Raw genomic sequence first — 57,671 nt, 5'->3', positions numbered from 1 at the left:
CATCTGTAGTCAAAATATCTGCTGTTTCAGCCATAAAATGCACGCCACAAAACACGATATACTCCGCTTCACGATTTTGCGCAGAAAGTTGAGCTAGCTGAAGTGAATCACCAGTTACATCCGAAAATTGAATGACTTCCTCACGTTGATAGTGATGACCTGGAATATACAAACGGCTCCCAAGTTGCTGTTTAATCTTACGGACTCGCCTCTCCATTTCCTCCTTTGTCATCGCTTTATATGTTTCAGGTAATACATTCCCTGCTGTTTTGGCCATCTCCAGTATGTTCATTTAATTTTCCCCTCGCGTTCCGCAACCTTTGCACTAATATCAAGTGCCCTAACACTGTGCGTTAAACTTCCCAACGATATATAATCAACCCCTGTTTCCCGATATAAAGATAAATTAGTCAAGTTAATGCCACCGGAAGCTTCAGTGATGATATGTTCAGGCACCAATTTGATCAGATGTTTAATTTCTTCAGGACTTCGGTTATCGAACATAATAATATCGGCACCTGCTTCAACTGCTTCTTGGACTTGGTCCGCTGATTCCGTTTCCACTTCGACTTTCGTGGTATGTCCCAGCTTAGCTTTGACCATTTGTACTGCCTTCGTGATAGAACCGGCAAAAGAAATATGGTTGTCCTTAATCATGACGGCATCATACAAGCCATATCGGTGATTGAAGGCCCCACCAGAACGGACCGCATATTTTTCAAGCATCCGCAGACCTGGTGTAGTTTTCCTTGTATCACAGGCTCTTGTCTTCGTTCCAGCTAAAATCATGGTTGCTTTATGCGCCTGTGTTGCAATAGCGGACATGCGTTGCACTAAATTCAAAACCACCCTTTCCCCTTTTAGAAGCGAAGCCATATTGCCGGTTATTCTTGCAAGCTGTTGGCCTGTTTCAAACACTTCCCCATCTTGAACAAACAGTTCAACCTGTATTCGGTAATCCAGTAGCGCAAATCCCGTGTTGATGACAGCACTCCCACTAAAGACGCCATCTTCTTTTGCAATGAACGTCAAAGTACCCTGTTCATCTTGATTAAAAATCGTATCACTCGTTACATCGGATTCACCTATATCTTCTATCAAAAATTGTTGCAGCATCTGCTTAAGCTTCAATGTGTTCATATAGTCTTCTCCCTTTTACTCGGTTTTTCACATCCGTGCAAGCAAGGATAACAGAGTTTTTCAGCCATAAGGAGTCATCTTCGCTTGGATAGTCACTTCGAAAATGACCGCCCCTGCTTTCCGTTCTAGTCAAAGCGGATTCAGCAATCAGCCACGCTACGAGTATGGCATTGATTTTTGTAATTTCGTTTATTGATAATACAGTAACTTCCATGTGCAGCAATTTTTCTATATCAAAAGATTCAAGATAGTCCTTTAAGCGAGTTAAACCCGCTTCATCTCGAACGATTCCTGCTTCGCTCATTAACATTTCCTGCACTGTAGCCAAATCAGGTATTGTGGATAAAATGGTGTAACATTTGGAATGCTCTTTTTCTAACGGTATGGTTCTTGAGGGCATGTGGGCAAGCAAATGACCAAGCGTATTTCCAAAAACAAGCCCTTCTAGAAGTGAATTGCTTGCCAAACGGTTTGCTCCATGAACGCCAGTACAAGCTACTTCACCAACTGCATATAAAGAGTCGACAGAAGTTCGTCCCCATTGATCCACTTCAACTCCACCCATTAAAAAATGGTTTCCAGGTGCAACCGGGATTTTTCCGAATTCAAGGTCGAGACCGCTTTTTTCGCATAATGAAGTCACCGTTGGAAAACGCTTTTTAAAATCCTCAATCATCGAAATATCCAAAAATACCTTTTCACCGCGCTGCAAATAAGAAAAAATCGTCTGTGCCACAATATGTCTTGGTGCAAGGTCCTTCATCCTGTGGACATCTTCCATGATTGGCTTGCCCATTTCATTCACTAATTGCGCACCCTCACCGCGGACCGCTTCTGAAACGAGCCCCTCTGCTTTACCATTAATAAAAAGAAGAGTCGGGTGAAACTGAATAAATTCCATATCACGCACTCGTGCCCCAGCTTTGAAGGCAAGTGCGATTCCATCACCTGAAACAGTCTGTGAATTCGAAGTAAATCTGTATAGAGAACCGCAGCCACCTGTTGCCAAGACAGTTTGTTCTGCATAGTAAGATACAAATCCGCCTTCCTTCTTCAGCGTTTTGACACCAATGCAAGAACCATCTTTTCCTATAATCAATTCCACCGCCGCAGTATCCTCAGAGACCCGTATCGCTGATTTTTTCAAGTCATCTATTAGATGCTCCATGATGTACTTACCTGTAGCATCTCCATGACTATGAATGATTCTTCTTCGGCTGTGCGCACCCTCCATGCCCAGCAAAAGTCCGCCATCTTGATCGCGGTCGAATTGCATACCGGAATGGATGAGTTCAGATATCACCAAAGGGGCCTCTTCTACTAATTTTTCGACTGCATGTAATTCGTTATATTTCTGACCAGCCGCCAACGTATCTTTCTTATGTAAAGATACCTCGTCCTGTTCAGATATTGCTACAGCAATGCCGCCTTGCGCTAAATAGGAATTACTGTGACGTATCTTTGATTTTGTGATGAGTATCACATGCTTATGTTTGCTAACTTCTAATGCAGTTTTCAAGGCAGCTATTCCGCTTCCTATCACTATGACTTCCGTTCTTTCCATTATTTCATTCCTCCTGTTTATGACAGGTGTCTTGACAACTATATTTACATATTATTAAACTATTATCAAGAGTTTTTTAAGTTTAGAGGATGGAAGTGATTTTTTGATTTATTTAGATTATGCGGCCTCGACACCGATGGATAATGAAGCACTTGATGTCTTTGTTGAAGCATCTCGGAGGTTCTTTGGCAATGCGAGCAGTTTGCATGATATCGGATCAGATGCGGCACGTTTATTGGATATGTCACGACAGCAATTAGCGGAAATACTAGACATAAAAAAGGAAGCGGTCGTCTTTACGAGCGGCGGTTCCGAAAGCAACATGATCGCAATAGATACATTCATCGCCTCAAAGCCTGCCTGGCAGAATCACCTAATTGTAAGTCAAACTGAACATGCATCCATAGCCAATTATGTCAGCAAACTTGCAAATAACGGCTTCGATGTTACGTATTTACGTCATTCGAAAGATGGTCGTATTGACATCGAACATCTACAAGATTGTCTTTCAGAGCGTACTTGCTTGGTGATTGTCCAACATGTAAATTCAGAAATCGGAGTCATTCAACCTATCGAACAAATAAGTAAAATCGTTCGCGAACATGATGCCTTTTTACATGTAGATTGTGTACAATCATTTGCTAAATTGCCGCTTGAGGAGATATCTGCCGTATGTGATGGTCTTGCTATTTCGAGCCATAAAGTTTATGGCCCAAAAGGCATTGGGGCCGTCATTTTCACGGGCATCCATCATCTAAAGCCCCCTATATCAAATATCACTCATGAACATGGTTTTCGTGCAGGGACTGTCAATGTTCCCGGTATAGCTTCCTTTGTTACGGCTGCAAAAAAATTAGAGAAAATCATGGAAGATGAACGAAACCGAATTTTTCAGATTCGGCTTCAATTGATTCGGCTTCTCGAGGAAAAAAAGATTGATTTTCAAGTTATCGAAGCGACAAACCAGCAATTGCCTCACATTCTGGCGTTGACATTTTCCGGATTGCAAGGACAGTACATCATGCTCGAATTAAATCAGCAGGGCTTTGCGGTATCCACGGGAAGCGCTTGCCAAATCGGCAAACAAAATCCGTCAAAAACAATGATGGCCATTGGAAAAAGTGAAGAAGAAGCCCGTCAATTCGTCCGGCTTTCTTTTGGAAAAAACACGACAGTGGACGATATTCGCAGCTTAGCAGACTGCCTGGCAGGAATAGGTACGATTCGATAAGATTCTCTATTCTGTGGTAAACTGTTTGTATATAACGAGGTGAATTATTATGGAAAAAAAGAAATTACTTGGGGAAGAAAGACGGACGAAACTCTTACATATATTGCAAACAACCGGGCAGCCAGTAACCGGTGGCGAGCTTTCACAAATAACGAATGTAAGCCGGCAGGTTATCGTCGGTGACATCACGCTCTTGAAAGCGCGAAATGAACCTATCATCGCTACTAGCCAAGGCTATATGTATTTACAAACAGGCAACACTCAAAAGCCAGAGCGGACCATTGCTTGCCAGCACGATCCTTCTCGTGCTCAAGAAGAGTTATTTTTACTCGTCGATATTGGCATTACGGTGAAAGATGTCAAAATTGAGCACCCGGTTTATGGTGACCTGACTGCTTCCATTATGGTCAGCAATCGTAAAGAAGTTCAGCAATTCCTTACTAAAGTAACCGCAACAAATGCTTCTTTTTTATCAGAACTAACAAGCGGTATTCATCTCCATACACTTAGCGCGTCTTCTGAAGAACTACTTGACGAAGCCGAGAACGCCTTGAAAAATGCCGGCATTTTAGTTGATTGAATAAACGAAAACATCCTCAAAAGTTATGCCTTTTGAGGATGTTTTTTTGAAAAAAACTTACTTAAATTTGATGGGCTTCCAGTGTATAAATTTGCACAAAAAAATGCCCCTGAGTAGACTTCTGGGGCACTTTTCTTATTAAGTATTTCCCTCATCAATGCACTGCGAATATTGTACCTTTTTCCTCTTGGGAAAACGAGGTTACAATCTTCTAACCTTGTGAGCCTAAACGGTTCAATTCCGCATCTGGGTCAGACTTTGAGGAAAGGAAACCTTAATCCTTTATATTCATAAGAAATCATCTTTGCGGTACACCATTTAGGACTTTAAAGCATGGATAGCTGCCCATGATTGAAACGGTACATCCAAGAGCCTCAAGCTCAGAAATCGCACCAGGGATGAGAACATCGTCAAGAGCCATTCCGACGTCGATAATGAAAAAGTAATTGCCTAATCCTGTTTTCATTGGACGTGATTCAATCTTAGAAAGGTTAAGTTTCCTCCAAGAGAAAGCAGAAAGGACTTGGTGCAGCTGCCCTGAATGATCGGCAGGAAGCTGAACCATAAGCGTCGTTTTCTTATCGCCTTCAGTTGTCAAATGCCCTTCAAAATTGACTTCGCTATTAGATACGACGATAAATTTTGTATGATTATGTTCATAATCATGAATATTTTGTTTTACAATCGTCAAACCATACTCCGCCGCAGCCATGTCATTTGCAATGGCAGCAATATTGATATCAGAATTATCCATCACCATTTTCGCAGCTGCCGCAGTGGACGTGACATATTCATACGGTATGCCCCTTAGTTCTTTATGTAGAAATTTGCGACATTGTGCGATGGCATGTGAATGCGAATAAACCATATCCGGTTTAAAACCAGGATATGCATGATCCGGATGCACCATATAATGTTGTTGAATCGGAATCGTTACTTCCCCTTTAATCGGTAATGTCACTTCATGGACTAAGTAATCCATCGTAATATTTACCGAACCCTCCAAAGCATTTTCGATTGGGACGAGGGCGTGATTCACTTCCCCGTCACGGACAGCATCAAGGCAATCTGGAATCGTGTTCAATGGTATTTTTATATCATTAGGAAATAGTCGCGATACAGCTAAATCCGTGAACGTTGCTTTCGGTCCAAGAAATGCTATTTTTGATGTCATATTATAATCCCCTTTTCACGGAAAATCTACTATTTATGTTATGTCATTTTCTGATTTTTTACAATAGTTAATCGACAAATGTCCCATGATAAAAAAAACAGCCTGTACATGTGAAATGTACAGGCTGTTTTTCATGCGCCGTTCCCAATTATTTCGACTTTTTCGACGAACTCCATTTTACGCAGTTTTGTAAGCAGATCATCAATATCCATCGTCATCCCACCCGTGTTTAGAGATAGAGTAACATTGGCTCGTCCCTGCAAGGGAATCGTTTGGTGGATGGTCATGATGTTGCAACCTGATGAGGCGACGAGCCGTAAGAGCTCCGATAGAGTACCAGAACGATCTTCGAGATAGAAGAACAGGGTAATCAGCTTTTCTTTAACAACTGTATGAAACGGAAAAACCGTGTCACGGTATTTGTAAAAGGCACTTCTACTTAAGTCCACTCGCTTTACAGCTTCCCAAACTGATTCTGCTTTTCCCCGTTCAATCATTTCTTTTGCATCCAGCGTTTTTTTCATCGCTTCGGGAAGGACATCCTCTCGAACGAGGAAAAATTTCTGATCGGCCTTATTCAAACTTAGCACGCCTCCTTTTGCCTGCCATCATGGGATCTAATCAATCAACGAATTCAAATTCATATTCAAGGATACGGACGATATCACCATTTGCCGCACCTGCTTGGCGAAGGCCTTCGTCGACTCCGAATGAACGAAGTTGTCTAGCGAAACGACGGATGGACTCTTCACGAGTGAAGTCAGTCATTTTGAATAGACGCTCGATCTTGAATCCAGAGACGGCAAAACTTCCATCCGATTCACGTACAATATCAAATTCATCTGACTGTGATGTATGTTTATAAAGAACACGGTGAATTCCAGTATTCTCTTCTTCATGATCAAGAGGGAACTCAGGTGTTTCTTCGATTTTATCAGCAATCGCATATAGTAGCTCACGTAACCCTTCACGTGTTACGGCAGAAATCGGGAAGACCGGGAAGTCTTCTTCAAGCTTTTCTTTGAATGCGGCTAAATTTTCTGCTGAATCCGGCATATCCATTTTACTTGCTACAATGATTTGCGGACGTTCAGTCAAGCGCAGGTTATACTCTTCAAGCTCTTTGTTGATTGTCAAGTAGTCTTCATAAGGATCTCTACCTTCAAGGCCTGACATATCAATTACATGAACAATTACCCTTGTTCTTTCAATATGGCGTAAGAATTGATGTCCAAGACCTACCCCTTCAGAAGCACCTTCAATCAGTCCAGGTAAATCAGCCATTACAAAGCTACGGTGATCTTCCGTTTCTACCATTCCAAGGTTTGGTACAATCGTTGTAAAATGGTATTCGGCAATTTTAGGTCTAGCTGCAGATACGACAGAAAGTAAAGTGGATTTTCCGACACTAGGAAAACCAACCAAACCTACATCAGCCAATAATTTCAATTCCATAATTATATCGCGCTCTTGGCCTGGTTCGCCGTTTTCCGCAATTTCTGGAGCAGGATTAGCTGGTGTCGCAAAACGAGAGTTTCCACGACCGCCGCGTCCACCTTTAGCGATAACGGCACGCTGTCCGTGTTCTACTAAATCAGCAATAACTTCCTTGGTTTTTTCATCAATTACAACTGTGCCTGGTGGAACTTTAATAATCATATCTTTGGCAGCAGCGCCATGCATGTTTTTGGACATGCCATGTTCTCCGCGCGGTGCCTTAAAGTGGCGCTGATAACGGAAATCCATTAACGTACGCAGGCCTTCTTCTACTTCAAAAACGACGTTCGCTCCATTACCACCGTCTCCGCCGGCAGGTCCGCCCTTTGGTATGAATTTCTCACGACGATAAGCAACTATCCCGTTACCACCGTCTCCGCCTTTTATATAGACTTTCGTTTGATCGACAAACATGCTATCACTTCCTTGTTTTCTGCAAGTCATTTCTTGCTGTATACTTCTCTAAAACTTAATATCCATCTTAAAAAATAATTCATCTTCATTACATTCGCAAATATCAATTGATTGCTCTGCAGTTAACGACTTTTCTAAAAATCCCACCACAGCGGCTTGATTGATAAATCTGCCTTGCAAATGAAATGAACAACGCATATCGCTTACCTCTTTTTTACACATAGAAACAGCTAGTATATTTTCAATGAATGGGTCTAGATTCTTTTCCAAAACTTTAAAGTAATCATTCGTCCAACGATACATCAGCTCGTCCAGCTCAGTAGAGCCTTCAAAAACATCAATAATTTCATATTCGCAATAAAATGACCCGTTATTCCAATTCGACGTCAACAACATCTCGCTGAACTTTGGCAAATTCAAACTGGAAAGGCGTGCTTCATTCTGGGTTTCAATAATGATTTCATCAATAATGCCTTTGACACGATCAATTCTGTTTAACTCCAGATTCCCTTTTATAATTTGAATTCTATTCAGCCAATCATGCCTGGTTTGACGTAGAGTTTCAATAGTCGTCCAATTTTTATCCATTATTAACACCTTCAATTATGATAAAGAAACTTTTTTCAGCTCTATCATGTTGAATACTTCCATTTGTACAGTATATCAAAAAAACAACAAACAGGAAATGAAGCTCGATTCACATGCCTTCACATGAAAGCCCCCGTCCAAAAAATACAGCCACACACCCTGAGTTCTTTGGACGATGGTAGAGCCATTTGAACTTATAAAGAGAATGGGCCTTATTTATGCACCAATTGGAGATATTATAGTTGAATTGGACTGTCTATTTGGCCTAACCAAATATGATGGATAAAGTAATCTTAGATTTCCCCCTGAAAGGTAAGAAAGCCCGCCTATTGGCGAGCCTTTTGTAAGTCAGAGGTTGTTTTTCTTATACTAATGACTAAAGTCTCCTGCAAAACGCTGGTTATTTATCGTTCCCATAGTATAAATAAAGGGCCGGACCCCTTCTTCACTATATAGCATACCATTATTAAAAATGACGCGATATATAGTGTCTTGTAGAAGGAATCAGACCCTTTTGAGTCAGCCTCTGTTCAAAGATGCCAATTATGCTTCTTGTGCAACTGGATATACGCTTACTTTTTTACGGTCACGTCCGAAACGTTCGAATTTAACAACACCGTCTACTTTAGCGTATAGAGTATCGTCTCCACCACGGCCTACGTTCTCACCTGGATAGATTTTTGTTCCGCGTTGACGGTAAAGGATAGAACCACCAGAAACGAATTGACCATCTGCACGTTTAGCGCCAAGACGCTTAGAGATTGAGTCACGTCCGTTCTTTGTAGAACCTACTCCTTTTTTCGAAGCGAAGAACTGAAGATTTAATCTTAACATTTGTTCCACCTCCTATTGGTTGAGGATAATTTTCATGTATTTACCATAATCACGTTCGATAGTTTGCAGCGATATGAGCATACTGTTCAAGAGCAGCTGCACCTTTTCTTCGGATTCCGGTGAAAGATTCCCCGGAATGACGCAGCGAAGATAGCCGCCTTCTCTCCCTTGCTCAATCTCAGGTTCTACATCCGTTAAGGACATAATCGCATTGACTGACCCGAAGGAAACAGCCGATACACCTGCACAAACGATATCTGAACCTTTTTTAGCAAAATTAGCATGTCCGCTTAAGGTGAACGAAGTAATCCGTTCCTGCGGAGCATCAAAGACAACTTTAATCATCTAGAATCAGCCCTTACGCGTTGATTGCTTCGATAACAACTTTTGTGTATGGTTGACGATGACCTTGTTTTTTACGATTGTTTTTCTTCGCTTTGTATTTGAAAACAGTGATTTTCTTTTGCTTACCTTGTTTCTCGACAGTACCTGTTACAGTAGCGCCTTCCACTAGTGGAGCACCGACTTTCACGTCTTCGCCACCTACGAATAAAACTTTGTCAAATGTAACAGTTTCGCCTGCTTCTGCGTTTAATTTTTCAATGTAAACCGCTTCGCCAGCTGCTACTTTAATTTGTTTACCGCCAGTTTCGATAATTGCGTACATACTTGCACCTCCTTAAATGTCTCAGACTCGCCAATCACAGGCGTCCTGTCAAAAAGACAAAAGCTTAAGACCTGTTGTTGAGCGGTTGTAGCACGGGTGCTACAAACATAACATTAAAATCCTAACATAAAACCGGAAGAACTGTCAATATATTTGTAAGAATTCTCGTCCATCACTCGAAGGCTTGCTCGATTTCCTGAATGCTACCGAAGCGCTTAATAGAATACGTATTTATAGAACCGGAGACAAATGAAAGAAATAACTTTTTAGAAATCAATTCTTCCAATGTCGGCCTGTATGATTCCTTTTCACCTAACAACACGTCTGCCACTGCTTTACTTACTTCCACCCAGACAGCTTCATCATCCGCTTTGCGATGCTCCAGCAATTCTCGCTCCAACCGGAAGGCCACTGTTTCAGCACTCTCAACTTTCCCGCTTCCGCTGCATACAGAACAAGGTATCGTCAATATTTCACTAAGTGACGGTGAGGTTCTCTTTCTCGTCACTTGTAAGATGCCTAGTTCTGTAAAGCCAATAACCTGAACGCGCATCTCATCCCTCGCTACTTCCTTTTTGACAATGTCGATAATTTCAAGCTTATGCTGTGGTTTCTCCATATTGATGAAATCTATTAGGATAATCCCGCTAATATTTCTCAATCTTAGTTGACGGGCAACTTCTTTCGCTGCCGCCTGATTTACTGCAAACAGCGTTGCTTCCTTTTCCACTTTACCAGTGAACTTACCCGAATTGACGTCGATTACGGTGAATGCTTCCGTTTCTTCAAATATTAAATAGCCTCCGTTATCGAGCCAGACTATTTTCTTCATCACTTTCTCAACTTGCCCATCCACATTCCGTTCAGAAAAAATGTTTTTCGGACCCGTTTCATAGGATATTATCCATTCCTTACCGTTTTCCTGTATCCATTTTTTCAACTCTTGATATGCCTCGAAATCATCGATAGCAAGTTCCCCCGAACCCGTTCTCGACATTTCAGAGATAATCATCTCTAAGAAATTATCTCTCTCATAGAGGAGAGATGGAGCCTTTAGAGAGGCTGCCTTCAATTCAAGATCTTTATAGAGCTGACGCAATGAAGATAACCTGTTCAAAAAAATTGTTTCGCTTTCATTCTCCATCGAGGTGCGGACAATCAATCCCTCATTAGGCTGTTTAAACTGCACAGCCGTATCCCGCCATTGTTTTTGTAAGTGCTCGTTTTTGAATTTCTTAGATACGCCAACATAATCTATACCATGTATGTAAACGAGGGAATCTGTTGAAAACTCAATCAACCCTGTCAATTTTGCTCCTTTTGTACCTGTTTCATCCCTGGTCACCTGAACTAGCAGCTTTTCTCCTTGGCGGACGTATTGACCAATTGCCGCTTTTCCGTCTCGTTTTGTCAGTTGGAAAGACGGAATTTCGTCACGATGCAAAAAGCCATTCTTGTCTGCTCCATAATCAATAAAGACTGCATCCATACCCGGCAATACCTTTGTTACTTTCCCAAGATAAATATTACCGACCGTACTGCATTGGTGAGGCGGCATGATTTCAATTTTACGTAGCACATCATTCTCCAGCACAGCCACTCTTTTTTCACGCGAAGATAGGTTAGCGATCATCTTTTTCATTAAAAAAATCCTCTCCTCAATTTGAAGAAAGGATATCATATTTAATAAGAATATAATAGGTCACCTATTTTCCCGTTTGTCATTTTCTCTGAAAAATAGGCATGAAGGATTTCCGTTTCATCCAACGAACCACTCTCTTTGCCGTTTTTCATGATGATAACGGGGTGCTTACAGCCGCGTTGAAACATTTCCAGCACTTTATAAATCGGTTCTTGTGAATCCACCATAATCGGCTTTAGTTTCGCCAAATCGTTTGTATGGCCGTAATGGCGCTGTAAAAGAAAGCGGATAAAAGCGTAATACCGCTGCCGCCATTCCATGACGAGTGACAGACTAATAAAGGAGATAATCAGCCAGATATTCAAGTTAAGTGGTTCAAGAATGAGCCAAGTTAAAAAAGCTAGGAGTGCGAAAGCGGCAGAAAAATAGAGCGTATATTTCTGTGCTTCAAGAAAGGTGCAGTAAAGAGATACACCAATGAATAAAAGCCTACCTCCATCCAAAGGCCAAATTGGTAGCAAATTAAAAAACAACAACATAAGATTCATATACAAAAAAGGCTGATACAGCTCATAGGAAATAAAGGAAAAGGAATAGAGCAAAAAAGCCGCTCCGATGAGCCAAACATGTTGAAGCGGACCAGCAAGCACGACGGCCAAATCCTCCTTCAAGCTTTTATTTCCATACTCCTCAGTCTCAACCGCCCCTCCAAAAGGAAGCAGATGGATTGACTTAATCCGCCATTTAAAGTGCTGAGCACAGGTTGCATGCCCCATCTCATGAATAAAAACGATGAGTAACAACATCATCACTTCAACGAAATGGGCCGTAAGGATGGCGATTCCAATGACGAACCACAGTGTCGGATGTACTCTGATTTTAAATAGTAATTTTCCATACTCACTCAAAGGATATCACCTTTTTAGGATCGATGAAGGCGTCATTTTCTTTTATTGCTAAATAAAACCTGCCCTTGGAGCCGTCTTCACTTACTGTAACCTGTCCGACTTCGCTCCCTTTATTAACAAACTCATAAAGTTTCACATCAATCTTTTCTAGTTGCCCATACCAGGATTCACTTTTGTTAGCATGCTGAATAACAACCGTCTTTCCAATCCCCTCCTTCTCACCGGCAAAAATGACCACCCCTTCATTGATCGATTCAACCTTAGACCCTTTGCTTGTTTCCAAAATGATACCCTCGCCGTTTGTCTCAAAGGTTTGGGTAATCTTCGCAGAGGCAGGCATCGCATAGCCTTCGCCCGAATCGACTGTTTCTGTCCCAGATTTAGTCGGTAAAAAAGCGATAGGCTTACCAAAAGCACTTTCATACCAATTGGAAATCGAAGCAAACTGAAACTCCTGGTTCATGTTTTCCGTGACAAAACTCCTGGCAGAATCCAGACGCGCTGAAGGATGCTTAAACATCACCGCAATAATGAGAAACAGACATACGCTGACCAAGATTTTAAAAAAGAAATATTCTTTCTTGAAGAGCGGATGATCTTTCTCGGAATACCCGTTAAATGAATCAAAACCATACGGTTCCTCATTATTGATCTCCGTCCAACTACCATTTCCTGCTGGTTTATCATTAAACTTCCGTCTCTTGGCGATACGATTGCGGATATCTTTCCTGCGATCATCCATTCCAAATCTACCCCCTGCTCATGTCAAAGCGCTATATTACAACGTATGAGCAACTTGTCCAGACTATGACGGAGAAAAGATTTTCTTTCTGAACACCTCTGAATTTTGCATTCTAAAATAAATTTTGGAACAAAAATTTAATTGAAAACTATGAGTTTTGACGTATTTTAGGCTTTGGTTAAGAAAATGAAATCATTGAGAAAAAAATCCAATTGATATTTTCCTTCTTAATTTGTTATAATGAAGTTGTTTTAACATTATTGAGGGGGAACATTTTTTTATGTCAATCGAAATAGGCAGCAAAGTACAAGGTAAAGTAACTGGTATCACTAATTTTGGAGCATTCGTAGAATTACCAGGAGGCTCAACAGGTCTTGTGCATATCAGTGAGGTAGCGGATAGCTATGTAAAAGACGTTAATGACCATCTTAAAGTAGGCGACCAAATTGAAGTAAAAGTGATTAGTGAGAAAGACGGAAAAACTGCCTTGTCCATCAAAAAGGCTATAGATAGACCCGAAGGGCAAACCTCTTCTTATACCAAACGCCCACCACGCCAAGGGGATAGCCGTTCTAAAGACTTTCGTTCAAAAGGTAATTTCCAACCAAAGGAAAATTTCGAAGATAAAATGGTTCGCTTCTTAAAGACTAGTGAAGAAAATTTATCTACTCTTAAACGTAGCACCGAATCTAAACGTGGCGGTAGAGGCGGAAGACGCGGATAACCTGTCGCATTTATTAATACTTAATCAACATATAAAAAAGGCAAGCCAAGATAGATGGCTTGCCTTTTTTATATAACTCAAACTCTCTATCCTTATAGCCGCGATGGGATAAAAGAAAAAGCGAGAGCATTGAATGCACTCGCTTTATAATTATTAATTCAAATTTACCGCACGCTAAAGAATTTTTTCAATTTTGAGATGAAACCTTTTTGTTCGGCGCCAATCGGAGTCAAGGGCACAGATTCACCAAGAATCCTTCGGGCAATGTTCCTATAGGCAAGCGAGACTCTGTTGTCCGGATTATAGGCAATAGGTTCCTTTTTATTAGCTGCCACAATGACCTGGTCATCATCAGGAATGACGCCGATTAAATCAATTTTAAGAAAATCGGTTACTCCATCGATATCCATTTCCTCATCTTCATGAAGTAAATGACCGCGTATCCGGTTGATAATCAATTGAGGCGGTTCAATCTGCTCTTCTTTTTCGAGCAGACCAATAATACGGTCCGCATCCCTAACAGCGGGTCTTTCGGCAGTCGTCACGATAATTGCTTTGTCAGCACCAGCTATGGCATTCCTAAAGCCCTGCTCAATACCTGCAGGACAGTCAATAATGATATAATCATAGTCAGGTTTCATATCACTTATGAGTTTCCTCATTTGCTCTTCGTTTACCGCTGATTTATCACTATTTTGTGGAGCTGGAAGCAAATAAAGCAGATCCTCGAAATGTTTATCTTTAATAAGCGCTTGATGTATTTTGCAGCGCCCTTCGACCACATCGACCAAATCGTAGATGATTCGATTTTCCAATCCCATAATCACATCTAAGTTCCGAAGACCAATATCCGTATCAATCAAACAAACCTTTTTACCTAGAAGAGCTAACGATGTACCTAAGTTGGCGGAGGTGGTTGTTTTTCCGACACCACCTTTACCAGATGTTATAACTATTGCCTCTCCCACGATTAGAGACCCCCTTCTAATCTATTTAAATTAGGTCTATATTTCTTTAAAACTTGCAGCTTTTCTATTATTATATTTTCTTCTTCGTCCATGAAGGCACATTCCAAATCATGCCCCCATTTCGTATATTGGTCAGGAGATAAATTCACTTGTCCAGCAATACGCAACTGAGCGGGTTTCATAACAGAGGCTGCTATAATAGCCTCATTATTCCCCTTATATCCGGCATGGGCTATTCCTTTTAACTGTCCCATAATATATATGTTACCACCCGCACGAACCGTTCCGTCCGGATTAACATCTCCAATTAGCAGTAGATCACCAGGAACTTCAAACACCTGTCCCGATCTTATCACCTTGGTCACAGTTGTCACTTGGTTTTCATCTTTCCAGCGTTTTGCTTCATCCTTTGTCAGGACATTCGAAAGCATTTCGTCAACGAAAAGTTTCTTTTTTTTATGGATAACCTCTTTAATCTTTTCCACTTGTTTATCATCTAGATAGCGGTTCCCTGTATGTACTTTTACGAAAATAGACGGGTCATTTTCTTGAAACTGATAGTTTGCCGAAAGCTTCGCTTCTAACTCTTTCAATAATTCGGAAAATGAGCAAGAATCATCGAGATGAAGCATAAACCCGTCTTTTGTTCCCTTAATCATAACATTTTGCTGAATTCTTTTATTCATGACGTTTGTTTCACCTCAATGAAATATAATTCGACACAGGAAAACAAATTTCCTTTTTCTACTTACATGGAAAAGTGAAAATACATTTTTAACCATAATATTAGAACACAGAAACGTTATTCTAATTCTCCTTGCAAATCAAGCTTTTCGATAATTCTTTTTAAAGGATAGCAACTAATAATAATAAATACGAGGTTCAATAATAATGTCGGAACGAATCTCCGTTCCATAAATTCCGCAAATCCCATATCTGCAAAAGATAAGATGGTATTCATTTGAAAAATAACGACCTCTAAAACTGCCGTAAACAAGAGAGCCACAAGGCAGGAAATAAGTATATTATTTTGCAAGATTTTCATGCATTTTGAAATCAAATACGCAAGAAAAGGGATAAGGAACATGTAAACCCCTAAAATTTCTGTATATACGGCATCATATGTTAACCCAAGAATTGCTCCATAAAGCATCCCTATTTTTCTAGATCCGTACATTGTCAGGAAAAAAACAAAAATCATAATAAACCGAGGAACCAGGATTTTATCAGCACCAAATACATCACTTGCAAATAACTGGGCAAAGATGCTTTCAAAAACAAAAAAAAGCAAGGCTATAAAAGAAAGGATGAAATGTTTCACTTAACTTCATCCTCCCCATCACTCTCATCTTCTACGCCGCCAACTTCACGTTTGACGACCATAACATTATTAATATCATAAAAATCCGTTGAAGGTTCAATATACGCGGTTTGGTTCAATCCATATTGATCCACTTTAACATCGACAACTTTTCCGATTGGCAGACCTTTCGGGAAGATCCCCCCATAACCAGAAGTAATGACCAATGAATTTTTCTTGATCTTTTTATCATAAGGAATCCGTTTCATTAATAAAAGATTCTTTTCATCATCGAACCCTTCAATCAAACCAAATGCTTTATCTTTGCCTTGAATGATTGCAGAGACGCGGTTAGCTTTGTCGATTGAGCTTAAAAGTTGAACAGAAGCAGTGAACTCAGTAGCTACTTTTACCTTACCAACTAAACCAGTGGATGTAATGACAGCCATATTTTTTTCTACTCCATTACGCTTTCCTTTATTAATCGTAAGCATTTCGTGCCAGCGTTCAGGATTGCGGCCTATAACCGTTGCCTGAATTGGCGAATACTTCCTCAGATCGTCTTCTTTTTTGAGATTATCACGAAGTTCTTCATTTTCCTCTTTTAAGTCTTGCACCTGCGTTTTCAATAAAACATATTCATCCAAACGAGCTTTCAACTTTTTGTTTTCATCGTATGTATCTTGAAGGTCTTTTAAGTCACCTACAAATCCCGTTATACCCGATACAGGCTTATTAAAAACATTTCCGACCCAGCCTGTTGTATCCTTTAAGAATTTTTCGGGCCAAGTTAACTCTTCTCTCTCTCTTAATGAAAAACCGATCAATGCCACGAGAACGATAATGCTAACGAGCAAGAGAAGGAGTTTTTTATTAAAAAACTGTGGCATGATGATTGCACCTCTATTTTTAATTTACTCAATTGTAATGATTAAACACATTAATAACAGCTAGCCATCAAAGATTTCCAGACAGCTTAAAGATAAAGCAAGGCCGGCTCAAAATTGCAACCTTTTGTTGAGCCGGCCCTATTTGAGAAGTTACTTTTATCGAGAATCTCTTGATTTAGTCTTGAACAAATGAATGTGGTCCAATGCTTTTCCAGTTCCGATTGCAACACAATCAAGCGGATTTTCAGCAATGATTACTGGCATTTGCGTTTCTTCACTGATGACTTTATCCAAATTGCGCAGCAAAGCACCGCCGCCTGTTAATACAATACCTCTGTCCATAATGTCAGCTGCAAGTTCAGGTGGTGTTTTTTCTAAAGTGTTTTTCACTGAGTCTACAATCGCAGAAACTGTATCACTTAATGCTTTAGAGATTTCCTCAGCTGTAATTTCGATCGTTTTTGGTAATCCAGTCAAAAGGTCACGGCCGCGAATTTCCATATTTTCAACGCCTTCCGTGTCACCTGCAGAACCAATTTCCATCTTAATCGCTTCAGCGGTACGTTCACCGATCATTAGATTGTAGTTCTTACGAATGTAAACGATAATGGCATCATCCATCTCGTCACCAGCAATGCGAATAGATTGGCTTGTTACAATTCCACCAAGAGAAATAATCGCTACTTCCGTTGTTCCCCCGCCAATATCAACGACCATGCTGCCTGTAGGTTCCCAAACAGGAAGATCAGCTCCGATAGCTGCTGCAAACGGTTCTTCAATTGGATATGCATCACGAGCTCCAGCTTGTCTAGCTGCATCGATAACTGCACGCTGTTCAACTGCTGTAATTCCAGAAGGCACACAAATCATGACATACGGTTTGTTACCGAATACGCCTTTTTTTTGAGCTTCTTTCATATAATACTTCATCATTGTAGCCGTTGTTTCATAATCGGCAATAACTCCGTCCTTCATCGGGCGAAGGGCAACCACGTTTCCAGGTGTACGACCGATCATGTTTTTCGCATCATTTCCGACTGCGACAATCTGTTTTGTATCTGTTTGCACTGCAACAACAGATGGTTCACGTACTGCAATTCCTTTTCCTTTTACATAAACAAGCGTATTAGCTGTTCCTAAATCAATCCCTATATCTCTAGCGCCAATTCCAAACATTATGGTATCTCCCTTTCGTAAACAAAAATGCCTTTTTATAAGTTCAAATTATATTTTGTCGTTTTTTGACAATAAGAGTTTTGAAAAAGTTTCCTCTTTTAAAAATCATAAACAATATTATATCGCATCGTCAAAAATTTTGATAGTGTCATAAATAACCTTTTTCCTTCAAACTAACATATTTGTGCTCCCCGATTATGATATGATCCAATACTTCAATCCCAATTATTTTACCACATTCGACTAATCTTTTCGTCACTTCAATATCTTCTCTGCTAGGAGAGGGGTCTCCGGAGGGATGGTTATGAAGACAAATGATAGAGGCAGCAGACCTTCTGAAAGCTTCTTTGAAGACCTCACGCGGATGCACAATCGAAGCATTGAGACTGCCGATGAAGACTGTCGTTTTATGAAGTACTTGATTTTTCGTATTTAAATAGAGACAAACGAAATGTTCCTGTGTCAAAAAACGCATTTCTTCCATGCAATAATTGGCACCATCTTCAGGAGAACGGATCACATAGCGGTCTGGATCATTTAATTTTTGAATTCTCCTGCCAAGTTCGACCGAGGCTAAAATTTGAATCGCTTTCGCTTCACCAATCCCTTTAATTCCGGTCATTTCTTCGACAGAGGCTTCTTTTAACAGACGCAGACCCTCAAAAGATTTGATGAGTCGACTAGAAAGCTGAAGGACAGATTCTTCCTTTGTTCCAGTCCTCAATAGCAGAGCAAGCAATTCTTGATTGGAGAGGCTCTGCGGCCCGTCTTGCAGGAATCTTTCGCGAGGCCTCTCTTCTTTCGGGTAATCCCGCATTTGCATTTTTTCACTCAAAGCATCCACCCTTCCTTATATAAGGGAGAGGGCCAGAGGAGAAATCTATTACGTCAAGTCTGATTGCATCACTTTAAGTTCGCGAGCTAGTCTTGAAACCGGAAGTCCGACAACAGTGAAATAGTCCCCATTAATTTGTTTGACAAGAAGTGAACCGTATCCTTGAATACCATAGCCGCCTGCCTTGTCAAAAGGTTCGCCGCTGTCCAGATAACGTTCGATTTCAGCTTCTGACAGCTCCCAAAAAGTCACTTCCGTTTTTTCTGCAAATACTTTGCTGTGCTTACCGAATATAATAGCGACACCTGTGTACACTTCATGTGTTCTTCCTGATAACATCTCGAGCATTCTTTTTCCATCGGCACGGTTGATTGGCTTGCCCAATATCTCACCATCAAGGACAACAACTGTATCTGAGCCGATTACCCAGCTTTCCTGATGATCAGCAGCAATGGCTGCCGCTTTCCGATTAGCAAGTTCTTGTACCGCCTCTTCCGCACGCATGTTTTCATCAATACTTTCATCGACATTGGAATTCATACTTTCGAAGGATATTTGAAGGAATTGTAGAAGTTCTTTACGACGTGGTGATGATGAAGCTAAAATCAATGGTTGCATAATAAAAAGTCACCTTTCTTTACATAGGGAGATACATTTCTATCCTATCAAATTATGGAGCAATCCACAATTATTGTTTACTATGAATCGACAAATGGCTGTATGTTATTTCCCGGAAAATAAAAAAAGTTGTCATAAAGGGGAGCTTGTCCTGTTAAATGGCTCCCCTTTATGACAACTTTCACCCTGTTATATTTTGATAATTTAATAAAAATTCAAGCAGATTTCCTTGAGCCTGTAAAAGATTTTCTTCCTTCTTTGAAGTCTCATATTCGGTTATCCATTTAGCCGCAGCCGATAGATTATTATTCATTTTGGAAAGTTCTGATGATAAGTTCTCCCCCTTTAGCTTTTCCATATTTTTTTTCAGAGTTTCCTGGTTTACTGTTGTTTCCTTACCCCGAAGCTTGGTTGCGGATGTTTCTGCTAATGAAAAATATACAGACTTCATAATGTCGAGTGTTTCCTCATCTTTTTGGCTTTTACTCGCCGCTTCAAAATTGATTTCCTTCCAAAAAACGTCTACATCATATGACTTTAAAAACAATGCCAGCTCCTTACTTGAAGTTAGGCTCTCCGCTGATCCTAAAAATAAATAATAGCTGTCTTCTATTTTGAAAATTTCAGCAGGAACCTGCTTTTCAATGATTTTTTTTTGAATTTGTTTCGCCGCATCCTCGCTGCTGAATACACCGCCTTGTACAAGAAATGTTTTCAGCTGAGCTCCTTTTACCATAGTTTCCGTTTTTGTATCCTCAGCAGGAGATGGCGTCGTGATAGAGGTCTCAACTGAAGAATCAGCTGCCTTTTCCTTAGTAATGGTTTTAACGGCAATTAACCCAAGAATGGACCCGAAAAACACAGCACAAATGACTGCAATCAAGAATGCTTTTATTGGTCTTTTGTTCGGACTTATTAACGTGCCAGTGCCAAAACCGATAAGCTTCGGCATTTTCTTTTTCGGGGCGGGGACCAATACAACCTTGTTCTCGATTGAATCGTCCGGTAGAATCCATTCAAAACTTTCATCAGTTTGTTCCTGCTCCACACCCGCTGCCTCTTGACCTACATTCTTATTTTTATCGGCAAATACTTTTTCTTCTCCATTTATTTTAATCGTAACACCTTTGCTTTTTTCGGACTTGTCCACTTTTTTTCCTCCTCTCCTGATCATTTTTTCCATCCTATCATAGAGGTCAAAAAAAATAACAAGACTTTTGTCGTCTTGTCATTAATAGGTTTCGTCAAATTTCTCTATTCATATTTCCCTAAATAAAGGACATTCTTCAAAAGGTATAGGTTCCGGTATTCATTATTTTTTACGACGTATAATTTGCGTCTCTCACATTAAATAAATTCCTAGTAAACTATTTCAGCATGTACTTTAAGATTAAAAACGCAAGATGTCCAGAAAGTTTTTGACAAATTTCTTCAAAACAAGAATCGTCCCCTTATGAAATAGATCCCATTAATTATTATCATCTTAAAAAGTGCACATACCACTGTAAAATGGACTCGCCCCAAAAATAAGCAGTAAATGTCCCAAAAACGATATACGGTCCAAAAGGAATCAGTGTTTTCTTTTTAATCACGCCAGTTAGCATACCGATTATGCCAAAAAATGCCCCATAAAAGCTCGCAAACAGAAACGATAACAGCACCAACTTTAATCCGAGTGCAAAACCGATCACTGCAAACAGCTTTATATCACCGCCACCCATACCTCCCTTACTCACTACAGCGATTAATAGTAGCAAGCTAAAGCCAACTGTGGCCCCTACAATTGAATCCCACCATGGAGATAGTGGAAAGAGCACGCGTAGAAATAAAAAAATCACCACAAAGAAAAGCAGTACCTTATCAGGAATAAGCATATAGGCCACGTCAGAAACAAAGATGATCATAAATAAAGAAATCAATGCCCAGGCAATCCAAAGTTCGTTCACCCAACCAAGGATTAAAGGAGCTGAAGCAAACAAAACACCTGTTAGTATTTCTATAACCGGATAAAGGGGTGAAATCCTGGCTTCACAGCCACGGCATTTACCGCCTTGCATCACATAAGAAACCACTGGTAGTAACTCCAAGGACGTCAAGGTTCGTCCACAAGATTGACAAGCAGAGCGCCGATTGGTAAATGAATTCCCTAACGGAACACTCAAGCCGACAACGTTATAGAATGAGCCTAAAATTAGACCTAGAGCGAAGAGAAAGAGATAGAATGACATCATTAATTTACGTGCACTTGGAATCTATTTACTTCGATTGAATCCTTAGCATCAATTGTAAAAGTGCCTATATCAGAATTTCTAATTCCTCTTACAGTACATTCTACTTTGTCATAATCACTAGGGTTCTTCATAATTAAACATTCCTCTCGTTCTTTAATTTGTCATCTCTACTTCTGCCTTCCTAGTAAACTAGTGTATTTCTCTTTTGATTGTAGAACTATTTTTAGTCATTTAGAATCAATACTTAAACATATTTTAACAAAAATACAGGATAATAAGTAATTAATATATAGGTTTTTATTTAAAGTAATGGCTCTGTTAAACATAATGTTGATAGTCACTAAAAGTAAAAAGGACCCTGAACGGTCCTTTTTGTAAAAATAACTCATTTTGTCATGAAACCCGTCATTGATTACTGATCTATCAAAATTCAGAAATAAATCCCCTCACAAGTGAAAGGAAATAAAGGGAACCTGTAATGACAAGAATCTCTTTTTCCCCTGTTTTCTGCTTCCCTTTCCTTATCGCCGCCTGCCAATCCTTATCTATGCTTTTATTTTCATGACTGCATTGATTATAAAGTTTTTCCGCATCAGCCGCTCGTTCATGGTTGAATTCCGTAATGATAATTTCAACCGCTTCCTTCTCCAGCGTATGCAGCATCTGTGAATAATCTTTATCCCGAAATGAACTGAAGATAAATCGGTAAGTATAATCTGGATAATGTGTCTTAAGTGTTTCTATCAGTACTTCGATGCCAGCAGGGTTATGCGCCCCATCAATGATTACCAACGGCTCGTCAGATATTTTTTCAAAACGGCCATTCCATTTTGCTTCCCCTATTCCCTTTCGAATGCTTTTTTCATCTATGCCTTCTATAACTAACATGACAGCAGCAATAGCCAGTGCCGCATTATTTATTTGATGAAGGCCTAACATCTGAATGTCAATCTGCTGGATAGACCTATTATCAAGTGAGAATGAGAAGCTTTGCCCTTGTTTACTTTGCTTCACATCGTTCACATAAAAGTCCCTTCCTAAGTGATAATAGGGTACGCCTGCTGAAGCTGCTTTTTCTTCGATTACTTTTGCTGGCTCCTCGGCCGTGACTCCACTGATAATGGGTGCACCAGTTTTAATGATGCCAGCTTTCTCTGATGCAATTTCCGCAAGCGTGTTTCCTAGAATATTCGTATGTTCCAAAGAAATAGAGGTAATGATGGAAATAAGCGGCTGGATGACATTCGTTGTATCGAGCCTACCTCCAAGTCCCGTTTCCAATAGAACTAGATCGACTTCTTTTTTGCTAAAATAAGAGAATGCCATCGCTGTCAGGATTTCAAATTGAGTGGGTCCATTTCCCTCGCTATCCATCTCTTGTACAATTGGCCAGAGTTCCTGGAAGGTAGCGACAAAGTCATTGTCACTGATTTCATCTGTATTTATCTTTATCTGTTCATTCATACGTATTAAATACGGCGATGTGAAGGAAGCGACCCGAAATCCTTCTGCCAACAGGATTTCTTTTATATAATGCAAAGTAGATCCTTTCCCGTTTGAGCCTGCAATATGAATATACTTTAGCCCTTCTTGGGGATTACCTAATTTAGTTAATAATGTTTCCATCCGTGATAGGCCAAAATTCATACCTAATTGAACCTGTCGTTGTTCGAAAAAATGATTGATTTCTTTCATGGTCTTTCCCATTTATCAATAAGCCTCCTCTTTCTTTACACCGCTCTTATGCGTTAAAATTATTTTATCAATATATTAACGATTTACCTAGATGAAAGGTAGTGATTTACCATGAAACCTTCTGCACTCCACTGCTGGATTGTTGTCAACGGCTATTTACAGCATGATAAGTTTTCTAGTTTAGCTTTATTTATTAAAGAAGCAGCTGAAAGAAAAGAGATTTCAGCAACCCTTGTCCGTAATTCCGAACTTATTCCTGTTATCGAAAAAGGAGTGCCTCTGCTAAAAGGGAATTTCGATAAGTTGCCTGATTTTGTCCTTTTCATGGATAAAGACATTCATCTGGCCCGCCATTTGGAATTGCTCGACATTCCCGTATATAACAGCAGCACAGCGATCGATATTTGCGATAGCAAAGCAAAGACACATCAAGCGTTAGCAGGGCATGGTATTCCTATGCCGAAAACCATATTTCCTCCGTTTACGTATGAAGGAATTGAAAGAATAAATGTGGATGCTTTTAAAGATATCGGCCTTGAACTTAGATATCCGCTAATCGTAAAGGAAGCATACGGCTCTTTTGGTGAACAAGTGCATTTAATTCAATCAGAGGTTGAATTTTTGAAGACGGTCCATAGGGTTGGACACAAGCCATTTATTATTCAAGAATTCATCGAGCATAGTAAGGGCCGTGATATTCGCGTAAATGTCGTCGGTAATCAAGTCATAGCTGCAATGCATCGCAAATCAGATCATGACTTCCGAGCTAACATGACAGTTGGAGGCCATGCATCACCATACAGCCCCACCAAGAAAGAAGCCGATCTGGCCATCCGATGTGCGTCAATTCTCGGCGCAGACTTTGCTGGCGTCGATTTATTATTCGGTGAAGATGGCCCGCTTTTATGCGAAGTGAATTCGAACTCGCATTTACTAAATATTTACGACTGTACTGGTATCAACATTGCTGATAGCATGTTTGATTATGTGTTGGACAAATTAGAAAAAGGAAGTATATCAGATGAACAAACAAACAGGTTGGTTGATCTATAACCGTGATGATGCCGAAAAAAATAGAGGGTACATAGACTGGATGCTCGACGAAGCTAAAGGGCTTAACCTTGATTTACATTTTTACTTCCGAGAGGACATCAAAATTGGTCATCGTTTCAATGAGTTGTTCGTGGAACATAAGCAACAGCCTATAGAATTGCCGGACTTTGCGATAATTCGGACCATCGATCCTTTTCTCACAAAACAGTTGGAGCAAGTAGGTATTGTCTGCTTTAACTCCTCTTTCGTATCCGAAATGGCGAATGACAAAGCAAAAACACATCAATATTTGACCTCAATCGGAATTCCGATGACCGATACCGTGTATTGCCAAGGAAAGCCGAGTGCTGATGATATGGACTTCCCGTTCATCGCTAAAGAAACTCATGGACGCGGTGGAAAACAAGTGTATTTAATTGAACAAGCCCGTGATTTAGCCGAATTGTCTGATGGAAATTGGATTGTCCAAAAGCCCTGCGTATTCGGCAAGGATATCCGCGTTTTTGTGGTTGGTAAAAAAGTAGTGGCCGCAGTACTTCGAGAGTCCTCCTCAAGCTTCAAGGCAAATTATACGTTAGGTGGATCGGCTTCATTATATGAGCTGTCTGTACCTGAAAAAGCTCTTGTTGAAAGAGTAATTACAGCTTTTGAGTTTGGCATGGTCGGAATCGATTTTATTTTTGCCGAAGATAACAGCCTAATGCTCAATGAAATTGAGGATGTCGTGGGTAGCAGGACACTTAGTGCACTAAGTGACATTAATATTGTAAGAGAGTACCTTATTTTTATTAAAGATAGAATTTCCTCTCAACCGGACACCTAATCGCGACTGATTGAAGATTAATAGCATTAAATAGAAAAAAGGATGAACCAGCATAATAGGCCGGTTCATCCTTTTTGCATTTTACAGCTGTTTCAATTCGTTGATTCTGTGGATCACAGAGTCACGTTTTTCACTGTAGTCTTTTTCTTTGGCACGTTCTTCTTCAATAACGCTCGCTGGCGCCTTTTTAACAAAGCCCTCGTTGCCTAATTTTTTCTGTACGCGTTCGACTTCTTTATTAAGTTTGTCGAGTTCTTTTTCAAGACGTTTCACTTCTTCGTCGATATTGATCAGTCCTGTAAGCGGAAGGATTAGTTCAACTCCAGTTACAACTGCCGTCATTGCCTGAGCTGGTTCTTCCACTTCGATGCCGATCGTCAAGTGTTCAGGATTACAGAAACGCTCGATATAGCTGCTGTTTTTCTGTAAAGTTGCTAAGATGGACTCGTCTTTCGCTTTTAAAATCAAATTGATTTTTTTGCTTAACGGTGTGTTCACCTCAGCTCGGATGTTACGAACGGAGCGAATGATTTCAACAAGCAGCTTCATTTCCTCAGCTGCAGCTGTATCTGTCAATTCCTCGTTCACTTCCGGCCAAGCAGCAACAGTGATTGACTCACCTTTATGTGGAAGGTTTTGCCAGATTTCTTCGGTAATGAATGGCATGAAGGGATGCAACAACCTCATCGTGTTATCTAACACGTAAGCTAAGATTGAACGAGTCGTTTTCTTCGCTGCTTCGTCTTCGCCATATAACGGAAGTTTCGCCATTTCAATATACCAGTCACAGAAGTCATCCCAAATGAAGTTATAAAGCACACGACCGACTTCACCGAACTCATAACGGTCAGCGAGTCTTGTTACGTTTGAAATCGTTTCGTTCAAACGTGTCAAAATCCATTTATCGGCTACAGATTTTTCACCGCTTAAATCGATTTCATCATACGTCATGCCATTCATGTTCATTAAAGCAAAACGGGATGCGTTCCAGATTTTGTTGGAGAAGTTCCAAACCGCTTCCACTTTTTCCGTGCTGTAACGAAGGTCCTGACCTGGTGAGCTGCCCGTTGATAAGAAGTAACGCAGGGAATCAGCACCGTATTGATCGATGACATCCATCGGATCCACACCATTGCCAAGCGATTTACTCATCTTGCGCCCCTGTTCGTCACGAACCAGACCGTGGATCAGTACATTTTCAAATGGACGCTCACCTGTGAACTCAAGAGCTTGGAAAATCATCCGCGATACCCAGAAGAAAATGATATCATAGCCTGTTACAAGTGCCCCGTTTGGATAGTATCGTTTGAAATCGATACAGTCCTTATCAGGCCAGCCCATAGTCGAGAAAGGCCATAATGCCGAGCTGAACCATGTGTCCAGAACGTCTGTATCTTGTTCCCAGTTCTCAGCATCCGCAGGCTCTTCATGTCCTACATAAACTTCGCCTGTTTCTTTATGATACCAAGCTGGAATGCGGTGGCCCCACCAAAGCTGACGGGAAATACACCAATCGCGAATATTTTCCATCCAGTGCAGATACGTTTTTTCGAAACGATCAGGAACAAAATGAACCTTTTCATCATCAGACCCTTTTTGAAGCTCAACTGATGCATCAGCAAGAGGTTGCATTTTAACGAACCATTGAGTCGAAAGATATGGTTCAACTACAGCACCGCTTCGCTCTGAGTGTCCAACTGAGTGAAGGTGATCTTCTATTTTAAAGAGTACTCCTTCCTCCTGAAGGTCTTTGACGATTTGCTTACGGCATTCGAAGCGATCCATGCCTTCGTATTTACCGGCCTTTTCATTCATCGAACCGTCTTCATGCATGACAAGGATGCGCTCCAAATTGTGACGGTTCCCAATTTCAAAGTCATTCGGATCATGAGCAGGCGTAATTTTAACCGCACCAGAACCGAATTCCATATCCACATAATCATCACCAACGATCGGAATTTCCCGACCTGTAATTGGCAAGCGAACCATTTTACCGATTAAATGCTTATAACGATCATCTTCAGGGTGTACAGCAACCGCAGTATCGCCCAGCATCGTTTCTGGACGTGTGGTGGCTATTTCAATTTCACCTGACCCGTCAACCAACGGATATTTCATATGGTAAAATGCGCCCTGCACATCTTTATAAATAACCTCGATATCGGATAACGCCGTTTTCGTTGATGGATCCCAGTTGATGATGTATTCGCCGCGATAAATCAAGTCCTTGTTATAAAGAGAGACGAAAACTTCGCGTACTGCTTTAGAAAGCCCCTCATCAAGAGTGAAGCGTTCACGGGTATAATCAAGCCCAAGACCCAGCTTTGACCATTGTTCACGGATATGGCTCGCATATTCCTCTTTCCATTTCCATGTCTCTTCAACGAACTTTTCACGTCCAAGGTCATAACGGCTTACGCCTTCTGTACGAAGCTTTTGTTCAACCTTTGCTTGAGTAGCGATACCAGCATGGTCCATACCTGGCAACCATAAAACGTCATAGCCTTGCATCCTTTTCATGCGTGTCAATATATCTTGAAGTGTCGTATCCCAAGCATGGCCAAGATGCAGCTTACCTGTTACATTAGGGGGCGGGATGACAATCGTATATGGTTCCTTTTTATCGTCACCCGTCGCTTCGAAAAACTTCCCATCAAGCCACCATTTATAGCGGCCTTTCTCTATCGTCTGCGGATCATATTTAGTCGGCATCGAAATTTGGTTCTCTTCCATATCATTTCCTCCTTTTTGGGCATAAAAAAAACTTCCATCATCACAAAAGGACGAAGGAAGTTGTTCGCGGTGCCACCTTTTTTCCGAAAAAGAAAAGAATCTTCTTCGGCTCTCAAATGGGATAACGGCTCTTCACCGGCCATCGCTACTAATAACTTTCACGAAAACTGCTCGCGGACGACTTCTGATGCTGCCTACTTAGAAACCTCTCACCAACGGTTCCCTCTCTGAAAAGCGCATTTCATCTTACTATTTCCGGTCTTTGCATTCATTTATATTCATATGTAAAATCACTTAATGCATATAGTATATAGTACAAAAAAAATGTGGCTCCAGTCAATCATCTTTCGAATACTTTCTTAAAGTATTCTCACTTTAGGCTATTAAATCTTGCCATTCAGTCTTTTTCTTTATTCTATCCTCTAAGATAAGTTCCTGTGACGGCTTTCTCACGTTTTCCACCTCCTACCCATAGAATATAAGAAGTCCTACAAAGGAAGGTAATAATTATGAAACGAAGATATTCCCCTTATACTTTACCGCCTTGGATGAAAAAATTCCGCGGTGTTTGCCAGCAGTTCATTATCCCTTTTATAGTGTTCCAAGGGTTGCGGACGCTGATTTTCCCTACTTTCTTCGATATGCTTCTGCTAATCGCATTTATTTTCTTAGCTATGGCTTTATTTTTCGAATGGATTTAATTATTCCCCTACAGTAAAAAAATATACATGACTGGAGGTAATCCAATCATGTATATTTTAGCTTGGGGGCGATTGCTCTTCTTTAGCAGCTTCAGCAGCCGCCTTCTTCTTCTGTTCAATTTCTTCGATTTTCATCACCATATATTCAATATTCTTCAGGAGCCAAAATTGCCGCTGCAATTGGGTAACATTATCTAGTTCTGTTCTTTGGCCTCTGCCGTCCGAATAATTCTTTACTATATCTAAAGCCGATCCCGGAAAAGCAAGATAGCTTTGCATCAGCATCAATTCTTCTTCGTTCAACGGGAAATAACGGAGATAGTTATATAGCCAGTCGACACAGTCATCACATTGTACAGGATAGGTCCTCGCCGATTTCACAAGGAATGGGAGTAAATCAAAATGAGGCGGTGCCGTATTCGAATTCTCAAAATTAATAAAGTAGCCATATCCACGTTCATCATAAATAAAATGTTTTAATGAGACCTTTCCATGTGTGACAACAGTCCGGATTTTTTCACTTTCCTTTGTTTTTTCATACCACGTTTCAAACTTCTTAATCGAGTACTTCAGTGCCTGTGATATATCTGTAAAAAAAGAACAAACCGTCATTTCAAATGGAGACATATACCACTTCTTTTCACAGCTAACAATATACTCATCCATAAAATCCTTCTCGTTATTCCAGGCATCCAATGTTCGTTCATAATGAGATTCTCGTTCCTCAATATCCACTTGTATTTCTTTTACAGACAACGTATGCATCCGGGCAAGTTCCCTGAACATTTGCTTATGTCTTTCATCGCGCTCCCCGTTTCCCTCGTTATTCAACCAGGGCATCAGGTAATACAAACGACCATTATGAAGAACCGCATAGCGTTGATCCATCGTTTGATAAATCGGAACAATTCGGTTATACCCGCGATGATACAGTTTTTGAACATTTTTGATAAAATCAATGCCGTTGTGCGGTAAAATGGACTTCAAGGCAAATGTACCGCGATCACTATAGACTTTTTTCACTCGTCCGAAATCCTCAATATATTGTACATATAGGGCATATTCTTTCAAAACTTCTCCAGTGTCCCTATCCCAATTATTAATCTGCTGATTCTCGTTTTCCCTCACGAGATTCACTCACTTCCTCTAAAAAACTCGCCAATTGGTTACCTATAGCCTCCAAATACGTAGTCACATTCGAGCTTAATTTCTTAGATTGTCTTTCATGTCTAGCAAAGTTATTAAATTACAACTCAATTACAATAGTAAAAAACAGGAGCAGTGCCATCTGCTCTGCTCTCTGCCTTGCTTAATTTTTATAAGCAATCGCCTTCGGTATATAAATGACTTGCCCTTCATGAACGTTCTGATTCGACTCCAATTCATTGCTAAAGAGTAAAGATTGAACAGTAACATCATAGCGCTGTGCCAAGTCATCCAACGTTTCCCCTTGCTGAACAATGCACACCTTCATTCTGACCAGTTCTTCCTCTTGTTTTCGTCCGAATAAATCCATAATGGAAAGTTGCTTATCTGTCTGCTCTGTCTTCTCTTTATCATCACGTTCCGAGGCTTGTTTTCTGCCTTTATAATTTTTAACTTCTTTGGCTGGTGGTTCTGGATTTTCTGTTCTTTTAAACAAATCCCTTATAGACGATTGGTATTCCTCTTCCTTTTCTTCTTTCACATGCTTATTAAGGATAGGGCCTGCTTCATCAAAAGCTTTTTCCTGCCGGCCGACTTCCTCGGTTCCAAGTGGCGACACAGGATTCTTACTAACTGGGACATTTTGTTGATTACTTATATAAGCCGATTCTTCTTCTTTCTTAATCTCCGGGTTCTCTACGGCTTTTACAAGTCTGCTGACTTCTTCCTCCAGCTTCTCATCTTGAATGGGTGACTCCGGAATCTTATCAACTTGAGGACTCTGGCGATCACTTAGGTGAATCACTTCTTCCTCAACAGCTTCTTCCTGTCTGTTTACTTCTTCCCACTGCTCCTCTTCTGGATACGGTGACACAGGAATTTCAAAAACTGGAGCATTATGCTGTTCACTTAAATAGATAGGCTCCTCTTCTTCTTCCTGTGTTTCAGACACTCGTTTTGCCTCGGCAGAAAATGGCGTGTATAACTCTTCTTCCTGCTCATCACGAAACACCGGTTGAAAATCTGGGATTGGCGGGACCCCGGCTACATATGGAATGTATGACTCATTTTCGTCATCTGTTTCTTCTTGTTCCTCGGATTCTGTTTCCACGACCTCCAGTTCCGTATCGGTACGTTCTTCAACATATGAATCATTATAGATCCCGGTTATCAACAAATCCGCCTGCAATTTTAAACAATTATGCTCAGGTAGAGCATAATCAAAACTTTGAATCGAGACATCAATTTCATCTAATGAGGCAATCCGATTATTCGGAATCGTTATATCAACCGGAAAACGGTGTGTGAACTCATTAAGTCCATCGAGATGCCTCTCAACCTTTTGAACGGCTTTTGGCAAAAAGGTCTGTGAAAACTCCTCTTGTTCACCATTTTGCGAGTCCTTGTATTCACCGCATAAATCTAACGAGCCTCGTATAAAAACATATTGATCACTTTCTTGAATCGTCACATTTGGATCGAGGGAAATGGAATATAGCTCAGCCACTTCCTGTCCCTTCTGGAACCAAACGGATTCCTCTAAAGAAAATCGTAAGTACGATTCATTTTCTTGCGACAAGACAACTCCTCCTTTCAGCTTCAGGAAACGGTACCTATACCAATAACAATCTATGAAGAAAGGCTATTGATTATTCCTTAATTTCATCGGAAACCATCTAGCCCTTAAGTCCTTCAGCCACTTTAATTCGTTTTTCAACCATTTATTTGGCCTTCAGCCACTTTAATTCGGCCTTCTGCCACTTATTGATTAAAATTCAATAAAAAAAACAGGCTACCTTTCTCCAAAAGTTTTTGGAAAATGGTAGCCTGATTTAAGAGTTTTATAAGTGTCTCAATTAGCTAGGTAATTCAGGAAGCCTTTTTAGATTATTTTTTTAATTTCGCAAAAGCCTGTTCAGTTGCTGCAATGGTCTTTTCGATATCTTCATCACTATGTGCAGTAGATAGGAATAAACCTTCGAACTGGGACGGCGGCAAGTAGATACCTTGGTTCGCCATTTCCCTATAGTAGGAAGCAAAGAACTCTAAATCAGATGTTTTTGCTGTATCATAATTAATTACTTCTTCATTCGTAAAGAAGAGTCCGATCATAGAACCAGCACGGTTAAATGTATGAGGAACACCATATTTTTTAGCAGCTTCTCCAATGCCTTTTTCGAGCATGTCACCTTTACGGGTAAACTCTTCATAAGACTCTGGAGTCAACTGGCTCAGCGTTTCAAGTCCGGCTGTCATAGCAAGAGGGTTTCCAGATAATGTTCCTGCTTGATAGATTGTTCCACTCGGTGCAATTTGTTCCATGATTTTACGTTTACCTCCGAAAGCTCCGACCGGTAAACCTCCGCCAATAACTTTACCAAGACAAGTCAGGTCTGGTTCAATGCCAAAATAGCCTTGTGCACAATTATAACCGACTCGGAAACCTGTCATGACTTCATCAAAAATCAATAGCGCCCCGAATTGGGTGGTCAAGTCGCGCAAACCTTCCAAGAAACCAGGTTGTGGTGGCACGACACCCATGTTCCCCGCAACAGGCTCAACGATGATACAGGCGATGTCTTCGCCAAATTGCTCGAAAGCATACTTTGTTGCAGCAAGATCATTATAAGGCACAGTAATCGTATTTTTTGCAATGCCTTCTGGTACACCCGGGCTATCTGGTAGACCTAACGTTGCAACGCCAGATCCGGCCTTAATTAACAAGGAATCACCATGTCCATGATAAGAACCTTCAAACTTCAGGATTTTATCACGGCCAGTATATCCTCGCGCTAATCTTAAAGCACTCATAGTCGCTTCTGTTCCTGAAGAGACCATGCGAATCATCTCAATTGAAGGAACCCGTTCAATGACAAGCTTAGCCAATTCATTTTCAATCACGGTAGAGGTTCCGAAGCTTGTACCTGATTCCGCTACCTTTTTCAGTGATTCAACGACACGATCATTCGTGTGACCCAGGATAAGCGGCCCCCAAGAAAGAACGTAGTCTATATATTCATTGCCATCGATATCATACATTTTCGAGCCTTTACCACGCTCCATGAAAATGGGGTCCATGTCCACAGATTTAAAGGCACGGACCGGGCTGTTCACGCCGCCCGGCATCAAATTTATTGCTTCAGCAAACGCTTTTTTCGATTTTTCATATGACCGCATGATTCAGTCCCCTTTTCTCTAAACAGGTTATATTTTTTTATCTTTTATTATCTTCGTCGATCCAACGTGCAACCTCTTTTGAAAAATACGTAATGATTAGGTCCGATCCTGCACGTTTAAAGCCTGTCAGCATTTCCATTACAATTGCTTTTTCATCAATCCAGCCATTATTAGCCGCAGCTTTAACCATGGAATATTCTCCGCTCACATTATATGAAACAACAGGAAGATTAAAGTTATTTTTTACATCTCTGATGATGTCCATATAAGAAAGGGCTGGTTTCACGATTAAGAAATCCGCACCTTCAGCAACATCTGATTCCGCTTCACGGAACGCTTCAAGACGATTCGCAGGATCCATTTGGTACGTCTTCCTGTCGCCAAACTGTGGCGCGCCATTCGCAGCTTCACGGAATGGGCCGTAAAAGGCTGAAGCGTATTTTACAGCATAGGACATGATTGGAACATCTTCATAGCCCGCTTCATCCAAACCAGCACGAATGGCCGCAACAAATCCGTCCATCATGTTAGAAGGTGCAATGATATCAGCGCCCGCTTCGGCCTGGCTAATCGCCGTTTTTGCAAGAAGGTTAAGGGAAGCGTCGTTTAAAATCTTGTCTCCCTCAACGACTCCACAATGGCCATGACTTGTATACTCACATAGACATGTATCAGCAATGACAATGATTTCTGGGTATTGTTTTTTGATAAGACGGGTCGCCTCTTGTACAAGCCCATTATGATGAAAAGCACCTGTGCCGTGTTCGTCTTTATCATGATCAAAAGGGACACCGAATAAAATGACTGATTTAATGCCTAGACTCACGACTTCATCCATTTCTGCTCCCAGATTATCCAAAGAAAGCTGATAAATACCAGGCATCGAACTAATTTCATTTTTTACGTTTTCTCCGTCAATGACGAAAATCGGATAGATTAAATCCTCTTTATGCAATTGTGTTTCACGGACTAAAGCTCGCATGCCAGCACTTGCACGCAGGCGGCGGTGGCGATTGAATGGAATGTCTTTCATTTTAAAGTTCCTCCCTTATTATTCTTTTTTACAATGAATCGTATTAATTCCTCTATCATTGCTTCTGTTGTATAAACATCTGGACACACATCGACAGTTAAACCATGTTTAGAAGCCGTTTTAGCGGCAATTGGTCCGATGCATGCAATGATAATGGGTTCTATGTATGTATCCAATTTATTGCGTTCTATAATCTGTAAGAAGTGATCTACCGTTGAAGAGCTTGTAAAGGTTATGATATCAATTTTTTGATTTACTATCAGTTGAACAAGTTTTCTTTCACTCTCATCAGGAAGTACGGTATGATAAACAATCACTTCATCACAAGATGCACCTGTTTTATTAATCTCATCCGCAATGACCGCCCTAGCGAGATTTCCTTTTGCCAGCAAAACACGGGATCCAGGTTGAAGTAGTGAAATGAACTCTGAAACAAAACCTTCAGCAACAAACTGAGATGGAATAAAATCCGCTACATATCCATGGCGCTTCAGTGCTTCTTCTGTTTTTGAGCCGATAACAGCTATTTTTGGAAGCCTAACAGGCTTTTTTCCGAGAAGCGCAAAGAGGAATTCAACTCCATTTTGACTGGTTAAAATAATCCAGTCGTAGCTATCTAACTCTTCTAACCGCTGCTGCACTTCTTCCCGACGATCAGGAAGAGTGAACTCAAGCAAAGGAACGAGAAGCGGAGTTCCACCATTTTTTTCAACCGAAGCTTTTAATCCATCAGCCTGTCTTTTCCCTCTGGTGATTAACACCTGATAATCTTTGAGAGGTTGAAAGGGCTTCATTACTGATCAAGCTCCTCTTTTACACGATCGATTAACTCTTTACCGCCAAATTCACTAATAAGTTTAGCTGCATTATGTCCAACTGCTTCTGGGTCAGGCCCTTCAACCATTTCTTTATAAATCAATTTTCCATCCGGAGAAGCTACCAAAGCAGTTAATGAAATATCTCCATTGTCTTTTGCTACCGCGAAGCCGGCAATTGGCACCTGACAGCCGCCTTCCATTTTATCTAAAAATGCCCGTTCCGCTTCAACTGTTCTTTTCGTTTTTTCACAGGTTAATTTCGCAAGCTCAGCCAGTAAATCTTTATCGTCAGCACGGCATTCAATAGAAAGTGCTCCTTGACCAACGGCTGGTATACAAATATCTTCATCTAAAAATTCTGATACGATGTCATGCTTCCATCCCATTCTTGAAAGTCCGGCTGCAGCTAAAATAATAGCATCGTAATCTTCAGTTTTCAGCTTATTAAGGCGGGTATCGATATTACCGCGAATCCACTTAATTTCAAGGTCTGGTCTTCTTGCTAGGATTTGAGCACCACGGCGTAAACTGCTTGTCCCTATAATAGAACCTGGCTTCAGTTCAGAAAGAGTTTCATGGTTTTTTGAAATCAAGGCATCTCTGTGGTCTTCTCTTGGTGGAATGCAGCCAATCGTCAAGCCTTCTGGAAGTACCGCCGGCATATCTTTCATACTATGTACAGCCATATCGATTTCCTTATCAAGCATAGCTTGTTCGATTTCTTTTACAAATAAGCCTTTGCCTCCTACTTTAGAAAGCGTTACATCAAGGATTTGATCCCCTTTAGTGACAATTTCCTTCACCTCGAACTCGTAAGGAACACCAAGTTCTTTGAGTTGATTAATAACCCAGTTCGTTTGGGTAATCGCTAATTTACTACGTCTAGACCCGACAATAATTTTTCTCATAGTTTCCTCCTATGTATTCCAAAAGTGAAACGTTGAAAGGCTTCCAAAAAGGAAAAAGTTAATTAACACAATCATGAAAGATCCAATATTCAGAAAGGCTAGTGTCCTTCCATACATTTGTTTCCGAATTTTTAAGTATAAAAACACGCTGTAACCGATGAGCATAATAAATGAGCCGATAATTTTCATATCCAGCCATGATACTCCTGGTACTTTTATATAGGCCCATTGAATACCCAAGATTAGGGAGACCACTAATAACGGGACTCCGATTACTGCGAGAACATATGACATATGCTCAAGCTTTGTTAAATCACCGAGACGAAGCAGCCGTTTCCCCCATTTTTTCCGTTTCAATAAATCATATTGAATTAAGTAGAGTAGGGAGAATACAAAAGAAAGTGTAAAAGCCCCATACGATAGAAAGGCAAACGTAATATGTATGAGCAAAAGCTCTGAAACGAGCTGCTGTGCCAGCACTTCTGATTCTATCTGAACAGGTGCAAAGGTATGAATTGCCATAACCATAAATCCTAATACATTGGTAAAAAAGACTGTAAAATCGACTCTAAGCAGTCGGTTAATAATTAATGATAAAGAGATGAGGACCCATGCATAAAAATATAAGCCTTCAAAAATCGTCAATACCGGAAACCTTCCCGTTTTCATTACATAAAGAAACAAAAAAATTGTTTGCAGCACCCAAACAATAGAAAGCAACCAGAAGGCAACTTTATTCGCCTTCTGGTTATTATTAAGGAAGTCAATAAAATATAAAAGCATACTGATGGCATACAACAATACAGTGGCTTCATGTAATCTTGTCATTAGTAATTCCATATCTACCTCATTACTGGACAGGAACTGGATTTAATAGGGATGTCTTGGCGCTGTTCCGTTCATTTTCGTCATCCACTACCAACTGTTCTTCAATCAATTCCTCTAAATGAAAGATTTTCACGAAATTATTTAATTGCTCTTTTGCATTAGGTTCATCTGCTAGTTCTTTAGCATATAAAATAGGATCCTTCAGCATTTGGTTGATGATACTCTTCGTATGCTTGTTCAGTACTTTTTTGTCGCGTTCGCTTAAGTGTGGAAGCTTTCTTTCGATGCTATCCATCGTTTCCTTTTGAATCGACAGTGATTTTTCCCGTAAAGAGGAAATAACAGGAACTACGCCAAGCAAATTAATCCACTGATTAAAATCAACGATCTCTGATTCAATCATTAATTCGATTTTCTCGGCTGCTTTTTTACGCTCCTCGATATTCGCTTGTACTATTCCCTCAAGATCATCAATGTCATACAAGAAGACATTCTCAAGCTCAGCTAATTTTGGATCAAGGTCACGCGGTACTGCGATGTCGACCATAAAAATAGGACGACCTTTACGAAGCTTGTTCACGAAAGTCATCATTTCTTTTGTTACGAGAAGATTTTTTGAACCAGTGGAAGTAATTAAAATATCAGCTTCCACTAAGGCACATTGCAACTCTTGAAGCTGTTTTGCTTTACCATTAAATCTTTCAGCTAAGTCGACCGCTTTCTGGTACGTACGGTTGATAACCGTAATACTATCTGCACCGTTACTATGCAGATTTTGAATAGCCAGTTCACCCATTTTTCCTGCACCAAGAATCAAGACATTCTTGCCGTCTAGTCCACCGAAGATTTTTTTTGCAAGCTCGACTGCCGCATAGCTAACAGAAACTGCATTCGTATTAATTTCCGTTTCTGAATGAGCTTTTTTTGCTACTGTAAGGGATTGCTTGAAGAGATGGTTAAAAACCGTACCAAGCGTTTCTTCTTTCTGTCCTAACATATAGCTTGAACGAACTTGTCCCAAAATCTGTGTTTCTCCAAGAATCATGGAATTCAAGCCGCAAGTAACTGAAAATAAATGCTCGACAGCCCCATCGCCTTCATAGATAAACAGATATTTAGAGAATTCTTCCTTATCGATGTTAAACCATTCTGAAAGAAATTCCTTGATATAATATCGGCTTGTATGAAGTTGGTCACCGACCGCAAATATTTCCGTTCTATTACACGTTGAAATAATAACATTTTCTAAGATGCTTTTTTTATTTTTAAGAGCTTTCATTGCCTCGGCAAGTTCGGCTTCGTTAAACGACAGTTTTTCCCGAATTTCAACAGGGGCAGTTTTGTAATTAATACCAACCGCTAGAATATGCATCCTTTTATTTTGCACCCCCAAAATTTTTCATGTAAATTTATTATACCATGTACTAAAATTGATTCACGCAAATAATATGAACAGTTTATGAAAACGTATGATACCATTAAAAAAGACTGCCAAAACACCTGAATAGCTACAAAAGGTATTAGAGCGGTGATTTATAATTTAAATACATATTTCGACATTGACATTGTGTACAAAAGTACCATATCAAAAATGCCCAAAAACTTCAAGTAATCGAATTGGATAGGAGGATAAAATGAAAACGCAACGTATTTTCCCTGGAATCGTTTTAATCGGTTTCGGACTCTACTTTTTTCTTGAACATTCGCAAATAGAAATCTTTCCAGGCTTTTTTAGCTGGCCCACCTTATTATGTATCGTTGGTGCCGCCTTCTTAATACAGGCTTATAGCGGTAATGAATTTGATTCCATTCTTCCCGGCGTCATCTTGCTCGGGTTCGGCGCTCATTTCCATATCGTCGAGAACCTAGATATTTGGCCGGATAATATAGGTATCTTTATTTTAATCATATCTCTAGGATTTATTCTCCGAGCCCGTAAAACAAATTCTGGAATGCTACATGGGATGATATTGTTTATTATCTCAATCCTTATTTTATTTTATGATAAAATCACTACTTCTTTCGGCATCCTCGAAACAAGTTCGGCAAACATTGAAAAGTTTTGGCCGTTTGTGTTGATGGCAATTGGAGTTTACATATTAATCCGAAAAAAATAAAAAAACCAGAGAAGTTCATGCTTTAAAAATTTAATGCAGAAAAGGGTATTTCCATTTGCGGAATACCCTTTTCTTTTCTGTTACATATATTTCTTAAGAACGCCCCAGGCCTGTTCTTTTCCTTCGCCTGTTTCTCCTGAGAAAAGAAGCAATTCATCTTCTCTTTCCATATTAAGCGTTTGGCGTGTGACTTTTAAGTGCTTCTGCCATTTGCCTTTTGGAATTTTATCCGCTTTTGTGGCGATAACAATCCGTGGCAGATCATAATGCTTTAGGAATTCGTACATTGCGATATCATCCTTAGTCGGCGGATGACGCAAATCGACGATTAAGAGCGCAGCACGAAGCTGGTCACGAGAGGTGAAATACGTTTCAATCATTCTCCCCCATGCATCACGCTCAGTTTTAGAAACCTTTGCATAGCCATAACCTGGCACATCCACAAAATGAAGTGCTTCATTTATGATGTAAAAATTCAACGTCTGCGTCTTACCTGGTTTAGAGGAAGTACGCGCCAAATTTTTTCGATTAATCATTTTGTTAATAAAACTCGATTTTCCTACATTGGAACGACCCGCTAAGGCAAACTCCGGGATTGGAGTATTTGGATATTGTTCAGGCTTTACAGCACTTATGACAATATCTGAACTTGTTACTTTCATTCGTTCACACCTACCAATGCATGCTCAAGGACTTCATCAACGTGTGAAACTGGAACAAATGTTAATTCTTTACGGACACTTTCCGGGATATCATCAATATCCTTTTCGTTATTTTGCGGGATGATGATTTTCGTAAGTCCTGCCCGGTGAGCCGCTAAAGATTTTTCTTTAAGGCCGCCGATTGGAAGAACTCGTCCGCGTAATGTAATTTCGCCTGTCATGCCTACCTCTTTTCTGATCGGCCTATTAGTAAGGGCCGATATTAACGCTGTTGCAATCGTGATGCCTGCAGAAGGACCATCCTTAGGGACAGCACCCTCAGGAACATGAATATGAATATCATATTTTTCATGGAAGTTCGTATCAATATGAAGTTTCTCGGTTTTCGAACGGACGTAACTAAAAGCAGCCTGAGCCGATTCTTTCATTACATCGCCAAGTTTTCCTGTCAAAATAAGCTTGCCTTTACCTGGTGATAAAGAAACCTCGATTTGTAGCGTATCGCCACCGACCGACGTGTAAGCTAATCCATTAGCGACACCGACTTGGTTTTCGACTTCCGCTTGTCCATAATGGAACATCGTTTTCCCTAAAAACTCCTCGACATTCTTTTCAGAAATGACGACCCGTTTTTTATCTCCGGATACGATGATCTTCGCAGTCTTCCGACAGATGCTTGCAAGCTGTCGTTCAAGACTCCGGACACCAGCTTCCCGGGTATAATTACGGATGATTTTAGTAAGGGCTTCCTCACGAATTTGCAGTTGTGTCTTCAATAAACCATGGTTTTCTAACTGTCTAGGCAGTAAATGATCCTTGGCAATATGAAGTTTCTCTATCTCAGTATAACCCGCAATCGAAATGATTTCCATACGATCACGAAGCGGCCCAGGAATCGTTCCCAAATTGTTTGCAGTTGCAACGAACATAACTTTGGAAAGGTTATAGGTTTCCTCTATATAATGGTCACTGAAATTGTGATTTTGCTCCGGATCGAGCACTTCTAGCATCGCTGCAGACGGATCTCCCCTAAAGTCATTTGACATCTTATCCACTTCATCCAGTAAAAAGACAGGATTAATCGTTCCAGCTTTTTTCATACCTTGGATAATCCGGCCTGGCATTGCCCCTACATAGGTACGGCGGTGTCCACGGATTTCTGATTCATCACGCACTCCACCTAAGGAAACCCGAACGAAATTCCGGTTCAGGGATGCAGCGATTGATTTAGCCAAGCTTGTTTTTCCGACCCCAGGAGGGCCCACTAAGCAAAGGATTGGTCCCTTCAAAGAATTGGTCAATTGCTGAACAGCTAAATACTCAAGCACCCGCTCTTTTACCTTTTCCAACCCATAATGGTCACGGTTTAGAATTTTTTCAGCTTTATGAATATTCAAGTCGTCTTTCGAAGCATTGGACCAAGGAAGCGAGATTAACCAATCAATATAGTTGCGAATGACGGAACTTTCAGCTGAGCTAGACGGAACCTTTTCATAACGGTCCAATTCCTTTAATGCTGTTTCTTTAATATGCTCCGGCATATCCGCTGCTTCTATCTTTTCAGTAAGAACGGTAATTTCACCTGTTTTACCTTCTTTATCTCCCAATTCCTTTTGAATCGCTTTCATCTGTTCACGCAAATAATATTCTTTTTGCGTCCGCTCCATAGAACGTTTAACACGCTGACCGATCTTTTTCTCAAGAAAAAGAACTTCTTTCTCGTTATTAATGATCTCGATAACACGGCTTAAACGTTTTTTCATATCAATAGTCTCAAGTACTTCTTGCTTTTCCTTCAATTTCAAAGGCAAATGCGAAGCAATTATATCCGCTAGTCTTCCCGGCTCTTCAATATCGGAAGTAGCGGAAAAAGTTTCACCGGTTATTTTCTTGGACATCTTTATGTATTGTTCAAAATAATCCAGCAAAGTACGCATTAATGCTTGATGTTCCGCATCTTTTTCATCGCTGTCTTCATATATTTTTATCTTGGCACCATAATGTGTCTCATAATCGTAAAATTCGATGACCTCTGCTCGGTTTAATCCTTCCACCAACACTCGGATTGTACCGTTTGGAAGCTTCAACATCTGTTTTACCTTTGTTAAAGTCCCCATTTTAAATAAATCTTCTTCACCTGGTTCATCCAACGAAACATCTTGCTGTGTCGTCAAAAATATAAGATGGTCTTCCACCATTGCCTTCTCAAGGGCTTGTACCGATTTATCTCGGCCTACATCTAAATGAAGTACCATCGTTGGATATACAAGCAGTCCTCTAAGCGGCAGGAGGGGGACGATGATTTCTTTATCAGTCATTTCCTGACACCTCCATCTAATTAGTATCGTCGTTGTAAACTATTTACCCTATTCTCAACCTTTTAACAATTCTATCCTATTTATATAGAAGTGTCTATTTGTTTACCTTAACACGTTTCTACTGCTTTTATTATCTCCAATATTAGATAAAAAAGCACGTATGAACATGTGATTATTTTTCTGTTAGGTTTATTTCAAGAAATTGTTATGGTCCTTAAAATGCCCCGGATATATTCAAACCGGGGCATTTCTTTTATACACTTTCTTTTTTTGAAATTTCCAAGGATGTGAGAATTTGTTCAGACATCAACTCTTTTTTCAGTGCCCGGTCCAATACTTCTTTCACATTAGAAACGGGAATGATCTCAATATCCTTGATTTCTTGGAGCAGCGGCTGCATGTTTTCTGCTGGAATGATTACTGTCCTTGCTCCAGCCAGTTTTGCAGCCTTGATTTTCGGAATGACTCCGCCTATCGGTTTAACGCCGCCATGAATGCTGATTTCTCCAGTCATTGCTAGTGTGTGATCAACAGGAATTTTATAGATTGCCGAGTATATACCTGTAGCCATTGCAATTCCCGCTGAAGGGCCATCTACAGGACTTCCACCAGGAAAGTTTACATGGATATCAAATTGGTCGGCCGGTACTCCCATCGAACGTAAAACCGTGATTACATTTTCAATCGAGCCTTTTGCCATACTCTTGCGGCGGATTGATTTTCCATTCCCACCGCCGATGCTTTCTTCTTCAACAATACCGGTTATATTTATCGAACCGGTTTCATTAGAGGCCGCCATAACTGTTACCTCGATTTCTAGCAATGCTCCGCTGTTGGGTCCATAGACGGCAAGACCGTTAACGAGGCCTATTTTTGAATTAGATTCAATTTTCCGATCCATTCGCGGTGTCAGTTGGCTGCTATGAGCCATCCAATCAATATCTTCTTCTCTAATATATGTTCGGTTTTCATTAATCGAAATACCCGCGAGAGTCTGAATCATATTTACAGCTTCTCTACCATTTCGGGCATAATCCGAAATAGACTGTAATCCTTTTTCACTAATCGTAATTCCTACTTTATCGGAGGCATTTTTAGCCACTGTAATTATTTCTTCCCGGTCCAGTTCACGGAAAAACACTTCAATACATCTCGAGCGAATGGCAGGTGCAATTTCATTTGGCGTCCTGGTAGTGGCTCCAATCAACCGAAAGTCAGCCGGAAGTCCATTTTTAAAAATATCATGAATGTGAGTAGGAATACTTTGATTTTCTTCTTGATAATAGGCACTTTCAAGAAACACCTTACGATCTTCCAACACCTTTAGCAGCTTATTCATCTGTATTGGATGGAGCTCCCCTATTTCATCAATAAACAATACGCCTCCATGAGCATTGCTAACAGCACCCTGCTTTGGCTGTGGAATACCGGCCTGGCCCATTGCCCCTGCTCCCTGATAAATCGGATCATGCACTGACCCAATTAATGGGTCGGCAATTCCCCGTTCATCGAATCTAGCTGTAGTCGCATCCAATTCAACAAACACAGCCGAATTTTTAAAAGGAGATTTCCCATTTTTTTTCGCTTCTTCTAAAACAAGCCTGGCAGCTGCTGTTTTCCCAACCCCTGGAGGACCGTAAATAATCACATGCTGGGGATTCGGCCCACACAAGGCCGCCTTTAAGGATTTAATGCCATCTTCCTGACCGACGATTTCGTCAAACGTACATGGTCTAACCTTTTCGGCCAGTGGCTCTGTTAACGAAATCGACCTCATCTTACGTAATTGATCCATTTCCTTTCGTGAATCACGGTCAATAGAAACCTTTTGTGTCCGCTGACCTTTCAATAAATTCAAAAAATACAACCCAATTACAATCCCAAAAAACAGCTGGATAAACAATGCTATTCCTGTCCAATTCATCGTATTCCCTCCTGCACTCGCCTAGTTTGTCATTTCTGTTAGTATCTCCTAGGGCAGGTCGAAATAATCCAGAAATTCAGGTTGTAAATTTTGGAGTTTTTATCGTAAACATTAGCAAATTTTCATCAAGACATCATAAAAAAAGCAAAAAAAAGACTGACAGCTATGAACTGACAGTCTTTACATTTTTAAGTTAAGCAGATGTTTTCTTTCCTTGTCCTTTGATGGTTGTACCGTCTTTAAGGACGAGCTTTGGAGATTCATTTTTCGAAATCGTGCTACCTGTGATCACGCATTTTGCAACATCGTCACGGGAAGGAAGATCAAACATCACTTCAAGAATGATGCCTTCAATAATAGAACGGAGACCACGTGCACCTGTTTTACGTTCTATTGCCTTTTTAGCAATTTCACTTAGTGCTTCCGGTTCGAATTCCAATTCAACATCGTCTAGCTCAAGTAATTTTTGGTATTGTTTTACAAGAGCATTTTTCGGTTTTGTCAGGATTTCAATCAAAGCAGCTTCGTCTAATTGCTCAAGAGTAGCAATTACTGGAAGACGGCCGATGAATTCCGGAATCAATCCGAAACGAAGTAAGTCTTCAGGAAGAACTTTAGAAAGCAATTCTTTTTCTGCAACATCATCCTTTTTCACATCAGAGCCAAAACCAATGACTTTTTGACCAAGACGGCGTTTGATGATTGGTTCGATGCCATCAAAGGCACCACCGCAGATGAATAAAATATTGGTAGTGTCGATTTGAATGAACTCTTGATGAGGATGTTTACGTCCCCCTTGTGGCGGTACACTAGCAACCGTTCCTTCAAGAATTTTTAGCAAGGCTTGTTGCACACCTTCACCAGACACATCTCGTGTAATAGAAGGGTTTTCGGATTTACGGGCAACTTTATCAATTTCATCGATATAAATGATGCCTTTTTCCGCTTTTTCTACATCATAATCAGCCGCTTGGATCAATTTAAGAAGGATGTTTTCCACATCTTCCCCTACATATCCAGCTTCCGTTAATGAAGTTGCATCAGCAATAGCAAAAGGAACATTCAGAAGACGTGCTAATGTTTGCGCAAGAAGGGTTTTCCCGCTTCCCGTCGGTCCGATTAAAGCGATGTTACTTTTAGAAAGCTCTACATCGTCGACTTTGCTATTGGAATTGATACGTTTATAATGATTGTAAACAGCAACAGCTAAAGATTTCTTCGCCTGTTCTTGTCCAATCACATATTCGTCAAGAATTTCACGAATTTCCATTGGCTTTGGTACATCCCTGAATTCTACTTCTTCATCAGTACCCAGCTCTTCTTCAACGATTTCCGTACAAAGTTCGATACACTCGTCACAAATATATACACCTGGACCTGCAACCAGTTTACGGACTTGTTCTTGTGTTTTACCGCAAAAAGAACATTTTAACTGTCCTTTTTCATCATTAAATTTAAACATGAACGTTCACCCCTTTAAATACTCTGCCAACTCTATTACAGTAGCGGTATCTAATTCCTAATGAAAAAAAGACACACACCTACTAAAGCATTCCAAAACTCCTAGTATGTTTTGCATTTTATCATGTTTCTTGGAAGTTTAGTAACAAAAATGCTCACGCTTGCGAGTTGTTCAATAAGTACAATATTCAACCAATATGTATTTGCTCTTTACCAGTATGCCCAAAACTTTTGATTTTTAAAATACGGATTTGTTGTATAAATATGTATATGCGGTATTAGAACTAATCTACACTGAAATCAAAAAAAAATCAATCAGGAAATAACTGATAATTTTAAATTTCCACAAATTCTCAATATGTATAAAACAAGGCACGATTACTCGCGCCTTGTTTCTTTGAAGAAAATATTAAAATCTACTTACTTATAAAAAATTATTTTGCTTCAACTGTTTTGCTGTTTTCAACCAAGAAGTCAATTGCTTTCTTAATTTTAAGATCGCCTTTAATTCCTTCTAAGTTTCCAAGAGCTTGTTTGATTGCTTCTACTTCCATTTTGTACATTTCAGCCATTTGACCAAGTTCAGCTTCTACATCTTCGTCAGTTGCTTCAAGTTTTTCAACTTCAGCAATTGCTTCAAGAGTTAGGCTTGTACGAACTTGTCCTTCAGCTTCTTCTTTCATTTGTGCTTTTAAAGCTTCTTCGTCTTGACCTGAGAATTGGTAGTAAAGATCCAAGTTTAAACCTTGTGATTGAATGCGTTGAGAAAACTCATTCATCATGCGGTCAACTTCGTTAGAAATCATTGCTTCTGGAACGTCCATTTCTGCACCTTCAACAGCTTTACCAATTACAGTGTTTTGTACGAAGTTTTCTTCTTCGTGTTTTTTGTCATGCTCTAATTTATGTTTTGTTTTTTCTTTAAGTTCTGCTAATGTTTCAACTTCGTCGTCAACATCTTTCGCGAACTCATCATCCAACTCAGGAAGTTGTTTTGTTTTGATTTCGTGAATTTTCACTTTGAATACAGCTGGTTTACCTGCAAGTTCAGCAGCATGGTATTCTTCTGGGAATGTTACTTCGATATCTTTTTCAGCGCCAGTTTCAAGACCAACTAGTTGTTCTTCAAAACCAGGAATGAAAGAGTTAGAACCGATTTCTAATGAATGGTTTTCAGAAGCTCCACCTTCAAATGCTTCACCATCAACGAATCCTTCGAAGTCAAGAACAACTGTATCGCCTTCAGCAGCTTGTCCTTCTTCTTTAACAACAAGCTCAGCTTGACGCTCTTGCAAAGTTTTTAATTCATTTTCAACATCTTCGTCAGTTACTTCAGTATTGAATTTTTCAACTTCAACACCTTTGTAATCTCCTAATTTAACTTCAGGCTTAACTGTTACAGTTGCAGTGAAGATTAAGTTTTCGCCTTTTTCCATTTTCTCGATGTCGATTTCTGGACGATCTACAGGCTGAATTCCAGCTTCTTCGACAGCATTTGCATAAGCATCTGGAAGAATAATATCAAGCGCATCTTGGTAAAGAGATTCTACGCCGAATTTTTTTTCGAACATTTGACGTGGCATTTTACCTTTACGGAAGCCAGGTACGTTTACTTGTTTTACTACTTTTTTGAAAGCTGCGTCTAAACCTTCGTTTACTTTTGCAGCGTCAACTTCAATTGTTAATACGCCTTGATTACCTTCTTGTTTTTCCCATTTAACAGACATGTGTTTCCCTCCAAAAAATCTATATACTTCAATAATAAGCATTGGATGAATATGCTTTGCAAGTGTTAACAAGTCATCCTTCAAATATACCCAAAAAAAATATTGGGAAATCGTCAAAATTAGACGATTATACATTACAACCACTACATTATACCACAGGATTAATCTGTTACAACAGCTATAGGTTAAATAATGGGATAAGAAATTTCCTCTATTTCTTTTATATAGGACAGAATATCCTCAACGGCTTCCTCATCAGCCAAGTAAATGTCCGCTATCTTCCCGCTGATATTTTCTCCTGCCATGTATTCTTCTGCTAATGCATGATAGGCAGCCGCCCATGCTGGCAGGCTTTCTGGTTCCGGTTCAAACGGATATATTAGAAAGGAATGCCTCTCGATTAAACTATGCACCATCTCATATAAGCTTGGGTTTTTCTGACTTATTTCCGCTTCTGTAAGACTGGTAACCTTCTTATAAAATTCCGTCTCCTTCAAGCCTGCTAATTCTTGTGGAATAACAGTCTTTGCTTTAGAGAATTTCTTAAGTGTCACTTCTTCGTTATATTCCTGGTCGGTAAGGATGTTAAGGAGCATCGTTTTAAAAAACGGATGGCCATGTTCTTGTTGTAGAAATTGTTCGATTTGAGGGATAAATGGTCGAATATTTATATTCGTCAGTTTTGAAATAACTAAGAACATTTCATTATCCGTTTTCCCTTCAAACAGCTCATCCTCTTTTAATTCCTCTGCAAGCTGCTGTTTTTTCCTGTCCGCTTCCTCTTTTTTATCCTCAAGAGCCCTTTTACTGAACTGAAGCATCTTTTCAAAATGTTCTTCTTTATCAAATGGTATTTGATTTTCTTCAAAGAGCATTTCAATAGTCGTAACCATTTCCTGATGCTCGCTTAATTGTAAAAGCACCATTAAATAGATATTGATGAGTTGAAAATAATCACCGATGCCTTTGTTCAGCATCTCTTGGCACAACTCTTTTGACTCCTCATAATACTCAAGTTCAACAAGGGAGACCACGAGTCCCATACAGACTTCATCATTTTCGGGCTCGAACTCCCGTGCTTGGCTAAAGAGCCTTGCAGCATCTCTAAAGTTTCTGTTCCCGAGCTCATCTAACCCTTTTACAATCAACCTTTCACCGAGATTTGGAAAGGAGATAATCTTGGTATCTTCAGCTTTCTTTTGGTTGTTCTTATTATCCATCCCTATTTTCCGCCTCACCGTCGCTTTTTGAAAAACAGTTTAGCATGTTATAGCATGAAATACAAAAATTTATATGGGTGAATGATCCAATTTCCACCTTTTGTTCTTTACAAAAAAAAATCCCGGATCCTTTCAAATAAGAAAGAAAGAACGGGAGATTTGTTCTTCAATTAAATACTAGAAACAACCTTTTTTTGTTGTTCATAAGCAGAAATCTCTTCATCATATTGAAGTGTAATAGAAATTTCATCCCAGCCTTTGACTAGCATTTCCTTCCAATATGGATGAATCTCAAAGCTTGCCTCAAACCCTTGACCATCTATCAATGTTTGATTAGGCAGATCAATCGTCAACTCATAGTCAGGCGCTGACACTCTCTCCATTAAATACTTAACTTCATCCTGCGTTAAAGCAATAGGAACCATCCCATTTTTCATGCAGTTACTTTTAAAAATATCAGCAAAAGACGGTGCGATGACAATATCAAATCCGTAATCTTTCAACGACCATGGAGCATGCTCACGTGAAGAACCACAACCGAAATTTTCACCTGCAATTAAAATGGATGTGTTTTGATTATGAGGCTGATTTAATTCAAAATCGGGACGTTCCTTTCCATCCTCATCAAAACGCCAGTTGTAGAATAAAAATTCACCAAATCCGCTTCGCTCGATACGTTTTAAAAATTGCTTTGGAATGATTTGATCTGTATCCACATTTTTACGGTCTAGTGCCGCGGCTCTTCCTTTATATATAGTAATGGGTTCCATTCTCTGCACCTCCAGCTAATTCGTATTCTTAATGAACTTGTTCAGCTTTTTCCAAGTTTCTAATATCGACAAATTTCCCATAAATGGCCGCTGCTGCAGCCATTGCCGGGCTAACTAAGTGAGTCCTTGCACCAGCTCCTTGGCGTCCTTCAAAGTTCCGATTACTAGTGGATGCACAGTGCTCACCAGATGGAACGGCATCCGGGTTCATACTTAAGCACATGCTGCATCCTGATTCACGCCACTCAAAGCCTGCGGATTTGAAAATTTCATCCAAACCTTCATCTTCCGCTTGTCGTTTAACGCTTTGTGAACCTGGAACGACCATCGCTCGAACACCTTTTTGAACAGTCTGACCATCTATCATTTCTGCGGCTTGTCGTAGATCCTCAATCCGGGAATTTGTACAAGATCCAATGAATACATGCTGAACAGGAATATTCGTTATTGGCATACCTTCTTCAAGACCCATATACTCAAGAGCACGATTCAGTTCTTTTGAATCGATGATATCTTCAGCAAAGGTTGGTACATTGCCATCAACTCCACTCGCCATTCCTGGGTTTGTTCCCCAACTGACCATCGGCGAAATTAGGCTGCCGTCAAGAATAATTTCCTGGTCATAGACCGCATCTTCATCACTGGCAAGCGACTTCCAATCTTGAACATATTGTTCGAATTCCACTCCATTTGGCACATATTTACGACCTTTTAAATAAGAGAAAGTTGTTTCATCAGGAGCCACAAGCCCCGCTCTTGCTCCGCCTTCAATCGACATATTACATACCGTCATTCTTTCTTCCATTGACATATCTCGGAATACTTCGCCACAATATTCGATGATATGCCCAGTACCAAAATCCACACCAAATTTAGAAATCACATATAAAATGACATCTTTCGCCATCACGCCTTGACCAAGCTTTCCTTTAACCTCAAGCTTTAATGTTTTTGGTTTTGTTTGCCATAGAGTTTGTGTAGCCAAAACATGTTCGACCTCACTTGTTCCTATCCCAAACGCAATCGATCCAAATGCGCCATGTGTAGAGGTATGACTGTCACCGCAAACAATCGTCATCCCCGGCTGTGTAAGACCTAATTCAGGACCAATTACGTGAACGATTCCTTGATCCGGACTGTCTAAATCAGCAAGGCGGATGCCAAACTCCTTACAGTTTTGGTCAAGTGCTTCTAACTGTTTTCTTGCAATATCATCCTCGATGAAATAGCGATTAACAGTCGGCACATTATGATCCATTGTCGCGAATGTACGATCCGGTCTTCTGACTTTACGTCCTTTTAATCTCAATCCTTCAAATGCTTGAGGAGAGGTTACTTCATGAATATATTGAAGGTCTATATACAATAAATCCGGTTTATTTTCCTCATCATTTACAATATGCCGATCCCATATTTTTTCTATTATCGACTTACCCATCTGTATCCACCTCGATTAATTTTATATTTTTTTAAAAAACACGGCCTAATGTTAGGCCGTGAAAGAAGTTTATGCATAAGCTCCCATGATGTTGGAAATAGCTTCCTGGTCTAAAAGATTCGCTTTTATTTCAGCAATCATTTCTGAAGTAGAAGTAATGCTAGATTGCCCATTTGCAATATCACCTGTTCTTAACCCATAATCGAGTACCGTTTCCACAGCTTGCTCAACAGCATTTGCCTCATTTTCCAACCCGAAGGATAAGCGCAGCATCGATGCCGCCGATAAAATAGTTCCGATAGGATTTGCTAAATTTTTGCCTGCAATATCAGGTGCAGAGCCATGAATTGGTTCATATAAATTCGGCCCTTGTGTAGATATAGAGGCGGAAGGAAGCATTCCAAGCGAACCAGTTAATACGGACGCTTCATCGCTTAAAATATCGCCAAACATATTCTCTGTTACGACAATATCAAATTGTTTTGGATTTTTAATAAGTTGCATGGCTGCATTATCCACAAGCATATGTTCAAGCTCTACATCCGGATAATCCTTTGCTATTTCTTCAGCCGTTTCACGCCACATCCTGCTGGATTCAAGCACATTGGCTTTATCAACAGATGTTACTTTTTTCTTTCGATCAGATGCTAATTTAAACGCAAGTTCAATGATGCGCTGCATTTCGATTTTTTGATAGAAAAGAGTATCAACAACCGCTTCTTTCCCTTCTCTCTCTACCCGTTCACTCGGCTTTCCGAAATAAAGGCCGCCCGTTAGTTCGCGGACAATAACAAAATCCACATCTTCAATGAATTCCTTTTTTAGAGGTGAAGATTCCGATAAGCTGGAATAATAGCTGATTGGTCGAATGTTAGCATAGAGATTCAAATCTTTTCGGATTTTTAACAAACCTCGTTCCGGTCTTAGGTGTGCAGGGTGATTATCCCACTTCGGTCCCCCAACGGCACCTAATAATACCGCATCGCTGTTTCTACAAATCTCTACTGTTTCATCCGGCAGGGGCGATCCAGTGTTGTCGATTGCCCCGCCACCAATTTCACCATATTGAAATTCAAAATCGTGACCATATCTTTGGGCAACGGCTTCGAGAATTTCTACAGCGCCTCTTGTTACTTCTTTCCCGATGCCATCTCCTTGAAGCACCGCAATATTCCTTTTCATCGAAATCTCCCCTTTCTATTGTAATACAGCTTTTTCTTCTAATTCCTTCATGATAATCACACGGTTCACCGCGTTCAGATATGCTTTAGCAGATGCTTCCAAAACGTCTTGGTCGAGACCGCGTCCGCTCGTTTCCACACCGTTATAATCGATCTTCACAAAAACTTGTGCAAGGGCATCCATTCCGCCACCTACAGATTGAATCCGATAGTCTTTTAAATTAATCTCGCTGCCCAAACATCTTTCAAGTGTGTTATATAGCGCTTCAACACTTCCCGCACCAGTTGCCGCTTCCTGAATTTCTTCGTTATCACCTTTTTTCAGCGTAACAGTCGCTGTCGCAATTTGATGTGTACCGTGGGAAATCTGGAAAGAAACCAGGTTATAAAAACTGATATCTGTCGCTTTTTCTTCAAGTACTAGTGCCACGATATCTTCATCCGTCATTGTCTTTTTGTTATCAGCCAATTCCTTGAACTGAACGAATAAAGAGTTCATTTCTTCATCCGTTACCGAAAAATTCAACTCTTGCAATCTTTCTTTGAAAGCATGCCGTCCGGAATGTTTTCCTAAAACGAGTGAATTAGATGAAACGCCGACAAGTTCCGGTGATATGATTTCATACGTTGTTTTTTCTTTTAACATACCATCTTGGTGAATACCTGATTCATGCGCGTAAGCATTGGCGCCAATTATTGCTTTATTAGCTGGAACCTGCATCCCCGTTAGGCGGCTGACCAAATCACTGGATCTTTTAATTTCATTTAAGACAAGGCCCGTTTCTGCCTGATAGAAATCTTTACGAATGTAGAGAGCCATTGCTACTTCTTCGAGTGCCACGTTACCAGCACGCTCTCCAATGCCGTTGATTGTACCTTCAACTTGCGTTGCTCCGCCTTCGATGGCAGCCAAGGAGTTAGCTGTTGCCATTCCAAGATCGTCATGGCAGTGTGCAGATAAACTCACCTTATCAATAGAAGGAACGTTTTCACGCAGGTAACGGAAAATGTTGCCGTATTCGATTGGAGCTGCATAGCCTACTGTATCCGGAATATTAATAACCTTTGCTCCCGCTTGAATGACCGCTTCGACGATTTCAGCCAAATAGTCAAGTTCTGTACGGCTCGCATCTTCTGCAGACCATTGAACGATTGGAAAACGTTCTGCCCCGTACTTGACCATCGCAATCGATTTTTCAATCACTTGTTCTTTTGACATTTTCAGCTTATATTCACGGTGAATAGGAGATGTTGCGATGAACGTATGCAATCTTGGTTCTGCCCCGACTCTTAATGCTTCCCAAGCTGCATCAATATCTCCTTTTACAGCGCGCGCCAGCCCTGTAACAGAGCTGTTTCTGATTTTGCGCGCGATTTCCTGAACCGAATTGAAATCTCCTTTGGATGCTGCCGGAAAACCGGCTTCGATAATATCTACACCCAACCTTTCTAGCTGATAAGCAATTTCAAGCTTTTCTGTAAAGTTTAAATTTACGCCAGCGGATTGTTCCCCATCTCGAAGTGTCGTTTCAAATATATTAATTTTTCGCAACAGCTACCACTTCTTTCTCTTTTTGTTGAGGTTTTACGAATGGCATCATTTTTCTTAATTCACGACCAACTACTTCGATTTGATGTTGGTTTTCACGATTATTGATAGCATTGAAGACTGGACGATTTGCTTGGTTTTCCAAGATCCATCCTTTAGCGAACTCACCGTCTTGGATGTCTTTCAAAATAGCTTTCATTGCTTCTTTAGTAGTTTCTGTTACAACGCGTGGTCCAGAAACGAAATCTCCCCATTGTGCTGTATCAGAAATGGAATAGCGCATGTTTTCCATTCCGCCTTCATACATAAGGTCGATGATTAATTTAAGTTCATGTAAACACTCAAAGTATGCAACTTCCGGTTGGTACCCAGCTTCTGTCAAAGTTTCGAAACCGGCTTTTACAAGGGCAGTTAAGCCGCCGCAAAGTACTGCTTGCTCTCCGAATAGATCTGTTTCTGTTTCTTCTTGGAATGTTGTTTCCAAGCCACCAGCTCTTAATGAGCCGATTCCTCTAGCGTAAGCAAGTGCTAATTCTCTCGCTTCCCCTGTAACATCTTGATAGATGGCAAACAACGCTGGTACACCTGCGCCTTGTTCATATGTGCGGCGAACAAGATGTCCAGGACCTTTTGGAGCTACCAATAACACATCTACGTCTGCTGGCGGAACGATTTGATTGAAATGAACGTTGAATCCGTGTGCGAACATTAACGCTTGGCCTGCACGTAATACTGGTTTAATTTCTTCTTGGTATACTTTTGGTTGAGTTTCATCCGGTAATAGGTTCATGATTACATCTGCTTGTTCAGCTGCTTCTTTAACTGTGTAAACATTGAATCCGTCTTCTACAGCTTTATCGAAGGATTTACCTTTTCTGATTCCGATGATTACTTCAACACCGCTGTCACGTAAGTTTTGTGCGTGAGCGTGTCCTTGTGAACCGTATCCGATAACTGCTACCTTTTTATTGTTGAAGAAATTCTCTTTTGCTTCTGCGTTATAATATACTTTTGCCATAATAATTACATCTCCCTTTTCTTATCCATTAGTTTTTTGTATTAGTCTTTAGTCTTTAAACGATTGTTGCACTTTTGGGATGTGCTAATTGCATTCCACGTGGGAATGCTGCTGTCCCTGTCCTTGCTAATTCCTTGATGCCATACGGTTTGATTAGTTCAATAAAAGCTTCAATTTTGTCTGACTCCCCAGTGATTTGAACCGTCAGACTATCTTTACTCACATCTATTACAGATGCTCGGAAAGGTTCAATGACTGTATAAATTTCAGCACGAGTCTGGGTACTCACTAATATTTTAATGAGTGCCAGTTCCCTGGCCACAATCGATTGATTCGTAATATCATTTACTTTTAAAACATCAATCTGCTTGTTTAATTGCTTTGTGATTTGTTCAATGACGTTTTCGTCATCAACATCGACCACGAAGGTCATCCTTGAAATACCTTCCTGTTCGGATGGTCCGACAGTCATGCTTTCAATGTTATAGTTTCTTTTTGTGAACAGGTTCGTAATCCTATTAAGGACGCCTGGCCTGTTGTTCACGGTGAGGCTAAGAATTCCCTTCATTGATTAAACTCCTTCCATTTCATCAAGCCCTTTTCCTTGCGCTACCATCGGAAAGACATTTTCATTTTGTTTAACACGGAAATCAATTAATACCGGTCCATCAATTGCTAGCGCTTCATCGAGGCAGTTGCTTGCTTCTTCTTCCGTAGTTACTTTGAATCCCGGAATTCCATATGCATCAGCCAATTTCACGAAATCAGGGTGCGATTGAAAAATGCTGTGTGAAAAACGGTTATCATGAAAGAGTTCCTGCCATTGTCTTACCATTCCAAGTGCTCCATTATTAACGATGATAATTTTGATTGGTAGATTCATTTCAGCAATAACCGAAAGTTCTTGAAGGCACATCTGGAAGCCGCCATCTCCGGATATTGAAAGTACTGTCGCTTTCGGATCTGCTAGTTGAGCCCCGAGTGCGGAAGGTAATCCAAAGCCCATCGTGCCAAGTCCCCCGGAAGTGACCCAAGAATTCGGTTTGTTAAACGGATAGTATTGGGCTGCCCACATTTGATGCTGCCCAACATCCGTTGTAACAATGGCTTCTCCATTCGTTTTTTCATGAAGCATTTGGATGACTCGCTGAGGTTTCAGCACACCTTCTTCTTCTGTATAACGTAAAGGGAATTCGTCATTCCATTTAGTCAGCTGTGTGGTCCATTCCGTAATATCCGGCATTTTACCACTTTGCCCAATCAACTCGGTTAGGGCTTCTTTCGCACTGCCGACTACTGGAATCTTTGTTGGTACATTTTTACCGATTTCTGCAGGGTCAATATCGATATGGGCAACCGTTGCATGCTGTGCGAATTTCGCTAAATTCCCAGTCAATCGGTCATCGAACCTGGCACCGATATTGATTAATAGATCACATTTTGATAACGCCATATTTGCTGCAAAACAGCCATGCATACCGCCCATTCCGATAAAAAGCGGGTGGTCAGCCGGAAAACCGCCAAGACCGAGTAAGGTGTGAACAACTGGAATCCCTTGCTGCTCGACGTATTCCTTTAATAGATGGGATGCCTTTGCATGCAGGACACCTGCCCCGGCAAGAATGACCGGTCTCTTCGCTCCACTAACTGCTTCAACGAGCTTTCTAATTTGCAAATAATTGGGCTTCGTCGTCGGCTGATAACCAGGGAGATCCATTACAGGCTCATCATCCGTTGATACTCCTTCTAAAATGGCCATATCTTTAGGTATATCGATCAAAACTGGACCCGGTCGGCCGCTTGAAGCGATATAAAAAGCTTCTTTTATAATACGTGGGAGGTCTTCCGGCTTTCTTACTTGATAGTTGTGTTTTGTAATCGGGGTTGTAATCCCTAGTACATCAGCTTCCTGGAAAGCATCTGTACCAATTACACTAGTAGCAACCTGACCTGAAATAACAACAAGTGGTAAAGAGTCAATCATTGCATCCGCTAAACCGGTGACAATGTTTGTTGCTCCTGGACCGGATGTGACTATGACCACCCCCGGCTTGCCGGTAATCCTGGCGTATCCTTCTGCTGCATGGATTGCGCCTTGCTCATGCCTTGTCAAAATATGAAAAAGCTCTGAACTGTATAGCTTGTCATAAATCGGCAATACAGAACCACCCGGATAACCAAAAATGACTTCAACATTTTCCTTTTTCAATGCATCCATCAGGAATTCGGCACCACTATATTGTGTCTTTCCACCTTTCCGATCAGCTACTACTGCTTTTTGTGTCATACGTAAAGACCTCCTCCACTTTCTCACTTGATATTTTTCTTAACATTCAGAATTTTCTGCTTTTTTAGCATACAAAAAAGCCTTCCCACCCCAAATGTACTTGCACTTTGCAAGTTAAAGGGGTGAAAAGGCTTGATAAGCCACTCCACGGTACCACCCTTTTTCGCACGAACTTCCATGCGCACTTTGAATAGTCTACACTATTCTCTGTTTTGGTAACGGGTACTGGTACGCACCCGTTCAGCTCTACTAGTCTGACGTTCAAGCTGAAACTCCAAGGTGAGTTCATCTTTCGGGACAATACCGGTTCTCAGCAACCCGGCTCTCTGTGAATGCCTTGTAAAAAGACTACTTATCCTCTTCAATGCTTTTCGCATAATTCATATTTTTAAAAACGCTTATGTTTGATGTCTTGTATTTGTGATTATCTTACGCGTATTTTGGGTAGTAGTCAACAGGTTTTTAAAGAATTTTTTGATAATTCTAAATTGCAAGTTTTACTGTATACGCTTACATACCTACTATTATCCCATTCTCTAAATAAATAAATTATATTTATTTATTTTAAAAAAGTTAAATATTCTATATTTTCAAATTGCAAATCAACCTGCGCCATCCATTCTCTTTTGTAAAAGTATATTACCCAAAATTAACGAACTAAAAAAAACTGATATAAAAATACTTACATTTCATACGCAAGACTATATAATATCAAATTTCACATCATAACATCTGTTTTAGTTTATTAGTATAAATACATAGAAAAAGGCTGAATACATAGGATAATGGATGAATAGTCATAGTCATCCTCCTCCTCGTATCAGCCCTTTAATTATTTGGCTAAAACATCCTCGTAATCGACATTTTTTGCAAACTGTTTTTGAACGAATGTACATACTGGAACGATTTTTAGTTTTTCTTCACGTGCAAACTCAATCACCTTTTCAACAAGAGAATTGCCTACCTTCTGCCCGCGAAGCTTGTCAGACACAACGGTATGGTCTACCGTGATTTCATTATCACCTGATTTATAGAACGTAATTTCCGCCAATTTCTCGCCAGATTCTTCGACAAAAAAAGAACCTTCACCTTTTTGGATATCCACCATGTTGATGACCTCCTTTTATATCCCTTTATCATATCTCACAAAATGAAAATTAAACAAATATTTAAAACTAAATTAAGATTGAACCGTGCAAATTACATCCTTTTTTCGATAAACACTTAACACAATGCCGAAATTGAACTACCCACCACTAATCGACCGTCTGATTGAAGTGGGGGATTCCTAAGAACATTAGCCTATCGGCCAATTTTTAATTAGGCTACTCCCGTAGTTCCTACGGTTAGAAGCCTTATGG

General features: G+C 40.3%; 53 protein-coding genes and 3 other annotated features (1 of these 56 running past the window's edge). Of the genes, 7 read left to right on the top strand and 46 right to left on the bottom strand.

Features of this window, described 5'->3' with window-relative positions:
• The 3 genes in view from nadA to nadB are tightly spaced (each overlapping or abutting the next) and all read right to left on the bottom strand, a layout consistent with a single transcriptional unit that may run on beyond the window.
• Positions 1–292, bottom strand: partial view of a quinolinate synthase NadA gene (gene nadA / locus ACQKMR_RS16730; protein ID WP_427698301.1) — the start only. The gene continues 815 nt to the left of window position 1, outside the view; 292 of the gene's 1,107 nt are visible here — the first part of the coding sequence; its start codon is at positions 290–292; the stop codon falls past the left edge of the window.
• Positions 289–1,140 carry a carboxylating nicotinate-nucleotide diphosphorylase gene (nadC, locus tag ACQKMR_RS16725; protein ID WP_427698300.1) on the bottom strand — a complete coding sequence of 284 codons (852 nt, stop codon included), beginning with the start codon at positions 1,138–1,140 and terminating at the stop codon, positions 289–291. The genes nadA and nadC overlap by 4 nt, the downstream gene beginning before the upstream one ends.
• Positions 1,121–2,704: an L-aspartate oxidase gene (gene nadB, locus ACQKMR_RS16720; RefSeq protein WP_427698299.1), complete on the bottom strand. Its 1,584-nt coding sequence runs from the start codon at positions 2,702–2,704 to the stop codon at positions 1,121–1,123. The genes nadC and nadB overlap by 20 nt, the downstream gene beginning before the upstream one ends.
• 103 nt (positions 2,705–2,807) lie before the next feature.
• Between nadB and ACQKMR_RS16715 the strand changes: the two genes are divergently transcribed.
• Together ACQKMR_RS16715 and ACQKMR_RS16710 are read left to right on the top strand one after the other, a co-directional pair.
• Positions 2,808–3,935, top strand: a complete 1,128-nt coding sequence (locus ACQKMR_RS16715) for an IscS subfamily cysteine desulfurase (protein WP_427698298.1) — start codon at positions 2,808–2,810, stop codon at positions 3,933–3,935.
• 46 nt (positions 3,936–3,981) lie between these two features.
• Positions 3,982–4,515: a transcription repressor NadR gene (locus ACQKMR_RS16710; RefSeq protein WP_427698338.1), complete on the top strand. Its 534-nt coding sequence runs from the start codon at positions 3,982–3,984 to the stop codon at positions 4,513–4,515.
• A gap of 298 nt (positions 4,516–4,813) precedes the next feature.
• Here the strand turns inward: ACQKMR_RS16710 and pheA are convergent, their stop codons facing one another.
• The 10 genes from pheA to ACQKMR_RS16660 all read right to left on the bottom strand — a co-directional run bounded on the left by pheA (position 4,814) and on the right by ACQKMR_RS16660 (position 12,981).
• Positions 4,814–5,689 (bottom strand): prephenate dehydratase, encoded by an 876-nt coding sequence (pheA, locus tag ACQKMR_RS16705; protein ID WP_427698297.1) that lies wholly within the window; start codon positions 5,687–5,689, stop codon positions 4,814–4,816.
• A 131-nt stretch (positions 5,690–5,820) separates the two neighbouring features.
• Positions 5,821–6,270 (bottom strand): ACT domain-containing protein, encoded by a 450-nt coding sequence (locus tag ACQKMR_RS16700; RefSeq protein ID WP_098370079.1) that lies wholly within the window; start codon positions 6,268–6,270, stop codon positions 5,821–5,823.
• Positions 6,271–6,310: 40 nt separating this feature from the next.
• A complete protein-coding gene (gene obgE / locus ACQKMR_RS16695) occupies positions 6,311–7,600 on the bottom strand; it encodes a GTPase ObgE (RefSeq protein ID WP_427698296.1) in 1,290 nt (429 codons plus the stop codon).
• 48 nt (positions 7,601–7,648) lie between these two features.
• Positions 7,649–8,188, bottom strand: coding sequence for a Spo0B domain-containing protein (locus tag ACQKMR_RS16690; RefSeq protein ID WP_427698295.1), 540 nt, complete (start codon positions 8,186–8,188; stop codon positions 7,649–7,651).
• 543 nt (positions 8,189–8,731) lie between these two features.
• The gene (gene rpmA / locus ACQKMR_RS16685) at positions 8,732–9,022 is read right to left on the bottom strand and encodes a 50S ribosomal protein L27 (protein ID WP_061143474.1); all 291 of its coding nucleotides are present in this window, start codon (positions 9,020–9,022) and stop codon (positions 8,732–8,734) included.
• A gap of 12 nt (positions 9,023–9,034) precedes the next feature.
• Positions 9,035–9,367, bottom strand: a complete 333-nt coding sequence (locus ACQKMR_RS16680; RefSeq protein WP_053347153.1) for a ribosomal-processing cysteine protease Prp — start codon at positions 9,365–9,367, stop codon at positions 9,035–9,037.
• 13 nt (positions 9,368–9,380) lie between these two features.
• Complete coding sequence (rplU, locus tag ACQKMR_RS16675; protein ID WP_034308849.1) at positions 9,381–9,689, bottom strand: 50S ribosomal protein L21; 309 nt, start codon at positions 9,687–9,689, stop codon at positions 9,381–9,383.
• A 13-nt stretch (positions 9,690–9,702) separates the two neighbouring features.
• Positions 9,703–9,786, bottom strand: a sequence feature (ribosomal protein L21 leader region).
• 75 nt (positions 9,787–9,861) lie between these two features.
• Positions 9,862–11,331: an Rne/Rng family ribonuclease gene (locus ACQKMR_RS16670; protein WP_427698294.1), complete on the bottom strand. Its 1,470-nt coding sequence runs from the start codon at positions 11,329–11,331 to the stop codon at positions 9,862–9,864.
• A 41-nt stretch (positions 11,332–11,372) separates the two neighbouring features.
• On the bottom strand, positions 11,373–12,239 hold the full coding sequence (locus ACQKMR_RS16665; protein ID WP_427698293.1) for a M50 family metallopeptidase: 867 nt from the start codon (positions 12,237–12,239) through the stop codon (positions 11,373–11,375).
• Positions 12,232–12,981: a peptidoglycan DD-metalloendopeptidase family protein gene (locus ACQKMR_RS16660; RefSeq protein ID WP_427698292.1), complete on the bottom strand. Its 750-nt coding sequence runs from the start codon at positions 12,979–12,981 to the stop codon at positions 12,232–12,234. Before ACQKMR_RS16660 ends, ACQKMR_RS16665 begins: the two co-directional genes overlap by 8 nt.
• A gap of 280 nt (positions 12,982–13,261) precedes the next feature.
• Here ACQKMR_RS16660 and ACQKMR_RS16655 point away from each other — a divergent pair, with 280 nt between their 5' ends.
• Complete coding sequence (locus tag ACQKMR_RS16655) at positions 13,262–13,705, top strand: S1 domain-containing RNA-binding protein (protein ID WP_034308861.1); 444 nt, start codon at positions 13,262–13,264, stop codon at positions 13,703–13,705.
• A gap of 164 nt (positions 13,706–13,869) precedes the next feature.
• On the opposite strand, the gene minD is transcribed toward ACQKMR_RS16655, so the two are convergent.
• From minD to ACQKMR_RS16605, 10 genes are all read right to left on the bottom strand, one after another.
• Positions 13,870–14,673, bottom strand: a complete 804-nt coding sequence (gene minD / locus ACQKMR_RS16650; RefSeq protein WP_427698291.1) for a septum site-determining protein MinD — start codon at positions 14,671–14,673, stop codon at positions 13,870–13,872.
• 2 nt (positions 14,674–14,675) lie between these two features.
• Positions 14,676–15,359, bottom strand: coding sequence for a septum site-determining protein MinC (minC, locus tag ACQKMR_RS16645; RefSeq protein ID WP_427698290.1), 684 nt, complete (start codon positions 15,357–15,359; stop codon positions 14,676–14,678).
• Positions 15,360–15,475: 116 nt separating this feature from the next.
• Positions 15,476–15,994 (bottom strand): rod shape-determining protein MreD, encoded by a 519-nt coding sequence (mreD, locus tag ACQKMR_RS16640; protein ID WP_427698289.1) that lies wholly within the window; start codon positions 15,992–15,994, stop codon positions 15,476–15,478.
• Positions 15,991–16,863: a rod shape-determining protein MreC gene (gene mreC / locus ACQKMR_RS16635; RefSeq protein WP_427698288.1), complete on the bottom strand. Its 873-nt coding sequence runs from the start codon at positions 16,861–16,863 to the stop codon at positions 15,991–15,993. Before mreC ends, mreD begins: the two co-directional genes overlap by 4 nt.
• A 156-nt stretch (positions 16,864–17,019) precedes the next feature.
• Entirely contained in the window at positions 17,020–18,039 is a 1,020-nt protein-coding gene (locus ACQKMR_RS16630) for a rod shape-determining protein (RefSeq protein WP_034308871.1), read from the bottom strand.
• A gap of 148 nt (positions 18,040–18,187) precedes the next feature.
• Positions 18,188–18,862, bottom strand: coding sequence for a RadC family protein (gene radC, locus ACQKMR_RS16625; RefSeq protein ID WP_427698337.1), 675 nt, complete (start codon positions 18,860–18,862; stop codon positions 18,188–18,190).
• Between the two features lie 60 nt (positions 18,863–18,922).
• Positions 18,923–19,492: a Maf family protein gene (locus tag ACQKMR_RS16620; RefSeq protein WP_427698287.1), complete on the bottom strand. Its 570-nt coding sequence runs from the start codon at positions 19,490–19,492 to the stop codon at positions 18,923–18,925.
• A gap of 181 nt (positions 19,493–19,673) precedes the next feature.
• Positions 19,674–20,642, bottom strand: coding sequence for a hypothetical protein (locus tag ACQKMR_RS16615; RefSeq protein WP_427698286.1), 969 nt, complete (start codon positions 20,640–20,642; stop codon positions 19,674–19,676).
• A 328-nt stretch (positions 20,643–20,970) separates the two neighbouring features.
• Positions 20,971–21,720: a prepilin peptidase gene (locus tag ACQKMR_RS16610; RefSeq protein ID WP_427698336.1), complete on the bottom strand. Its 750-nt coding sequence runs from the start codon at positions 21,718–21,720 to the stop codon at positions 20,971–20,973.
• 426 nt (positions 21,721–22,146) lie between these two features.
• On the bottom strand, positions 22,147–23,430 hold the full coding sequence (locus tag ACQKMR_RS16605; protein ID WP_427698285.1) for a bifunctional folylpolyglutamate synthase/dihydrofolate synthase: 1,284 nt from the start codon (positions 23,428–23,430) through the stop codon (positions 22,147–22,149).
• Between the two features lie 99 nt (positions 23,431–23,529).
• Between ACQKMR_RS16605 and ACQKMR_RS16600 the strand changes: the two genes are divergently transcribed.
• Complete coding sequence (locus tag ACQKMR_RS16600; protein ID WP_427698284.1) at positions 23,530–24,471, top strand: ATP-grasp domain-containing protein; 942 nt, start codon at positions 23,530–23,532, stop codon at positions 24,469–24,471.
• On the top strand, positions 24,440–25,294 hold the full coding sequence (locus ACQKMR_RS16595) for an ATP-grasp domain-containing protein (RefSeq protein WP_427698283.1): 855 nt from the start codon (positions 24,440–24,442) through the stop codon (positions 25,292–25,294). Before ACQKMR_RS16600 ends, ACQKMR_RS16595 begins: the two co-directional genes overlap by 32 nt.
• Before the next feature lie 81 nt (positions 25,295–25,375).
• Here the strand turns inward: ACQKMR_RS16595 and ACQKMR_RS16590 are convergent, their stop codons facing one another.
• Complete coding sequence (locus tag ACQKMR_RS16590) at positions 25,376–28,027, bottom strand: valine--tRNA ligase (protein WP_427698282.1); 2,652 nt, start codon at positions 28,025–28,027, stop codon at positions 25,376–25,378.
• A 43-nt stretch (positions 28,028–28,070) separates the two neighbouring features.
• Positions 28,071–28,299 (bottom strand) — a binding site (T-box leader).
• A 237-nt stretch (positions 28,300–28,536) separates the two neighbouring features.
• Here ACQKMR_RS16590 and ACQKMR_RS16585 point away from each other — a divergent pair.
• Positions 28,537–28,728 carry a hypothetical protein gene (locus tag ACQKMR_RS16585; RefSeq protein WP_427698281.1) on the top strand — a complete coding sequence of 64 codons (192 nt, stop codon included), beginning with the start codon at positions 28,537–28,539 and terminating at the stop codon, positions 28,726–28,728.
• 57 nt (positions 28,729–28,785) lie between these two features.
• Here the strand turns inward: ACQKMR_RS16585 and ysxE are convergent, their stop codons facing one another.
• The 8 genes from ysxE to hemA all read right to left on the bottom strand — a co-directional run bounded on the left by ysxE (position 28,786) and on the right by hemA (position 38,010).
• Positions 28,786–29,865, bottom strand: a complete 1,080-nt coding sequence (ysxE, locus tag ACQKMR_RS16580; protein WP_427698280.1) for a spore coat protein YsxE — start codon at positions 29,863–29,865, stop codon at positions 28,786–28,788.
• A 172-nt stretch (positions 29,866–30,037) separates the two neighbouring features.
• Positions 30,038–31,453 (bottom strand): stage VI sporulation protein D, encoded by a 1,416-nt coding sequence (spoVID, locus tag ACQKMR_RS16575; protein ID WP_427698279.1) that lies wholly within the window; start codon positions 31,451–31,453, stop codon positions 30,038–30,040.
• Between the two features lie 308 nt (positions 31,454–31,761).
• On the bottom strand, positions 31,762–33,051 hold the full coding sequence (gene hemL / locus ACQKMR_RS16570) for a glutamate-1-semialdehyde 2,1-aminomutase (RefSeq protein WP_427698278.1): 1,290 nt from the start codon (positions 33,049–33,051) through the stop codon (positions 31,762–31,764).
• A 37-nt stretch (positions 33,052–33,088) separates the two neighbouring features.
• On the bottom strand, positions 33,089–34,084 hold the full coding sequence (gene hemB / locus ACQKMR_RS16565; protein WP_427698277.1) for a porphobilinogen synthase: 996 nt from the start codon (positions 34,082–34,084) through the stop codon (positions 33,089–33,091).
• Complete coding sequence (locus ACQKMR_RS16560) at positions 34,081–34,878, bottom strand: uroporphyrinogen-III synthase (RefSeq protein WP_427698276.1); 798 nt, start codon at positions 34,876–34,878, stop codon at positions 34,081–34,083. Before ACQKMR_RS16560 ends, hemB begins: the two co-directional genes overlap by 4 nt.
• Positions 34,878–35,810, bottom strand: coding sequence for a hydroxymethylbilane synthase (gene hemC / locus ACQKMR_RS16555; protein ID WP_427698275.1), 933 nt, complete (start codon positions 35,808–35,810; stop codon positions 34,878–34,880). Before hemC ends, ACQKMR_RS16560 begins: the two co-directional genes overlap by 1 nt.
• A gap of 9 nt (positions 35,811–35,819) precedes the next feature.
• Positions 35,820–36,650, bottom strand: coding sequence for a cytochrome C assembly family protein (locus tag ACQKMR_RS16550; protein WP_427698274.1), 831 nt, complete (start codon positions 36,648–36,650; stop codon positions 35,820–35,822).
• Positions 36,651–36,660: 10 nt separating this feature from the next.
• Positions 36,661–38,010, bottom strand: a complete 1,350-nt coding sequence (gene hemA, locus ACQKMR_RS16545) for a glutamyl-tRNA reductase (protein WP_427698273.1) — start codon at positions 38,008–38,010, stop codon at positions 36,661–36,663.
• 262 nt (positions 38,011–38,272) lie between these two features.
• Here hemA and ACQKMR_RS16540 point away from each other — a divergent pair, with 262 nt between their 5' ends.
• Positions 38,273–38,755: a LiaF transmembrane domain-containing protein gene (locus ACQKMR_RS16540; protein ID WP_427698272.1), complete on the top strand. Its 483-nt coding sequence runs from the start codon at positions 38,273–38,275 to the stop codon at positions 38,753–38,755.
• A gap of 80 nt (positions 38,756–38,835) precedes the next feature.
• On the opposite strand, the gene yihA is transcribed toward ACQKMR_RS16540, so the two are convergent.
• The 14 genes from yihA to ACQKMR_RS16470 all read right to left on the bottom strand — a co-directional run bounded on the left by yihA (position 38,836) and on the right by ACQKMR_RS16470 (position 57,418).
• Positions 38,836–39,417 carry a ribosome biogenesis GTP-binding protein YihA/YsxC gene (gene yihA, locus ACQKMR_RS16535; protein WP_053347179.1) on the bottom strand — a complete coding sequence of 194 codons (582 nt, stop codon included), beginning with the start codon at positions 39,415–39,417 and terminating at the stop codon, positions 38,836–38,838.
• Positions 39,414–41,735 carry an endopeptidase La gene (lon, locus tag ACQKMR_RS16530; protein WP_427698271.1) on the bottom strand — a complete coding sequence of 774 codons (2,322 nt, stop codon included), beginning with the start codon at positions 41,733–41,735 and terminating at the stop codon, positions 39,414–39,416. Before lon ends, yihA begins: the two co-directional genes overlap by 4 nt.
• Before the next feature lie 253 nt (positions 41,736–41,988).
• Positions 41,989–43,659, bottom strand: a complete 1,671-nt coding sequence (lonB, locus tag ACQKMR_RS16525; protein WP_427698270.1) for an ATP-dependent protease LonB — start codon at positions 43,657–43,659, stop codon at positions 41,989–41,991.
• Positions 43,660–43,852: 193 nt separating this feature from the next.
• Positions 43,853–45,121 carry an ATP-dependent protease ATP-binding subunit ClpX gene (clpX, locus tag ACQKMR_RS16520; RefSeq protein WP_427698269.1) on the bottom strand — a complete coding sequence of 423 codons (1,269 nt, stop codon included), beginning with the start codon at positions 45,119–45,121 and terminating at the stop codon, positions 43,853–43,855.
• Positions 45,122–45,554: 433 nt separating this feature from the next.
• Positions 45,555–46,847 (bottom strand): trigger factor, encoded by a 1,293-nt coding sequence (gene tig, locus ACQKMR_RS16515; protein WP_427698268.1) that lies wholly within the window; start codon positions 46,845–46,847, stop codon positions 45,555–45,557.
• A gap of 185 nt (positions 46,848–47,032) precedes the next feature.
• Positions 47,033–48,067: a tetratricopeptide repeat protein gene (locus ACQKMR_RS16510; RefSeq protein WP_427698267.1), complete on the bottom strand. Its 1,035-nt coding sequence runs from the start codon at positions 48,065–48,067 to the stop codon at positions 47,033–47,035.
• A gap of 170 nt (positions 48,068–48,237) precedes the next feature.
• Complete coding sequence (gene leuD, locus ACQKMR_RS16505; RefSeq protein WP_201186063.1) at positions 48,238–48,837, bottom strand: 3-isopropylmalate dehydratase small subunit; 600 nt, start codon at positions 48,835–48,837, stop codon at positions 48,238–48,240.
• Between the two features lie 28 nt (positions 48,838–48,865).
• Complete coding sequence (gene leuC / locus ACQKMR_RS16500) at positions 48,866–50,275, bottom strand: 3-isopropylmalate dehydratase large subunit (protein ID WP_427698266.1); 1,410 nt, start codon at positions 50,273–50,275, stop codon at positions 48,866–48,868.
• A gap of 69 nt (positions 50,276–50,344) precedes the next feature.
• Positions 50,345–51,457 (bottom strand): 3-isopropylmalate dehydrogenase, encoded by a 1,113-nt coding sequence (gene leuB, locus ACQKMR_RS16495; RefSeq protein ID WP_427698265.1) that lies wholly within the window; start codon positions 51,455–51,457, stop codon positions 50,345–50,347.
• Between the two features lie 15 nt (positions 51,458–51,472).
• Positions 51,473–53,008 (bottom strand): 2-isopropylmalate synthase, encoded by a 1,536-nt coding sequence (locus tag ACQKMR_RS16490; RefSeq protein WP_427698264.1) that lies wholly within the window; start codon positions 53,006–53,008, stop codon positions 51,473–51,475.
• Entirely contained in the window at positions 52,995–54,023 is a 1,029-nt protein-coding gene (gene ilvC, locus ACQKMR_RS16485; protein WP_427698263.1) for a ketol-acid reductoisomerase, read from the bottom strand. Before ilvC ends, ACQKMR_RS16490 begins: the two co-directional genes overlap by 14 nt.
• A gap of 55 nt (positions 54,024–54,078) precedes the next feature.
• Positions 54,079–54,591 (bottom strand): acetolactate synthase small subunit, encoded by a 513-nt coding sequence (ilvN, locus tag ACQKMR_RS16480; protein WP_427698262.1) that lies wholly within the window; start codon positions 54,589–54,591, stop codon positions 54,079–54,081.
• A gap of 3 nt (positions 54,592–54,594) precedes the next feature.
• A complete protein-coding gene (gene ilvB, locus ACQKMR_RS16475; RefSeq protein ID WP_427698261.1) occupies positions 54,595–56,310 on the bottom strand; it encodes an acetolactate synthase large subunit in 1,716 nt (571 codons plus the stop codon).
• 115 nt (positions 56,311–56,425) lie between these two features.
• Positions 56,426–56,684, bottom strand: a binding site (T-box leader).
• A gap of 458 nt (positions 56,685–57,142) precedes the next feature.
• Positions 57,143–57,418, bottom strand: coding sequence for a GNAT family N-acetyltransferase (locus tag ACQKMR_RS16470; RefSeq protein ID WP_427698260.1), 276 nt, complete (start codon positions 57,416–57,418; stop codon positions 57,143–57,145).
• Positions 57,419–57,671: the final 253 nt, after the last annotated feature.

This window comes from Peribacillus sp. NPDC096540 (genome assembly GCF_050278525.1).
GTDB lineage: Bacteria > Bacillota > Bacilli > Bacillales > DSM-1321 > Peribacillus.
Note: the sequence above shows the minus strand (reverse complement) of the source record. Positions and strands in the feature narration are given on the sequence as shown.

What these genes read in the sequence shown, in the direction of transcription:
- nadC (WP_427698300.1), bottom strand. Translation starts at nt 1,140, where the DNA reads ATGAACACATTGAAGCTTAAGCAGATGCTGCAACAATTTTTGATAGAA.
- nadB (WP_427698299.1), bottom strand. Translation starts at nt 2,704, where the DNA reads ATGGAAAGAACGGAAGTCATAGTGATAGGAAGCGGAATAGCTGCCTTG.
- pheA (WP_427698297.1), bottom strand. Translation starts at nt 5,689, where the DNA reads ATGACATCAAAAATAGCATTTCTTGGACCGAAAGCAACGTTCACGGAT.
- obgE (WP_427698296.1), bottom strand. Translation starts at nt 7,600, where the DNA reads ATGTTTGTCGATCAAACGAAAGTCTATATAAAAGGCGGAGACGGTGGT.
- ACQKMR_RS16690 (WP_427698295.1), bottom strand. Translation starts at nt 8,188, where the DNA reads ATGGATAAAAATTGGACGACTATTGAAACTCTACGTCAAACCAGGCAT.
- rpmA (WP_061143474.1), bottom strand. Translation starts at nt 9,022, where the DNA reads ATGTTAAGATTAAATCTTCAGTTCTTCGCTTCGAAAAAAGGAGTAGGT.
- ACQKMR_RS16680 (WP_053347153.1), bottom strand. Translation starts at nt 9,367, where the DNA reads ATGATTAAAGTTGTCTTTGATGCTCCGCAGGAACGGATTACTTCGTTC.
- rplU (WP_034308849.1), bottom strand. Translation starts at nt 9,689, where the DNA reads ATGTACGCAATTATCGAAACTGGCGGTAAACAAATTAAAGTAGCAGCT.
- ACQKMR_RS16670 (WP_427698294.1), bottom strand. Translation starts at nt 11,331, where the DNA reads ATGAAAAAGATGATCGCTAACCTATCTTCGCGTGAAAAAAGAGTGGCT.
- ACQKMR_RS16660 (WP_427698292.1), bottom strand. Translation starts at nt 12,981, where the DNA reads ATGGATGATCGCAGGAAAGATATCCGCAATCGTATCGCCAAGAGACGG.
- ACQKMR_RS16655 (WP_034308861.1), top strand. Translation starts at nt 13,262, where the DNA reads ATGTCAATCGAAATAGGCAGCAAAGTACAAGGTAAAGTAACTGGTATC.
- minC (WP_427698290.1), bottom strand. Translation starts at nt 15,359, where the DNA reads ATGAATAAAAGAATTCAGCAAAATGTTATGATTAAGGGAACAAAAGAC.
- mreC (WP_427698288.1), bottom strand. Translation starts at nt 16,863, where the DNA reads ATGCCACAGTTTTTTAATAAAAAACTCCTTCTCTTGCTCGTTAGCATT.
- ACQKMR_RS16630 (WP_034308871.1), bottom strand. Translation starts at nt 18,039, where the DNA reads ATGTTTGGAATTGGCGCTAGAGATATAGGGATTGATTTAGGAACAGCT.
- radC (WP_427698337.1), bottom strand. Translation starts at nt 18,862, where the DNA reads ATGCAAATGCGGGATTACCCGAAAGAAGAGAGGCCTCGCGAAAGATTC.
- ACQKMR_RS16620 (WP_427698287.1), bottom strand. Translation starts at nt 19,492, where the DNA reads ATGCAACCATTGATTTTAGCTTCATCATCACCACGTCGTAAAGAACTT.
- ACQKMR_RS16610 (WP_427698336.1), bottom strand. Translation starts at nt 21,720, where the DNA reads ATGTCATTCTATCTCTTTCTCTTCGCTCTAGGTCTAATTTTAGGCTCA.
- ACQKMR_RS16605 (WP_427698285.1), bottom strand. Translation starts at nt 23,430, where the DNA reads ATGGGAAAGACCATGAAAGAAATCAATCATTTTTTCGAACAACGACAG.
- ACQKMR_RS16600 (WP_427698284.1), top strand. Translation starts at nt 23,530, where the DNA reads ATGAAACCTTCTGCACTCCACTGCTGGATTGTTGTCAACGGCTATTTA.
- ACQKMR_RS16595 (WP_427698283.1), top strand. Translation starts at nt 24,440, where the DNA reads ATGAACAAACAAACAGGTTGGTTGATCTATAACCGTGATGATGCCGAA.
- ACQKMR_RS16590 (WP_427698282.1), bottom strand. Translation starts at nt 28,027, where the DNA reads ATGGAAGAGAACCAAATTTCGATGCCGACTAAATATGATCCGCAGACG.
- ACQKMR_RS16585 (WP_427698281.1), top strand. Translation starts at nt 28,537, where the DNA reads ATGAAACGAAGATATTCCCCTTATACTTTACCGCCTTGGATGAAAAAA.
- hemL (WP_427698278.1), bottom strand. Translation starts at nt 33,051, where the DNA reads ATGCGGTCATATGAAAAATCGAAAAAAGCGTTTGCTGAAGCAATAAAT.
- hemB (WP_427698277.1), bottom strand. Translation starts at nt 34,084, where the DNA reads ATGAAAGACATTCCATTCAATCGCCACCGCCGCCTGCGTGCAAGTGCT.
- ACQKMR_RS16560 (WP_427698276.1), bottom strand. Translation starts at nt 34,878, where the DNA reads ATGAAGCCCTTTCAACCTCTCAAAGATTATCAGGTGTTAATCACCAGA.
- hemC (WP_427698275.1), bottom strand. Translation starts at nt 35,810, where the DNA reads ATGAGAAAAATTATTGTCGGGTCTAGACGTAGTAAATTAGCGATTACC.
- ACQKMR_RS16550 (WP_427698274.1), bottom strand. Translation starts at nt 36,650, where the DNA reads ATGGAATTACTAATGACAAGATTACATGAAGCCACTGTATTGTTGTAT.
- hemA (WP_427698273.1), bottom strand. Translation starts at nt 38,010, where the DNA reads ATGCATATTCTAGCGGTTGGTATTAATTACAAAACTGCCCCTGTTGAA.
- ACQKMR_RS16540 (WP_427698272.1), top strand. Translation starts at nt 38,273, where the DNA reads ATGAAAACGCAACGTATTTTCCCTGGAATCGTTTTAATCGGTTTCGGA.
- yihA (WP_053347179.1), bottom strand. Translation starts at nt 39,417, where the DNA reads ATGAAAGTAACAAGTTCAGATATTGTCATAAGTGCTGTAAAGCCTGAA.
- lon (WP_427698271.1), bottom strand. Translation starts at nt 41,735, where the DNA reads ATGACTGATAAAGAAATCATCGTCCCCCTCCTGCCGCTTAGAGGACTG.
- lonB (WP_427698270.1), bottom strand. Translation starts at nt 43,659, where the DNA reads ATGAATTGGACAGGAATAGCATTGTTTATCCAGCTGTTTTTTGGGATT.
- clpX (WP_427698269.1), bottom strand. Translation starts at nt 45,121, where the DNA reads ATGTTTAAATTTAATGATGAAAAAGGACAGTTAAAATGTTCTTTTTGC.
- tig (WP_427698268.1), bottom strand. Translation starts at nt 46,847, where the DNA reads ATGTCTGTTAAATGGGAAAAACAAGAAGGTAATCAAGGCGTATTAACA.
- ACQKMR_RS16510 (WP_427698267.1), bottom strand. Translation starts at nt 48,067, where the DNA reads ATGGATAATAAGAACAACCAAAAGAAAGCTGAAGATACCAAGATTATC.
- leuD (WP_201186063.1), bottom strand. Translation starts at nt 48,837, where the DNA reads ATGGAACCCATTACTATATATAAAGGAAGAGCCGCGGCACTAGACCGT.
- leuC (WP_427698266.1), bottom strand. Translation starts at nt 50,275, where the DNA reads ATGGGTAAGTCGATAATAGAAAAAATATGGGATCGGCATATTGTAAAT.
- leuB (WP_427698265.1), bottom strand. Translation starts at nt 51,457, where the DNA reads ATGAAAAGGAATATTGCGGTGCTTCAAGGAGATGGCATCGGGAAAGAA.
- ilvC (WP_427698263.1), bottom strand. Translation starts at nt 54,023, where the DNA reads ATGGCAAAAGTATATTATAACGCAGAAGCAAAAGAGAATTTCTTCAAC.
- ilvN (WP_427698262.1), bottom strand. Translation starts at nt 54,591, where the DNA reads ATGAAGGGAATTCTTAGCCTCACCGTGAACAACAGGCCAGGCGTCCTT.
- ilvB (WP_427698261.1), bottom strand. Translation starts at nt 56,310, where the DNA reads ATGACACAAAAAGCAGTAGTAGCTGATCGGAAAGGTGGAAAGACACAA.
- ACQKMR_RS16470 (WP_427698260.1), bottom strand. Translation starts at nt 57,418, where the DNA reads ATGGTGGATATCCAAAAAGGTGAAGGTTCTTTTTTTGTCGAAGAATCT.